The 47,325-nt window shown below is 65.0% G+C and carries 48 protein-coding genes, 4 tRNA genes and 2 pseudogenes; 20 read left to right on the top strand and 34 right to left on the bottom strand.

The annotated features are described in order from the left end of the window. The 6 genes and pseudogenes from BMY25_RS21250 to BMY25_RS18480 form a co-directional block, all read right to left on the bottom strand. A pseudogene (locus tag BMY25_RS21250) lies at positions 1-218 on the bottom strand (hypothetical protein); the annotation flags it as partial. 113 nt (positions 219-331) lie between these two features. After that, complete coding sequence (locus tag BMY25_RS18500; RefSeq protein ID WP_092499422.1) at positions 332-775, bottom strand: BLUF domain-containing protein; 444 nt, start codon at positions 773-775, stop codon at positions 332-334. After that, on the bottom strand, positions 772-2,427 hold the full coding sequence (locus BMY25_RS18495; protein WP_143062043.1) for a sensor domain-containing protein: 1,656 nt from the start codon (positions 2,425-2,427) through the stop codon (positions 772-774). The genes BMY25_RS18500 and BMY25_RS18495 overlap by 4 nt, the downstream gene beginning before the upstream one ends. Positions 2,428-2,682: 255 nt before the next feature. Continuing rightward, a complete protein-coding gene (locus BMY25_RS18490) occupies positions 2,683-3,147 on the bottom strand; it encodes a DUF192 domain-containing protein (RefSeq protein WP_092499418.1) in 465 nt (154 codons plus the stop codon). Between the two features lie 10 nt (positions 3,148-3,157). Then, entirely contained in the window at positions 3,158-3,736 is a 579-nt protein-coding gene (locus BMY25_RS18485; RefSeq protein ID WP_092499416.1) for a cold-shock protein, read from the bottom strand. Positions 3,737-3,884: 148 nt separating this feature from the next. Beyond that, complete coding sequence (locus BMY25_RS18480) at positions 3,885-4,604, bottom strand: SIR2 family NAD-dependent protein deacylase (RefSeq protein ID WP_092499414.1); 720 nt, start codon at positions 4,602-4,604, stop codon at positions 3,885-3,887. 78 nt (positions 4,605-4,682) lie between these two features. Between BMY25_RS18480 and BMY25_RS18475 the strand changes: the two genes are divergently transcribed. Together BMY25_RS18475 and BMY25_RS18470 are read left to right on the top strand one after the other, a co-directional pair. After that, complete coding sequence (locus BMY25_RS18475) at positions 4,683-5,123, top strand: VOC family protein (protein WP_092499412.1); 441 nt, start codon at positions 4,683-4,685, stop codon at positions 5,121-5,123. Positions 5,124-5,363: 240 nt separating this feature from the next. After that, positions 5,364-5,435 (top strand) — tRNA-Glu (locus BMY25_RS18470). 191 nt (positions 5,436-5,626) lie between these two features. Here the strand turns inward: BMY25_RS18470 and BMY25_RS18465 are convergent. The 6 genes from BMY25_RS18465 to exbB form a co-directional block, all read right to left on the bottom strand. After that, positions 5,627-6,025, bottom strand: a complete 399-nt coding sequence (locus BMY25_RS18465; RefSeq protein ID WP_092499410.1) for a DoxX family protein — start codon at positions 6,023-6,025, stop codon at positions 5,627-5,629. Between the two features lie 216 nt (positions 6,026-6,241). Continuing rightward, positions 6,242-7,018: a MetQ/NlpA family ABC transporter substrate-binding protein gene (locus tag BMY25_RS18460; RefSeq protein WP_092499434.1), complete on the bottom strand. Its 777-nt coding sequence runs from the start codon at positions 7,016-7,018 to the stop codon at positions 6,242-6,244. Between the two features lie 37 nt (positions 7,019-7,055). Then, positions 7,056-7,721 (bottom strand): methionine ABC transporter permease, encoded by a 666-nt coding sequence (locus tag BMY25_RS18455; protein ID WP_092499408.1) that lies wholly within the window; start codon positions 7,719-7,721, stop codon positions 7,056-7,058. Further along, positions 7,711-8,817 (bottom strand): methionine ABC transporter ATP-binding protein, encoded by a 1,107-nt coding sequence (locus BMY25_RS18450; protein WP_092499406.1) that lies wholly within the window; start codon positions 8,815-8,817, stop codon positions 7,711-7,713. Before BMY25_RS18450 ends, BMY25_RS18455 begins: the two co-directional genes overlap by 11 nt. Positions 8,818-9,033: 216 nt before the next feature. Beyond that, a complete protein-coding gene (gene exbD / locus BMY25_RS18445) occupies positions 9,034-9,504 on the bottom strand; it encodes a TonB system transport protein ExbD (RefSeq protein WP_092499404.1) in 471 nt (156 codons plus the stop codon). 3 nt (positions 9,505-9,507) lie between these two features. Then, positions 9,508-10,524, bottom strand: a complete 1,017-nt coding sequence (gene exbB, locus BMY25_RS18440; RefSeq protein WP_092499402.1) for a tonB-system energizer ExbB — start codon at positions 10,522-10,524, stop codon at positions 9,508-9,510. 171 nt (positions 10,525-10,695) lie between these two features. Here exbB and BMY25_RS18435 point away from each other — a divergent pair, with 171 nt between their 5' ends. After that, the gene (locus BMY25_RS18435; RefSeq protein ID WP_092499400.1) at positions 10,696-11,457 is read left to right on the top strand and encodes a copper homeostasis protein CutC; all 762 of its coding nucleotides are present in this window, start codon (positions 10,696-10,698) and stop codon (positions 11,455-11,457) included. 42 nt (positions 11,458-11,499) lie between these two features. Further along, positions 11,500-12,255 (top strand): oxygen-dependent tRNA uridine(34) hydroxylase TrhO, encoded by a 756-nt coding sequence (trhO, locus tag BMY25_RS18430; protein ID WP_092499398.1) that lies wholly within the window; start codon positions 11,500-11,502, stop codon positions 12,253-12,255. 9 nt (positions 12,256-12,264) lie between these two features. Here the strand turns inward: trhO and BMY25_RS18425 are convergent, their stop codons facing one another. Then, entirely contained in the window at positions 12,265-13,473 is a 1,209-nt protein-coding gene (locus tag BMY25_RS18425) for an ROK family transcriptional regulator (protein ID WP_092499396.1), read from the bottom strand. 116 nt (positions 13,474-13,589) lie between these two features. Here BMY25_RS18425 and BMY25_RS18420 point away from each other — a divergent pair, with 116 nt between their 5' ends. The 5 genes from BMY25_RS18420 to BMY25_RS18400 are packed head-to-tail and all read left to right on the top strand — an operon-like array spanning position 13,590 to position 18,548. Then, a complete protein-coding gene (locus BMY25_RS18420) occupies positions 13,590-14,837 on the top strand; it encodes an extracellular solute-binding protein (RefSeq protein WP_092499395.1) in 1,248 nt (415 codons plus the stop codon). Positions 14,838-14,854: 17 nt separating this feature from the next. Further along, positions 14,855-15,757 (top strand): carbohydrate ABC transporter permease, encoded by a 903-nt coding sequence (locus tag BMY25_RS18415; protein ID WP_092499393.1) that lies wholly within the window; start codon positions 14,855-14,857, stop codon positions 15,755-15,757. Beyond that, positions 15,754-16,614, top strand: a complete 861-nt coding sequence (locus tag BMY25_RS18410) for a carbohydrate ABC transporter permease (RefSeq protein WP_092499391.1) — start codon at positions 15,754-15,756, stop codon at positions 16,612-16,614. Before BMY25_RS18415 ends, BMY25_RS18410 begins: the two co-directional genes overlap by 4 nt. 3 nt (positions 16,615-16,617) lie before the next feature. Continuing rightward, entirely contained in the window at positions 16,618-17,634 is a 1,017-nt protein-coding gene (locus BMY25_RS18405) for an SIS domain-containing protein (protein ID WP_092499389.1), read from the top strand. Next, complete coding sequence (locus tag BMY25_RS18400) at positions 17,631-18,548, top strand: carbohydrate kinase family protein (protein ID WP_092499387.1); 918 nt, start codon at positions 17,631-17,633, stop codon at positions 18,546-18,548. The genes BMY25_RS18405 and BMY25_RS18400 overlap by 4 nt, the downstream gene beginning before the upstream one ends. A 6-nt stretch (positions 18,549-18,554) precedes the next feature. Here the strand turns inward: BMY25_RS18400 and fghA are convergent, their stop codons facing one another. Further along, positions 18,555-19,397 (bottom strand): S-formylglutathione hydrolase, encoded by an 843-nt coding sequence (gene fghA, locus BMY25_RS18395; RefSeq protein ID WP_092499385.1) that lies wholly within the window; start codon positions 19,395-19,397, stop codon positions 18,555-18,557. 103 nt (positions 19,398-19,500) lie between these two features. On the opposite strand from fghA, the gene BMY25_RS18390 reads away from it, so the two are divergent. Beyond that, positions 19,501-20,439 carry an ROK family protein gene (locus BMY25_RS18390; protein ID WP_092499382.1) on the top strand — a complete coding sequence of 313 codons (939 nt, stop codon included), beginning with the start codon at positions 19,501-19,503 and terminating at the stop codon, positions 20,437-20,439. A gap of 658 nt (positions 20,440-21,097) precedes the next feature. On the opposite strand, the gene BMY25_RS18385 is transcribed toward BMY25_RS18390, so the two are convergent. The 4 genes from BMY25_RS18385 to BMY25_RS20930 all read right to left on the bottom strand — a co-directional run bounded on the left by BMY25_RS18385 (position 21,098) and on the right by BMY25_RS20930 (position 22,651). Continuing rightward, complete coding sequence (locus BMY25_RS18385; protein WP_238858419.1) at positions 21,098-21,505, bottom strand: hypothetical protein; 408 nt, start codon at positions 21,503-21,505, stop codon at positions 21,098-21,100. A gap of 226 nt (positions 21,506-21,731) precedes the next feature. Next, a complete protein-coding gene (locus BMY25_RS18380; protein ID WP_092499380.1) occupies positions 21,732-21,974 on the bottom strand; it encodes a hypothetical protein in 243 nt (80 codons plus the stop codon). A 107-nt stretch (positions 21,975-22,081) separates the two neighbouring features. Continuing rightward, the gene (locus BMY25_RS20565) at positions 22,082-22,372 is read right to left on the bottom strand and encodes a hypothetical protein (RefSeq protein ID WP_143062042.1); all 291 of its coding nucleotides are present in this window, start codon (positions 22,370-22,372) and stop codon (positions 22,082-22,084) included. A gap of 132 nt (positions 22,373-22,504) precedes the next feature. Further along, positions 22,505-22,651 (bottom strand): hypothetical protein, encoded by a 147-nt coding sequence (locus tag BMY25_RS20930; RefSeq protein ID WP_177176932.1) that lies wholly within the window; start codon positions 22,649-22,651, stop codon positions 22,505-22,507. A gap of 414 nt (positions 22,652-23,065) precedes the next feature. On the opposite strand from BMY25_RS20930, the gene BMY25_RS20560 reads away from it, so the two are divergent. Then, positions 23,066-23,239: a site-specific integrase gene (locus BMY25_RS20560; RefSeq protein ID WP_346432156.1), complete on the top strand. Its 174-nt coding sequence runs from the start codon at positions 23,066-23,068 to the stop codon at positions 23,237-23,239. A 75-nt stretch (positions 23,240-23,314) separates the two neighbouring features. Here the strand turns inward: BMY25_RS20560 and BMY25_RS18375 are convergent. From BMY25_RS18375 to BMY25_RS18340, 8 genes are all read right to left on the bottom strand, one after another. Next, positions 23,315-23,390: transfer RNA gene (locus tag BMY25_RS18375), tRNA-Val, on the bottom strand. 127 nt (positions 23,391-23,517) lie between these two features. After that, entirely contained in the window at positions 23,518-23,793 is a 276-nt protein-coding gene (locus BMY25_RS18370; protein ID WP_092499430.1) for an HU family DNA-binding protein, read from the bottom strand. Positions 23,794-23,962: 169 nt separating this feature from the next. After that, entirely contained in the window at positions 23,963-26,392 is a 2,430-nt protein-coding gene (gene lon, locus BMY25_RS18365) for an endopeptidase La (RefSeq protein WP_092499378.1), read from the bottom strand. 232 nt (positions 26,393-26,624) lie between these two features. Beyond that, entirely contained in the window at positions 26,625-27,908 is a 1,284-nt protein-coding gene (clpX, locus tag BMY25_RS18360) for an ATP-dependent Clp protease ATP-binding subunit ClpX (protein WP_092499376.1), read from the bottom strand. A 127-nt stretch (positions 27,909-28,035) separates the two neighbouring features. Then, positions 28,036-28,680, bottom strand: a complete 645-nt coding sequence (locus tag BMY25_RS18355; RefSeq protein ID WP_092499374.1) for an ATP-dependent Clp protease proteolytic subunit — start codon at positions 28,678-28,680, stop codon at positions 28,036-28,038. A gap of 215 nt (positions 28,681-28,895) precedes the next feature. Next, the gene (tig, locus tag BMY25_RS18350; RefSeq protein WP_092499372.1) at positions 28,896-30,329 is read right to left on the bottom strand and encodes a trigger factor; all 1,434 of its coding nucleotides are present in this window, start codon (positions 30,327-30,329) and stop codon (positions 28,896-28,898) included. Between the two features lie 72 nt (positions 30,330-30,401). Further along, positions 30,402-30,486: transfer RNA gene (locus BMY25_RS18345), tRNA-Leu, on the bottom strand. 126 nt (positions 30,487-30,612) lie between these two features. After that, a complete protein-coding gene (locus BMY25_RS18340) occupies positions 30,613-32,115 on the bottom strand; it encodes an NAD(P)H-hydrate dehydratase (RefSeq protein ID WP_092499428.1) in 1,503 nt (500 codons plus the stop codon). 181 nt (positions 32,116-32,296) lie between these two features. Between BMY25_RS18340 and BMY25_RS18335 the strand changes: the two genes are divergently transcribed. Next, on the top strand, positions 32,297-32,635 hold the full coding sequence (locus BMY25_RS18335) for a P-II family nitrogen regulator (RefSeq protein WP_092499370.1): 339 nt from the start codon (positions 32,297-32,299) through the stop codon (positions 32,633-32,635). A gap of 71 nt (positions 32,636-32,706) precedes the next feature. Further along, positions 32,707-34,116: a type I glutamate--ammonia ligase gene (gene glnA, locus BMY25_RS18330; protein ID WP_092499369.1), complete on the top strand. Its 1,410-nt coding sequence runs from the start codon at positions 32,707-32,709 to the stop codon at positions 34,114-34,116. Between the two features lie 65 nt (positions 34,117-34,181). On the opposite strand, the gene BMY25_RS18325 is transcribed toward glnA, so the two are convergent. Then, on the bottom strand, positions 34,182-34,796 hold the full coding sequence (locus BMY25_RS18325; protein WP_092499367.1) for a YjbE family putative metal transport protein: 615 nt from the start codon (positions 34,794-34,796) through the stop codon (positions 34,182-34,184). Between the two features lie 234 nt (positions 34,797-35,030). Here BMY25_RS18325 and BMY25_RS18320 point away from each other — a divergent pair, with 234 nt between their 5' ends. Next, positions 35,031-36,107, top strand: coding sequence for a dipeptidase (locus BMY25_RS18320; protein WP_092499365.1), 1,077 nt, complete (start codon positions 35,031-35,033; stop codon positions 36,105-36,107). A 13-nt stretch (positions 36,108-36,120) separates the two neighbouring features. On the opposite strand, the gene BMY25_RS18315 is transcribed toward BMY25_RS18320, so the two are convergent. The 4 genes from BMY25_RS18315 to rpiA all read right to left on the bottom strand — a co-directional run bounded on the left by BMY25_RS18315 (position 36,121) and on the right by rpiA (position 39,445). Then, on the bottom strand, positions 36,121-36,468 hold the full coding sequence (locus tag BMY25_RS18315) for a hypothetical protein (RefSeq protein ID WP_238858418.1): 348 nt from the start codon (positions 36,466-36,468) through the stop codon (positions 36,121-36,123). Between the two features lie 134 nt (positions 36,469-36,602). Further along, positions 36,603-37,997 (bottom strand): glutathione-disulfide reductase, encoded by a 1,395-nt coding sequence (gene gor, locus BMY25_RS18310; protein WP_092499363.1) that lies wholly within the window; start codon positions 37,995-37,997, stop codon positions 36,603-36,605. A gap of 6 nt (positions 37,998-38,003) precedes the next feature. Continuing rightward, positions 38,004-38,675, bottom strand: a complete 672-nt coding sequence (locus BMY25_RS18305; protein ID WP_092499361.1) for a DUF2059 domain-containing protein — start codon at positions 38,673-38,675, stop codon at positions 38,004-38,006. Positions 38,676-38,740: 65 nt separating this feature from the next. Next, positions 38,741-39,445 carry a ribose-5-phosphate isomerase RpiA gene (rpiA, locus tag BMY25_RS18300; RefSeq protein ID WP_255365518.1) on the bottom strand — a complete coding sequence of 235 codons (705 nt, stop codon included), beginning with the start codon at positions 39,443-39,445 and terminating at the stop codon, positions 38,741-38,743. Positions 39,446-39,626: 181 nt separating this feature from the next. On the opposite strand from rpiA, the gene BMY25_RS18295 reads away from it, so the two are divergent. The 5 genes from BMY25_RS18295 (at position 39,627) to BMY25_RS18275 (ending at position 44,083) form a co-directional block, all read left to right on the top strand. Beyond that, on the top strand, positions 39,627-40,298 hold the full coding sequence (locus BMY25_RS18295) for an HAD hydrolase-like protein (RefSeq protein ID WP_092499357.1): 672 nt from the start codon (positions 39,627-39,629) through the stop codon (positions 40,296-40,298). 74 nt (positions 40,299-40,372) lie between these two features. Then, positions 40,373-40,447 (top strand) — tRNA-Val (locus BMY25_RS18290). A gap of 208 nt (positions 40,448-40,655) precedes the next feature. Beyond that, on the top strand, positions 40,656-41,534 hold the full coding sequence (locus tag BMY25_RS18285) for a sugar phosphate isomerase/epimerase family protein (protein ID WP_092499355.1): 879 nt from the start codon (positions 40,656-40,658) through the stop codon (positions 41,532-41,534). A 344-nt stretch (positions 41,535-41,878) separates the two neighbouring features. Then, entirely contained in the window at positions 41,879-42,769 is an 891-nt protein-coding gene (locus BMY25_RS18280) for an SDR family oxidoreductase (protein ID WP_428976986.1), read from the top strand. Between the two features lie 114 nt (positions 42,770-42,883). After that, positions 42,884-44,083, top strand: coding sequence for a winged helix-turn-helix domain-containing protein (locus BMY25_RS18275; RefSeq protein ID WP_092499351.1), 1,200 nt, complete (start codon positions 42,884-42,886; stop codon positions 44,081-44,083). 11 nt (positions 44,084-44,094) lie between these two features. Here the strand turns inward: BMY25_RS18275 and queE are convergent, their stop codons facing one another. Genes queE through queC form a run of 3 tightly spaced genes read right to left on the bottom strand, consistent with a single transcriptional unit; the run spans position 44,095 to position 45,925 of the window. After that, positions 44,095-44,940 carry a 7-carboxy-7-deazaguanine synthase QueE gene (gene queE / locus BMY25_RS18270; RefSeq protein WP_092499349.1) on the bottom strand — a complete coding sequence of 282 codons (846 nt, stop codon included), beginning with the start codon at positions 44,938-44,940 and terminating at the stop codon, positions 44,095-44,097. Further along, positions 44,859-45,215, bottom strand: coding sequence for a 6-carboxytetrahydropterin synthase QueD (gene queD / locus BMY25_RS18265; protein WP_092499424.1), 357 nt, complete (start codon positions 45,213-45,215; stop codon positions 44,859-44,861). Before queD ends, queE begins: the two co-directional genes overlap by 82 nt. Continuing rightward, on the bottom strand, positions 45,215-45,925 hold the full coding sequence (gene queC, locus BMY25_RS18260; RefSeq protein ID WP_092499347.1) for a 7-cyano-7-deazaguanine synthase QueC: 711 nt from the start codon (positions 45,923-45,925) through the stop codon (positions 45,215-45,217). Before queC ends, queD begins: the two co-directional genes overlap by 1 nt. 219 nt (positions 45,926-46,144) lie before the next feature. Between queC and BMY25_RS18255 the strand changes: the two are divergent. Next, positions 46,145-46,675, top strand: a pseudogene (locus BMY25_RS18255) (RNA 2'-phosphotransferase). The last annotated feature ends 650 nt before the right edge of the window (positions 46,676-47,325 follow it).

The following is a 47,325-nucleotide window of genomic DNA, read 5'->3' as shown; positions in this document are numbered from 1 at the left end:
ACGTCCAGCCGAGGCGCCGGCTCATCGGCGAAGACCGGCTCCTCCATGAAAACCACGGAAAAGCCCCGCGCCGCCCGCACCAGAAGATGCTGCGGCCGCTGATACACAAAATCCCAGCGCAAATGCGAAAGACACACAAGAAGGGGCTTTTTCGCATCTGCCTCAGTCGGCACGCTGCAGGCGGCTTCCGGCTTCTCCGAAGGCCGCGTCGCTGCCACCGAATCCAGAGTGTCTCGCATGACAGGGCCCGTTCCCGCTCACCTTTTTCGATGAGCATGAACCTGTGCATGTACGATCCGTTCCGGTCCTCCTCCTTCTTTCTCCCGAAGGGTCACCGGTCCACCGTTTCCTCCTCCAGGATGAGCTGCCGGAGAGCGCCGAAGAGCGCTTCGCCGGTCATGCGCGAGGGATCGAACCCGCTATCGCCAGCAAGGCTGCCGTACCGCGCCCGGCCGTCTTCCGAACCTCCCACGAAGGCCATGGACCAGTTGCCGAAGAAGCGCTCCGCCTGCAACGATAGGTCCAGCAGCGACACCTCGTCATGGCGCGGATCCTGCTGAATCCGTTCGAAAGTCGCCTCGACCGCGTCGGCCGGTCCCTCCAGCACCTGTCCGAAGCAGCCGGCATTAAACATCAGCGCCCCGGTGATCCCGGCTCGCGCGTTGTTGCGGCGGCTGGCCGCCAGAATTCCATGGATCGCCTCGACGGTTTCCTCCGGCGAGCCGCCCATGCGATTGCGGCTGTAATAGACCAAACGCTGGATCGCTTCCGTCATGCATCCTCTCCTGCCAGATCAGCAACATGGAGGATTCGGGCCACCAGCGCCGCCGCTTCCCCTTCCGAGAGCGGTCGCCCCGTCAGATAGCCCTGAACGTCCGTGCATCCGACGGTCCGCATGCGGGCAAGCTGCTCCGGTGTCTCCACGCCCTCCGCGATCGTCGTCATGCCGAGGCTCGTTCCGAGCGCCGTGATCGCGCGCACGATGGCCTGCGCTTCCCGATCGTGGTTGGAACTGCGGACGAAGGACTGGTCGATCTTGATCTTGTCGAAGGGGAACTTCCGAAGGTAGCTCAGCGACGAGAAACCGGTGCCGAAATCGTCCATCGCGATGCGGACACCCTCGGCCTTGATCCTCCGCAGCTGCTGCAACACCTCGGCCGTATCCGCCAGCAGCGCCCCTTCCGTGATCTCCAGTTCCAGCCGCGACGGCGGGAGCCCGGAGGCTGCGAGGGCCGCGACAACCTTTTCCGGCAGGTCGAGGCTGCGAAACTGCAGAGGCGATACGTTAACCGCGACATTGATATCGGCTGGCCACGGGGCCGCAGACTGGCAGGCCGTGCGCAGCACCCACTCGCCGATCGTGCCGATCAGTCCGATCCGCTCGGCAACAGGGATGAAGATCGAGGGCGAAACAGGGCCGCGAAGCGGATGACGCCAGCGCAGCAGCGCCTCGAAGCCGACAACCCGCCCGGAGGAAAGCCGAACCTGCGGCTGGTACTCCACATGGAACTGCTTGAGCGGCAAGGCGCGGCGAAGGTCTATCTCGAGCTCGCGCTTTTTCTCCACCTCGGCGTTCATGCCCGGCTCGAAGAAAGAACGGACGCCGCCGCCTTCCCGCTTGGCGTGGTGCAATGCGAGGTCGGCGCGACGCTGCAGCCTTTCGGCATCCTCACCCGGCTCCGCCAGGGCGACGCCGATGCTGACGCTCACATTCACGCTATGGCCGCCGATCACATAGGTCCGGCTGACGAGATCGAGCAGCCTGCGCGCCAGCGCGTCCGCTGCTTCCGGCTGTTCCCTGCCGAGTTGCACGATTGCGAACTCGTCCGCGTCCAGACGCGATAGCATGTCGGCTTCGCTAACCGCCGCGCGGAGGCGGTCGGCGACCTTGTTCAGGAGGGCAAAGCCCATCCCCCTGCCAAGGGTCTCGTTGACCGAGTGAAATCGGTCGAGGTTCAGGTAGAGCACGGCGACCGGCTTCGTCTCGTCGGAGCCTTGAGCGACGGCGTCACCGAGACGGCGCATCAAGCCCTCCCGATTGGAAAGCCCGGTCAACTGGTCCCGGCCGCTTCTGCCACCCTCGCCCGAAATTTCGGAGAGCGAAACCAGCCCGGTCCCGTCCGAAAGCGGCGAGAACCGGCATTCCAGCTCCCGGCCATCCGGCCCGTCGATGATTCTGGAGTCGATCGACTTCCGGTTTTCGACCGCACGAAGGATCTCCTCGGCCGCCACAGGCGCACAGGCGGAGAGCAGGTTGCCGAGCAGCATGCCCCGCGGCTTCTCAGGCGAAAGGAGGTATTCCGCGGCGGGATTGGCCGAAATGATTTGCCCGGCGCCATCTACGATGAGCAGACCGACATGCAGTCGGTCCAGCACATCGGCGGCTCGTCCCGCCGGAATCGATCCTGCCTTCTTACGTTCCGGCAATGTCAGTCTGCCCCGAAAGTCTCAAACCTCGTGAGTGAATAAAGGCAGAATATCGAACATCCTGTAAATACCGAATTGCCGAAACGCATTTCTACAAGTTTTCTGGCTATAGAGACGCGAGATCGCGATGGGCGCCTCAACAGAGGAGCCGAGCACGGCCCCAAAACTTGCCCGACGAAACCATTCGACGGCGAAAGACTACGATGACTGCAGCCTGTCCTGTGACGCTCCGGTCGGGCCGAACCTCGCCGCTCCTTATTTCTCCAGCGCCGGGCCAGACACCTTGTCGCCGGGTTCGATCCCCGCGCGATGCGCTTCGCCGCCGTTCAACTCGACGACATAGAGCGCCGGGCCTTCCGAACTGATGATCTTGTCGGAAAGCGGCGTCGTGTTGCGGGCGACGCGCTTTACGGCGCGATCGGCCCCGATAAACACCATGTCGAGCGGGATGTACGTGTTGTGCATCCACATATCGACCGGCTTCTCGCCTTCGAAATCGAAGATCATGCCGTGATCGTCGGCCATCTCGCGCCGGAACATGAGGCCGCGCTCTCGCGCCTGCTCGTTCAGCGCGCGCTCCACCGTGAAGGTGCGCGATCCGGCCTTGGTGTGGAAGGTCAGCGGCGCCGTGGGGTTCGCGGCCGTCTCGGCATGCAGCGGGCTGAGCGGGGAAGCGAGCGCCAGCGCAAGAAAGGCCAGGGCAGTACGGGCAAGCGCCATCGGGAAAACCTCAGTGGGACGAGCGCATCTGCTCCGGAGATTCCGGCCGAATTTCGGCGGCCGTGAAACCCTTCGTTCCCTCGCCGTAGCGCACCAGGACGACCTGGCCCGGCCGCAGTTCGGTCAACCCGAAACGGCGCAGCGTTTCCATGTGAACGAAGATGTCCGGCGCACCCTCGCCCTCGCTGACGAAGCCGTATCCCTTGGTGCGATTGAACCACTTCACGATGACGCGGATAAGCGGGCTGGTCGGCACCACGGACGCGCGCTCGCGCACCGGCAGCTGCGACGGATGCGGCGCCTCGCCCTCGACGATCGAATGAATGTGGAACGCCTGACGGCCCTTGGGGCTGTCGGTCACCTCGCAGACGATCCGAGCGCCCTCGTAGGCGGTCTGGAAGCCGTCGCGGCGCAGGCAGGTCACGTGTAGCAGAACATCCGGCGAGCCATCATCGGGGACGATGAAGCCATAGCCTTTCGCGACGTCGAACCACTTGATAAGGCCCGAAATCTCCGCCAGTCCAACCGGCGCGTCTTCCAGGGAGAAGCTCCCCAGTTCCCCGCGCTTGTCAGTGTCTTCCGGGCCCATACGCTCGACTCCGTTCGAGCTTGTTTCAAGGACGCTCCACGACCGCCACGGAACCCGCAGCAACCATGATTCGAAGTCACGATAGCATCGTGTCCGCCAAAGAGGTGCAGCACTTTTGCCACGGATAAGCCTTACATGAACAAAGCGGTCAGCCGCTCGCGCCTATTCTTTCGAAGATAGCGCCGATGGACCCGCGCAGCAGAAGATCAGCCTCTCCGTCGAGGGGCGTGGGATCGCGATTGACGATGGCGAGTTCCGCTCCGCCTTGCCTGGCGATGACCGGCAGGGTCGCCGCCGGCTGCACCACCAGCGACGAACCGATCACCATGAAGAGGTCGGCGCGCCGGGACCACTCGACGGCCCGGTTCATCCCCTCGCGCGGCATGGCCTCGCCGAAGGAAACCACCGCGGCCTTCACCAGCCCGCCGCAGACAGGACAACGCGGCGAGGCGCCGGTGTCGTCGATCGCTGCACGAACGGCGGCAAGCTCCATGCGCGTTTCGCAGTCCAGGCAGCGCCCGTAGGTGGAATTGCCGTGCAGTTCGATCAGCCGGTCAGCGGGAAAGCCGGAGCGGGTGTGCAGGCCGTCGATGTTCTGCGTGATGATCCGGATGTCACGGCCCGCAGCCAGCAGCGACGCCAGTGCCAGATGCCCGGCATTGGGGCGAGCGCGGGCGAAGTCCTCGTTCATCACGAAGCGCCGCCGCCAGTCTTCCAGGCGCGCTTCCTCGGATGCGACGAATTCGCCGTAGGTAATGGGCTTGAGGCGCGACCACATGCCGCCGGGGCTCCGGAAATCGGGAATGCCCGATTCGGTGGAGATCCCGGCCCCGGTGAAGGCGACGATGCTTTGCGCCGCATCGATCATAGATTTAAGAAGGGATCCCTCGTCGGAGAGCCGGCCCTTGCCAGTTCCCTGCCCGTCCCCGCTCAAAGGAGCCTGCCCATGCGTTATCTCCACACAATGGTCCGCATCACGGATATCGAGGCTTCGCTCGATTTCTACTGCAACAAGCTGGGATTGATCGAAAAGTTCAGGAACGAAAACGAGGCCGGCCGCTACACCCTGATTTTCCTGGCGGCTCCCGACGATGAATTCCGGGCCGAGGAAGAGCGCGCTCCGCTCGTCGAGCTGACTTTTAACTGGGACGCGGAGGAATATGGGGAAGGCCGCAATTTCGGTCACCTCGCCTACGAGGTGGACGATATCTACGCGACCTGCGAGCGCCTGCAAAAGGCCGGCGTGACCATCAATCGGCCGCCCCGCGACGGCCGCATGGCATTTGTCCGCTCACCCGACAATGTCTCGATCGAGATTCTCCAGAAGGGTGCGGCCCTTCCGGCCCAGGAGCCGTGGAACAGCATGCAGAACACCGGCAAGTGGTGAGCCTCTTCCGCTAAAAAGCGGGCGCCGAAGCGGGCGGTGCGGATTTTTCCACACGAAACATCCGGGAAAGCGCCGCCCGCCTCTTGAAGCCGGCGAAAGCTCCGCATATAAGCCCGGCACCGCAGAGATGTCGGGCCGACGGAGACCACTCCCAAAGTTCCCATCTCGCGCACTCAGACGGATCTGAATCCTTGTTGGGATTCGAGACGTTTGGATGCGGCGGGGCAAGTTGGAGTTTGTGCACCCTTCGTCTATCGGTTAGGACGCCACCCTTTCACGGTGGAGAGAGGGGTTCGATTCCCCTAGGGTGTATACCAACTCCTTGCCCCCTCTCGTTTGCCGCCTTGCGACGGCCTCCCCCTGAACAAGCCCCTGACGATTCCTGAGCGCTTCCGCGCAGGCGTTCCGCTTGTCCATGCCTCCTGCAGAACGATCTCTCCGCCGCCGCACCGGACGTGAAAAGGCCACGGAGCTTGCGCGTCCGTGGCCTTCCCGAATCGTCTTCAGATACGGCGGCGGATAAGCCGGTCGATGCTCCACGAGCCACCACCGGCAGCCGCGAAATAAAGGAAGATGAAACAGAAAAGGATGGCGGCGTCGCCGCCATTCACCGCCGGCCAGAAGCTCTTGGGGAAGTGGGCCATGAAATAGGCGAAGGCCATTTCACCCGAGAGGATGAAGGCGACCACGCGCGTGAAGAGGCCGACCAGCAGCAGAAGCCCGCCAACCGTTTCCAGCACGCCGGCAAGGCCCGCCAGCGACATCAACTCGACGGTATGGCCGCCCATGGGAAAGCCGAAGAGCTTCATCGTGCCGTGTTCGATGAACAACAAGGCGGACACGATGCGCAGGAGGCTGAGAACAGGCGAAGCGTAATCGGGCGCTTTCAGGCGTACTTCCATTGGAGAATCTCCCATGCCAGAGAAGCAAAGCTTTGGCATGGCACCAGAACATGCGCCAGTTCGCCGCGGGAAACACAGCGTTCAGTTCGCCGGCGTCAGAGCGACGACGGGGCGCCTGGCGCCTCCCTTCCCGCGACCTATCCCGGCTGACGATATTCCATTCGCCTCCCCGCTTCGGACGGCTGCGTCACCGTCCGAAGCAAAGGGAAGAGAGCCTTACCAGCTCGTCAGGACCGAGCCCTTGAACTGATCCTTGATGAAAGCCTTCACTTCATCGCTGCGGTACGAATCCACCAGCGTCTTCACCCAGGGCTTGTCCTTGTCCTTCGTGCGCACCACGATGATGTTCACGTATGGCGACTTGGCGCTTTCCTTGAAGAGCGGGTCCTTGTTCGGATCGAGGCCGCCCTGCGTGGCGTAGTTGGTGTTGATCGCCGCGGCCGACAGGTCGTCGAGCGCGCGGGGCAGCTGCGCCGCGTCCAGTTCCTTGATCTTGATGTGCTTCGGGTTTTCCACGATGTCGAGCTGCGTCGCCTTCAGCCCGGCCTCCGGCGACAGCTTGAAGAGCCCGGCGTCGGCGCCCAGCAGCAGCCCGCGGCCGCCATTCGTCGGGTCGTTCGGAATGCCGAAGGAGCCACCATCGGGCATCTCGGAGAGGCTCTTCAGCTTCCGGGAATAGACGCCCATCGGGTAATTGACCGTGGTCGCGACCGAGACGAGATCGAAGCCGCGATCGGCCACCTGCGCATCGAGATAGGGCTTGTGCTGGAAGGAGTTCGCGTCGAGTTCTCCGTCCGCCAGCGCCTGGTTCGGCACGACATAGTCGGAGAATTCGACGATGGTGATGTCGAGGCCCTTCTTGGCCGCGACTTCCTTCACCTTCTCCATGATCTGCGCGTGCGGACCCGGCGTGACGCCGACCTTGATGGTTTCCGCCAGGGCGGCGCCGCTAATCGACACGGAAAGCGCGGCGGCAAGAACGAGTGATTTCAATGACATCGGGATCTTTCCGGAAGGTTCTGGAGAAGCATCAGGTGCGCCGGGCGCGCTTGTCGAAATGGCGGGCCAGGAGATCGCCGACAGTCTGCACGATCTGCACGAGCACGATCAGCACGACGACGACGGCCAGCATCACCGAGGGCATGAAGCGCTGGTAGCCGTAGCGGATGCCGAGATCGCCGAGCCCGCCGCCGCCGACGGCGCCGACCATGGCGGAATACCCGATGAGGCTGACGACCGTCAGCGTGATGCCGAGGGTGATGCCGGGGCGCGCTTCCGCGATCAGCACCTTGCTGACGATCTGCAGGCGTGTGGCGCCCATGGCGCGGGCGGCTTCCACCAGCCCTGGATCGACGTCGCGGATCGCCGTTTCGATTAGCCGAGCAACGAAGGGAATGGTCGCGATGGTCAGCGGCACGATGGCGGCGCTGGTACCGATCGACGTGCCGGCGACCAGTCGGGTGAAGGGGATGATCGCGACGACGAGGATGATGAAGGGCGTGGAGCGCGTGGCGTTCACGACGATGCCGAGGATGCCGTTCACCGCTGGGGCGGCGAAGAGCTCGCCACGTCGGCTCGTTGCCAGGAAGATGCCGAGCGGGCCGCCGATCAGCGAGCCGATCAGGGCGGAGACGGCGACCATGTAGAGCGTCTCGCCGGTCGCGTTGACGATCAGCCGGAGGATCTCAAACCACATAACCCAGCACCTCCGTCTCCAGCCCGAGATCGTGGATAAAGCCCCGCGCGCGGGCAAGCGTCTCGGGACCGGCATCCATCGAGACGACCAGCGTGCCGTAGGGCCGGCCGGAAATCTCGTCCACCGCGCCGGCGAGAATGTTGAGGTGGAGGCCCATCGTCTCGCCCAGCTTCGCCAGCACCGGCTCCGTCGCGTTTGGGCCGGTGAAGATGACCTTGACCACCGCGTCGGCTCCCGGCTTCGGCTCGGGGCTCAACCGACTCGTGACGAAGGCCGGAAGATGCACGCCAACCACATCGGCGAGCAGCGTGCGCGTCGTCGGATGCTGCGGACGGGTGAAAACGGAATAGGTGTCGCCCTCCTCCACGATGCGACCGCCGTCGATGACGGCAACGCGGTCGGCGACCTGCTTCACCACCTGCATCTCGTGGGTGATGAGCAGCACGGTCAGCCCGAGTTCCGCATTGATGCGCTTCAGGAGCCCCAGGATCGACCGCGTGGTTTCCGGGTCGAGCGCCGAGGTCGCCTCGTCGGAGAGCAGTACCTTGGGATCGGTGGCGAGCGCCCGGGCGATGCCGACGCGCTGCTTCTGCCCGCCTGAGAGCTCGGACGGATAGCGCCGGCTCTTGTCGGCGAGGCCCACCAGGTCCAGCAGCGGCATCACCTTGGCCTCGATCGCCCGCCGATTGACGCCGGCGATTTCCAGCGGCAGCGCGACATTGTCGTAGACGGTGCGCGAGGTCAGCAGGTTGAAGTGCTGGAAGATCATGCCGATGGAGCGGCGAACCGGGCGCAGCGCGCTTTCCGACAGCGCGCTCACGTCGGTGCCGTCCACGATCACACTGCCGGAAGTCGGCTTTTCCAGCCCGTTGACGAGGCGGATCAGCGTCGACTTGCCGGCGCCGGAGCGCCCGATGATGCAGGTGATGCTGCTGCGGGGAACGGCGAAATCGAGAGCGTCGAGCGCCGTCACCTTCGCCGCGCCGCCCGCGTCCGCGAAGGATTTCGAGACGTTGCGGAAGGCAATGGCCGGTTCCTGGGCGATGTGCGCCGCAAGTCCCGGTCCTTCGAGCCGCTGCCCGGCAGGTGCGTTCATGACAAGATCCGACGGCGGGACGATCCCGCATGTTGGCGCCGGCCTAGCACGGACCTCCGCCGCCGAGAACCGTTCGGCGCGCAAGCCTGCCAAACGATGGCGACATCAAGGCTGACGCGTTTCTTTCTAATGCAATTCCGGCGCGCCGTTGAGGAAAGGCGTTTCGTTCGACGGGCCCTAGCCGCACTTCCGTTGCGTGCGGCCGCCTGGGAGCACTCAGGGCGTTGCAGGCGCAGCCGAAGCGGCGGGCGGTGCGGCCTCGGGCGCGGACGCATCATCCAGCCCCACCAGCGCGATCTTGAGATAGCCAGCGGCGCGCAGGTCGTTCATCAGCGACATCAGATCGCCATAGGCGACGCCCTTGTCGGCTCGCATGAAGATGCGTTTCTGCCGGTCCCCGCCGGTCGCCTGGTCCAGCGACCGCTGCAGCACCGTGCGGGCGACCGGATCGTTGCCGAGCGACAGCGTGAGGTCGTTCTTCAGCGTCAGGAACACCGGCTGGTCGGGCTTGGCCTGCGGGGCGGCGTTGGAAGCCGGCAATTCCACCGGAACGTCGACGGTCGCCAGCGGCGCCGCCACCATGAAGATGATGAGCAGCACCAGGATCACGTCGATGAACGGCGTGACGTTGATGTCATGTGCCTCGGCGAGATCGTCCCCGCCGCCTTCGTTGAGCTGGATCGCCATCGCCTACTCCGCGGCGTAGCGCAGCGGGCGCGCCGTGCTGTCGAGATCGCGGCTGACAAGACGGAGGATCTCGGCGGAGGCGTCCGTCAGGATGGCGCGGTATCCCGTCACCGAGCGGGCGAAGATGTTGTAAATCACGACGGCCGGAATCGCCGCGACTAGGCCGCAGGCGGTGGCGAGCAGCGCCTCGGCGATGCCGGGCGCGACGACCGCGAGGTTGGTCGTATGCGCCTGCGAGATGCCGACGAAGCTGTTCATGATGCCCCAGACCGTGCCGAACAGGCCGACGAAGGGCGCGACCGAACCGATGGTGGCCAGGATGCCCGTGCCACGACCCGCGCGGCGGGCGGCCTGCGCCTCGATCCGCTGCAGGCGAAGCTGCACGCGTTCCTTGACGCCGTCGGAAAGATCGGCGCCCGCTTCCGCCGAGCGGTCGATCTCGCGTAGCGCCGCTTCTGCGAGGCGCGACACCGGGCTGCTGCCCTGTGCAACCGAGGGGGCGAGGTCCACCAGACGGCGGGCATCGGAGATCTTGGCCAGACCACTGCGGGCACGGGCGCGGGCGGCGATCATCTCCAGCGTCTTCGCCAGCCAGACCGTCCATGTCACGACGGAGGCGAGGATGAGCAGCGTCATCACCGACTTCACGATCCAGTCTGCGGCCATGAACATGCCCCAGGGCGAAAGGTCATGCGGCAGGTCCGCTTCGGCCACGGTGGTGGACGGCGCGGGTGCCTCGGGAGCGACTGCCGTGTCCGGAGCGAGTGTGGCCGCCGTGCTGTCAGCCGGAACAGATAAGGCCGGAACCGAGGGAGCCGGAATGGAGGGTGCCGCAGAGGAAGGAGCCGGTGCGGAGGGTGCCGGAGCAGCGGACGTCGCGGCAGGCGCGGCCTGTGCCGGTGCAGGCGCCGCCTCCTGCGCCAGCGCCATTGCCGGGCCAACCATCAGGGCAGCCGCGAGGAGGCTGGACCGCCACCGGGCGCGCGCCTTCCGTCCTGAACCGCTCTGAACCGCTTGCATGTCGAAACTCCTGCCAGTTTTCCGACCGGGAAAACACGGGCTGCGCTACATAAGTTGACACAAGAAGTCAATTTAACATGCAATCACCTTTCACGGCATTCCATCCCTTGATGCCGGCAGGATCCCGGCGTGCTAACAGCCGGGTACGACTAAGGACCGGGAACGGTGACGATGAACGCTTCTTCGCGCGGGCGGGTTGTTCTGGAGATCTGCGTCGACACCGCCACCGGCCTCGATGCAGCGGTCGAAGGAGGAGCTGACAGGATCGAGCTCTGCTCCGCGCTGGAGATCGGCGGATTGACCCCGTCCGCCGGGCTGATGGCCATCGCAGGGGCGTTGCCCTGCTCCGTCCATGCGATGATCCGCCCGCGTTCCGGCGGCTTCGTCTTCGATGAGGGCGACCTCGCCACGATGCTCCGCGATGTGGACGCGGCGCGCGCGGCGGGACTTGCCGGCGTGGTGCTGGGCGCCAGTCGCTCCGATGCCTCACTCGACGCGGAGATGCTGGCCCGGCTGGTGGCGCATGCGGAGGGACTTTCCGTAACGCTGCACCGGGCCTTCGATCTCGTGCCCGATCCGCTCGCCGCCTTGCGGACCGCGATCGATCTCGGCTTCGACCGCATTCTCACCTCCGGCGGCGCCCTGACCGCTCAGGAAGGCGGTGCCGTGCTGGCAGAACTGGTGGAGGCGGCAGGCGGCCGAATCGCCGTCCTGGCGGGGAGCGGTATTTCGGCCGGCAACGTCGCGGAACTGCTCGACCGGACGGCAGTCCGCGAGGTGCACGCCTCCTGCCGCATGGTGCGGGCGAAGGCCGATCCCCGTGCGGCCGCTTTCGGCTTCCAGAACGGCTCCCGACGCGAAACGGATGCGGCAGCGGTGGCGGCGCTCCGCCGCGAGCTGGATCGCTGGCAGGCCGGCGACGGGCGAGGCTGAAGGCCGGTTTTCCCGGCTCCGTTCACCTGCTAGAGCAGCGCCATGTGCTATCGCGTCGCCGCCCTCTACCAGTTCGTCGCCCTGCCCGACTTCCGCGAGATCCGGGAGCCGCTGCTTTCGCGCTGCCGCGAACTCGGCATTCGCGGCACGCTGCTCCTGGCGCAGGAAGGCATCAACGGCACGGTCGCGGGCGAGCCGGCGGCGATCGACACGCTGGTGGAGGAGCTTTGCCAGGGCCCGCTCTTCGGCGGGCGGCTCGGCAATCTCGAACTGAAGTTCTCCAGCGCGGCCGAGATGCCCTTCGCCCGCATGAAGGTGCGGCTGAAAAAGGAGATCGTCACCCTCAAGGACCCGGGCACCGATCCGACGAGGACGGTCGGCACCTACGTCGATCCCGCCGACTGGAACGCGCTCATCGAAGCGCCCGATGTCGTGGTCATCGACACCCGCAACGCCTTCGAGGTGAAGATGGGAACCTTCGAAGGCGCGATTGATCCGAAGCTGAAGCATTTCAGCGACTTCCGGGACTTCGTTCGCACGGAACTCGATCCGGGGCGGCACAAGCGCGTCGCCATGTTCTGCACGGGCGGCATACGCTGCGAGAAGGCGAGCTCCTTCATGCTGACGCAGGGTTTCGGGGAGGTCTTCCACCTCAAGGGCGGCATCCTGAAATATCTTGAGAACGTGCCGCAGACGGAAAGCCGCTGGAAGGGCGAGTGCTTCGTGTTCGACGATCGCGTCGCGCTCGGGCATGGCCTCAGCGAGCGTGCCCGCGAGGCCGCCGAGGAAGAGGACTGAGCGTCCGCCCTACATCTTCAGAAGCGCGTCGAGTTGCGGATTGAACTCCGCGAAGATCGGCAACGCCGCCGCGCCGTGCGCAGGCGTATCGATATCCGCCGAGCCGATCAGCAGGCGTGGGCGCGGCTCGCCTCCCCGCACCGCCACCGAGGGCATCAACGGCAAGGTGCGTTCGACCAGTGCTTCGAAGAAGGCGCGCGATGGTCGCCCGCCGAGGATGATCGCGTCGGCGTCAAGCACCGCTTCCAGCACGTTGATGCCCTGCCTCAGCCGTACCGACGCGCCGTCCATCCAGCCCATCAGCTCCGGGTCATTCCCCGCCAGCCGCTCGTCGATCTGCCGCAGCACCTCTCCGCTGTCGCCGTCCAGCCGCAGGGCTTCGACCGCGGCGTCGATGGATACGTAACGCTCCAGGCAACCGCATTTGCCGCAGGGGCATGGCAACCCGTCGATCTCCACCACCATGTGGCCGATCTCGCCGGCATTGCCGCCTCGCCCGCGATAGAGGTGTCCCTCGGTGAAGATGCCTGCGCCCAGTCCGACGCCGAAATAAACGTAGGCGAAGCTGCCGAAGCCGCGCGCCGCCCCATGCAGATGCTCCGCCACCGCCGCCGCCGAAGCGTCGTTCTCCACCAGCACGGGAAGGCCGAGCCGATCCGACAATGCGCGCACCATTTCCGGCGAGGACCAGTCGCCGATCGCGGTTCTGCCGACACCGCTCATCCCATGCACATCGAAGGGACCGGGTAGCGCCAGCCCTGCCCCTACGAAGAGCGGCCAGTACTCGGGCAAACGCTGCCGCAGCCGCGCGGAGAGGCGGGCCATGGCGGCCAGAACCGTCGCGACGCTCTGGTCGGGCAACGCCAGATCCTCGCGCGCGACAATCTGGCCGGCTAGATCGGTCACCACGCCGATCAGGCCGAACTGATCGAGCAGAAGCCCCAGCGAGTAAGCTCCTTCAGGCCGCAGCGCCACGGCCGAACTGGGGGCGCCACGGCTGCCCGCCAGGGGATCGCCAAGGGTGACGAGCCCGGCTCGCTGCATATCCGCGACGATGTTGTGGACGGTCTGGCGGGTGAGAGAAGTCCGCTCAGCGATGGCGGCGCGCGAGATCGGCCCGGAGTTCCGGATGACGTTCAGCACGACACGATAATTATGGGATCGCGCATGCGTCAGGTTGGTCCCGAGCGAACCGATCGGTGCTGAAAAATCGCTCATGCGTCATTTCTCCCCAGCCGGATTATTAAATCAATTTGACAAAACAAGCACGTCGATTTTCTATTCACCGTCACGCCGGCGGAGAGGGTCGCAGGCGGCGAGCATGGGAGGCTCCGATGAAGGAGTTCAAGTTTGCAGTGGCCGGAGCCGTTACGCTCCTGGCCGGAGTGGCCAGCCTTTCTCCGGCGCTGGCGGAAACGACGCTGAACGCCCTGTTCATGAAACAGGCGGCCTATAGCGAGGACGACGTCAAGGCGATGACGGCCGACTTCGAGAAGGCTCATCCCGACGTCAAGGTGAACCTGGAGTTCGTGCCCTACGAGTCGCTGCACGACAAGATCGTCACGGCGCAGGCCAGCGGTTCGGGCTACGACGTCGTGCTCTTCGATGTGATCTGGCCGGCGGAATTCGCCAAGGGCAACTTCCTGAAGGACGTGACCTCGAAGATCCCCGCGGCGGATTCCTCCAAGGTCTTCGATGGCGCCTGGAGCACCGTCACCTATGACGGCAAGCGCTACGGCATGCCGTGGATCCTCGACACCAAGTACCTCTACTACAACACGGAGATGCTGCAGAAGGCTGGCATCGACCATCCGCCGAAGACCTGGGCGGAACTGGAAGCCGACGCCAAGGTGATCAAGGACCAGAAGATCGTCGAATACCCGATCGTCTGGAGCTGGTCGCAGGCCGAGGCGCTGATCTGCGATTACACCACACTCGTCTCCGCCTATGGCGGCTCCTTCTTCAAGGACGGAAAGCCCTCCTTCAACGAGGACGGCGCGCTGGATGCGCTCAAGTTCATGAAGACCTCGCTGGACGACAAGGTCACCAACCCGAACTCCCGCGAATACCTGGAAGAGGACGTCCGCAAGACCTTCTCCAATGGCGACGCGGCCTTCGCGCTGAACTGGACCTACATGTACAACCAGGCCAACGATCCGGCACAGAGCAAGATCGCGGGCAAGGTCGGCGTCGCTCCCGCCCCCGGCGTGGAGGGCAAGTCCGAAGTCTCGGCGATGAACGGCTCCATGGGCCTGGGCGTCACCTCCGGCTCCAAGCACCCGGACGAAGCGTGGTCGTTCATCTCGTACCTGACCTCGCAGGACGTGCAGAACAAGTACGCCAAGCTCAGCCTGCCGATCTGGAAGTCGTCCTATGACGATCCGGCCGTCGCCAAGGGCCAGGAGCAGCTTGTCGCCGCGGCGAAGCAGTCCATCGCCGTGATGTATCCCCGCCCGATGATCGCCTCCTACCAGCGGCTGTCGAGCGTCCTGCAGACGCAGATCCAGAGCGCCCTCTTCGGTTCCAGCGAACCCAAGGCGGCCATGGACGAGGCGGCGCATCAGGCCTCGCGCCTCCGCTAAGTCTGGAAGGGGATCGAATGGCTTTGAGCATGACAAGAGACGAGCGCAAGACGCCGCTTGAGGCCTGGGTCCTGATGGCCCCGGCACTCGCCATCCTGGCGGTGATTACCTTCTATCCCCTTCTCCGCACGTTATATTTCAGTTTCACCGACGCCCAGATCAGCGCGGCGGGCACATCGGGCAATTTCGTCGGCTTCGACAACTATGCCTACGCCGCCAGCGACGCCGGATTTCACGCCGCGCTGATCCGCACGATCGTCTTCACCGTCAGCTCGGTCGCACTCGAGACGGTGATGGGCGTGGCCGTGGCATTGCTCCTGAATCAGGAGTTCAAGGGTCGCGCCATCGCCCGCACCGCGATCATCCTGCCCTGGGCCGTGCCCAACATCGTCAACGCGATGATGTGGCGGCTGATCATGAACCCTGAATACGGCGCGCTGAACGCGGCGCTGACCCAGACGGGCATCCTTGGCGCTTATCGCTCATGGCTGGGCGATCCCTCGACCGCTCTGGCGATGGTGATCTTCGCCGACGTCTGGAAGAACTTCCCGCTGGTCGCCTTCGTGGCGCTTGCCGCGCTGCAGACCGTGCCGTCGGAGCTCTACGAGGCCGCGCGGATCGACGGCGCCGGCCCCTGGAGCCGCTTCCGCTTCGTCACCCTGCCCGGCATCGTCGCGCCGCTGCTGGTGGCGATCGTGCTGCGCAGCATCGAGGCCTTCCGCGTCTTCGACATCATCTATGTCATGACCCGTGGCGGTCCGATCGATTCCACCAAGACGGTCAGCTTCTACGTCTACCAGACCTACTTCTCCTATCTCGATGCCGGCACCGGCGCGGCCTACGCCGTCATCGTCGCCCTTCTGAGCGCGGTGATGATCAGTGGCTATATCCTGGTCATCCGCCGGCAGGAGGCGAAATGAGCAATCCGTCCCTCTCGCGCGGCGAACTCGTCCGCTACGTGCTGATCTATGCGGCCGTAGCCGTTCTCGTCCTTTTCACCTGCGTGCCCATTCTCTGGCTGGTGATCATGAGCATCAGCTCCGCGCAGGAACTAACCGCCGTGCCGCTGCACTGGATCCCGAAGTCGCCCGACTTCTCGCGTTATGCCCGCTTGCTGGGCCTGACTTCCGACGGCAGCGAAAACATCTTCCTGCCGGCGCTCCGCAACAGCGTGATCACGGCTGGAGGCGCGACGCTCGTCGCCATGGCCGCCGCCATACCGGCAGCCTACGCCATGTCCCGCCGCAACGCGCCGCGAGCCATGCTCTTCGTCATGCTGGCGACCTTCATGGTGCCGCCGATCACCTATGCCCTGCCGCTCTATACCGGGCTCGGCAAGATCGGACTGCTGAACACGAGCGCCGGCCTGATCATCATCTACAGCGCCCTGCTGCTGCCCTTCGCCGTGTGGCTCACCAAGACCAACATCGACATCCTGCCGGTGTCGCTGGAGGAAGCCGCGATGCTCGACGGAGCGGGCACCCTGCGCATCATGTGGAGCGTGCTCCTGCCGATCGCCCGGCCGGCTCTCGTGGCCGCCGCAATGCTCTCGTTCCTCACCGCCTGGGACGAGTTCTTCTACGCGCTGCTCTTCACCAGCGATCTCCGCGCCAAGACCCTGCCCGTCGCGATCGCCGATTTTGCGGCCGGCCGCGTCACCGATTACGGCATGGTTTCCGCCATCGGCGTGCTGGCCGCCATCCCGCCCGTGATCCTCGCGATCTTCTTCCAGAAATCCCTCATCGCCGGGCTTTCCTCCGGCAGCGTCAAAGGCTGAAGCATGACCCATACGACGACCGAACCGCAGGGCCTCACCGCCCTGCGCTCCGAAATGGCGTTGCAATTTTCCGACGCCCTCGCCTCCTATGACGCGGCTCACGAGACCGCACGCGCCATTGCAGAAAGCCTCCGCCGCACGCGCCGCCTGCATCTTGTCGGCATGGGGGCGTCCCACTGGGTGAACCGCATCGTCGAGCCGTTCTACCGGCAGGCCGGCATCGACGCGACGTGCTATGTCGCATCGGAGATCCTGCGCTCGCCGGTGCCGGGCAAGGCGACCGTACTCCTCACCTCACAATCCGGCGGGTCCGGCGAGATCCTGCTTTATCTCGACCAGAAGCAGGCCGAACTCGATGAAGTCTTCGGCCTGACGCTGGGTGCCGAATCCGGCCTCGCCCGCCGTGTCCGCAGCCTCATCGGCAACGGCGGCAGCGAGAAAGCCTTCGCGGCGACCCGCAGCCTGACGATCTCGCTCGCGCTCCACGCCGCGATCCTGAACGCCCTCGGCGCCGATGTGTCCGGCCTGATCGAGTTCTTCCGCAACCCGGTCGAGCCGGAGACGCAGGCCGCGACCGACGCACTTTCCCGCCTCACCTTCGCGATCTTCTCCAGCCGCGGCGCGGCGCAGGGCGTGGTGGAAGCGGCAAGCCTCACCTTCATGGAACTGGCGCGCATCCCGGTTCTGGCGCTCGAAGGCGGCCAGTTCCGCCATGGGCCGCTGGAAGTGCTGAACAAGGACACCGGCGTGGTCCTGCTTCGCCCGGCAAGCGACGCCAGGGCGGTCGCCGACGTCGCCGCGATCTGCGTTGCCGCCGGCATCCGCCCCGTGGTGTTCGACATATCGGGCGAGGCACCTCTGCCCGATTGCCTCAACGTCACCCTGCCCCGCCTGGATGGGCTCGCCGCCCTGGCGGCCGGTCTCGTCGCCATGCAGAAGGCGATCGTCTTCGCGGCCGCGGTGATGGTGCCGGATATCGGCAGCCCCGTCCGTTCCACCAAGGTGACGAACGGCGAATGAGCGAAGCGGATCGAGCCGCCCCCAACGTTCTGGTGATCGGCAACTGCAATGTCGATCTCGTGATGGGGCCGATCGGCGCGTGGCCGCAGATCGGCACGGAGATCACCACGGAACGGAGCGAACTCCGGGCCGGCGGCTCGGCGGGCAACAGCGCGCTTGCGCTGCAGGCTTTCGGGGCTCCGCATCTGCTGGTTTCCAGTCGCGGCGACGATGCGCTGGGCGGCTGGCTTGCCGGCGAGTTCTACGCGGCGACGTCGCGCTGGGCGGTGAGCCCACGCGCCACGACGGTCTCCGTCGGCATCGTCCATGCCAGCGGCGAGCGGACGTTCTTCACCACGCCGGGCCATCTCCTCGACTTCAACCTCGACGAGATCCGGCCGTTGATCCCGACATCGCCGGCAAAGGGCAGCGTGGCCCTGCTCTCCGGTGTCTTCCTGAGCCCGGCGATCTTCCCTGCCTATGCCGGGTTCATCGGTGCCTTGAAGGCGCTCGGCTATGCGGTCGCCATCGATACGGGCTGGCCGGACGAAGGCTGGACCGAGGCGATGCGGACGCTCACGCGCGATTGGCTGGCGCGTTGCGATCACGCCCTCTTCAACGAGGCGGAGGTCGCGGGCCTCGCGGCGACCGACGATTTCGACGTCGCCTGCGCGTCGGTGGCGGGGATGCTTCCGCCCGGAGCCTGCTTGATCGTGAAGCGCGGCGGCAGCGGTGCCTCCGGCTTCCGCTCCGGCGAACGGATCGACGTTCCCGCGCCGCCGGTCACCGTGATCGACACGATTGGGGCGGGCGATACTTTCAATGCCGGCTATCTCGCCGCGCGGATCGAGGGACAGGACATCGCCGCCTGCATCCGCCGGGGGGTGGAGGCGGCGAGCCTCGCCGTTTCCACCGAGCCCCGCCGCTACAGCTGACGCGCCTTAACGAAGCGCCTCCGCATGATAGCGGAGGTGGTCTTCGATGAAGGAGGCGATGAAGAAATAGGAATGGTCGTAGCCCTCCTGCCGTCTGAGGGTCAGCGGGATGGCGGCATCGGCACAGGCCTTCTCAAGCAGCTCCGGCTTCAGCTGGCTCGTCAGGAAGTTGTCGGCCGCGCCCTGGTCCACTAAAAGTTCCGGCACGCGGGCGCCATCGGCGATCAGCGCGCAGGCATCGTATTCGCGCCAGAACGCGCGATCGGGACCGAGATAGCCCGTCAGCGCCTTCTCGCCCCACGGGCAGTTCATGGGCGAGCCGATCGGTGCGAGGGCTGAAACGGAGCGGAAGCGGCCGGGATTGCGAAGCGCGATGGTCAGGGCGCCATGGCCGCCCATGGAGTGACCGGAGATCGCCTGCCGCGTCATGTCGGCCGGAAGTGACGCCCCGACCAGTTCCGGCAACTCATCCTCGATGTAGCTCCGCATCCGATAATGCGCCGACCACGGCGTGGTCGTGGCATCCACATAGAAGCCGGCGCCGAGGCCGAAATCGTAGGCGTTCTCCGCATCGTCCGGCACGCCCGGGCCGCGCGGGCTGGTATCCGGCGCGATCAGCATGAGGCCGAGTTCGGCCGCAACGCGCTGCGCGCCCGCCTTTTGCGTGAAGTTGTCCTCGGTGCAGGTAAGCCCGGAGAGAAACCAGAGGACGGGCACCGGGCCAGCTTCCGCCTGCGGCGGCAGGTAGGCGGCAAAGCGCATCGTCGTTCCCGTCGCCGCCGACTGGTGGCTGTAGGTGCGCTGCCAACCGTCGAAGATGCGGGCCTGCGAGATCAGTTCCAGTGTCATTCCAGCCTCGATCACCGTGTTACCGTTATGTACCGGGCTTCACGGGCCGGTTCCAGCCAGCGACACTGCAAAGCTCGAATCAGGAGCCCGGAGCCCCATCTTGATGCCAGTCGAAAGCCGCGCCTCCCATGCACCGCTCCTGTGCGTCGACATCGGTGGCTCCTTCATGGATTTCGGGTTGGTCGACGCCGCCAACGCTGTCCGGCGCACAGGCAAGGTACCGACGCCGATCGCCTCGTGGCCGGATTTCGTCGCCGCCCTCGCCCTGCAGATCGAGGGCAGCGGTATCGACGACGGCGCGCCGATCGCCCTCTCGGTCGCCGGCCCGGTCGATCCCGATACCGGCGTGCTGATCAGCGCCAACATCCCCTGCGCCAACGGTCGTTCCCTCGGCCCGGATCTCTCGGCCGCCCTTGGCCGTCCGGTCGCCGTCGCCAATGACGCCGACTGCTTCGCCCTGGCCGAAGCAAATGCCGGGGCGGGCATGGGCCACCGCGTCGTTTTCGGGGTCATCCTTGGCACCGGCGTCGGCGGCGGGCTGATCGTGGACGGCAGGCTCGTGCCGGGCGCGGGTGGCGTGTCGGGCGAATGGGGACATGGGCCGATCACCGGCGGCGGCGTGCCGGAAAGCTTTCCGCCCGTCCCGCGTTTCGCCTGCGGCTGCGGCCAAAGCGGCTGCGTCGATACGGTCGGCGGCGCGCGAGGACTGGAGCGCCTGCACCGGCATCTGCATGCCGAGACGATCGACAGCCGGACGATCCTGACGCGCTGGCATCACGGCGACCGACAGGCCGCGCGCACGCTGGAGCTCTGGCTGTCGCTCGTGGCCGATCCGCTCGCGCTGGTGGTCAACGTCACCGGCGCGTCGTCCCTGCCTGCGGGCGGCGGCCTCGCCTCGGATGCGGAACTTGTTGCCGTGCTCGACACGGAGGTGCGCAGGCGCATCATGCGCCCATCCTCCGAGCCTCTCCTGGTGCAAGCCCGCCACCCCGACCAGGCCGCTCTCATCGGCGCGGCCGTCCTCGCCCGCCAGACGCTTTGACCGGAACGCGGCACGACAACGACGCACTGCCGCCCTTCATCAGCCCAGTCACGGATTTCAGCTGAGCCGAAGGCGACCCTACGGACCTCGTCACGACGACTTCCCGATGCGGCCACAAGGCCTGCCGAGGTCGAACGCAGAACGTTTCCGAGCGCTCACGAAGGGCAGAATCTGGATGCTGAAACCATCCGGGGAAATCTCGCGGGCGGTGACGGGCTCGAACCGCCGCCCCTCTCGGTGCGGTTGATCACATAGGCCGCGTCCGCCAGCGCCGGCCCGGACCAGGGCTGCGCCAGCGTCAACGCGTTGCCGGAGACGACCGCCCCAACGATGCCGGCGTTCCCGGCGGCAAGAGCATGTCGCCAGCCTTGGCGTTCGCCGAAGAGGGTGCCGCAGCCGGTCACATCGGCGGGACCGGAGGCGACCGAGCTCGTCGCCGCGAGATGGAAGCCTGAGCAGATCCTGTGATGTGGGTGAAATCAAAAAGGCCGCTCAGAGAGCGGCCTTCAAGTTTTACGGTAAGCCTTGCTTCGGGTGCGACACGATTCATGCGCCCCTGAGCAAGGCCGCTCAGCCTATAGCTTAGGCCGAGTCAGCTGCCGCTGGCTGATAAGCACCAATTGTCATCAGGTGCATCGGCATTCGCCGTCTGTTGCTATCAGTAGCAGCCGTAGTACCCACAACCGCGATAGTAGCGGCGGTGATGGTAATGATCGTGATTGTCCAGAGCTGTTCCGAGCACAACGCCACCGAGCACCCCGACTGCCGCTCCGGCGGCAACATTATTCTGGGCCTGCTGGGCCTGCTGGCGATTGCTCTGATAGGTCGCCGCGACGCACTTCTGGTAGCGTGACGTGCCAGCCTTCAACCCCTGTGCACTACATGTCATCTGTGCATTTGTCGACGATTCCTGAGCTGTCTGGCACGCTGCAAGTCCAAACAACAGCATCAGGCTCGCAACACCGCTCAACACTTTAGTTTTCATCGCCCACCCCTGAGAAAAGTATCGCCCTGGTTGCGCAAGCAGCACCAAGACATCTTTAATAAATACTGCATTTATCATCATGATAACTGCAGCACGTGTAAGTTGCACAGGAGGGAAAGCGAGTCCAATAGAACAAGCAATTGCGTTCGAATTTTTTGACGATCATGCTTTCTTAGAGCCTGCCAGTCGCCCTCCGCCGCGATAACCGTCACCTGCTCCCAGCCGCTGCCCCACGGAAGTTGGCCCGTCCCACCTTGTGGAGCCGGCCATGTCTCCAGCGTTGTTACTGGCTCCCGCTTTTATGCACTCACCCGGCCAATTGCCTCCACGCCGCGCTGACCAGCTTCGCGGAGTAGCGGACCTTCTCCAGCACGGCGTTGACCTTGCGCCAGGTGGCGGTGGTGTCCTCCGCCAGCTGGGCGATCTCCAGCACCGTCTGGCCCTTGGCATCGGCCTCGGCCGCCAGCAGGGGATAGTCGTCGGGATAATCGAAGGCGGCTGCGTCGGCGAGCGTCGCCGTCGCCTCCTCCAGCTTCTGGATATAGGTCATCTACTGGCCGGGAATGACGGTCAGGAACTGCGACCGGATCGCGCCGATGCGGGCGTTCCCGGCCTCCACCTGCCCGGTCTTGTAGCCTGCGAGATCGAAGGGGAGCGTCAGCCTCTTGCCGCCGTCACCTCCAGGGCGAAGTCCTTGCGCAGATCCGGATAGCTGACCGTGATCGCAGAGGTGCAGGGCGCGTCGGTCACGAGTTCGATGTCGCCCTCGTCCGCCGCGTGGTCCTCACCGTTCACCGTCACCGTGGCGCCGGCCAGCACGCCGGAGAGGATCGCGGTGTCCTGCCCGTCGGCGGCGATCTCCGTCCTCGAAAGAACCGGCTGCGGCGGGCTGCCCGGTCGCCACGTGGATAATGCTGGCGTCGAAGGGCTCGACCAGCACGTCGGCAATGCCGAAGCCCTCCGGCGGCTCAGGCCGGTGCATACGCTGCGTCCGGCCCGTGGATCGGATGATGCGGGTCGGCAGTGCGTAGATGGTGAAGGCCACCGGTTCCCTTGGGTCGGGTTCGTCGGCTGTCTCGCTCAACACTTTCCCTCCAGCAGGATCATGGCGATGGTGTTCTGCACGCTGTCGTTGCCCTCGATCACCACCTTGGCGGAGACCCTCTGCCTCTGGCGGTGGCTGCGCGAGGCGCAGAGGGACTGGAACGGTCCGCCCCAGAACTTCACCTCGTCACGCGATGCGGCTCGGCGTGGTCGCGCGCGTCGTCCTGCCCTCGACCGCGCACATGCGGCAAAGCGGTTCCGATGCAAACCGCTGTTTGCGTAGCTGCTGCCAGCCCACTGTCTTGTATCAGGCACGCCATTCATGCCGCTCGGTCCGCCGCACGGCCGCTTCCCGCTTCCGCTCACGTACGGTTGCTGGCTGCCAGGACGGCTGCTCGGAGGGCGAACCGGGATGCTGCCCCCCCAGAAACGACAAAGCCCGGGGCGGGTGAGCCATCCGAGCAATCGATATTCTCGGCGCTTTTTACTGGCACTCGTCGGTCGAAGACGGCCTCCAAAAAGATACAAGGGAACATAGAGGCGGCGGACTGGATGACGATTATAGGACAGGTGAGGTTCAATGCGCGATTGAGGCGCATGGAAGCGCGGAAACCCGATCCGGCGAAAAAGGCGCGTGCGACATGGTTGATGCAGGCCGGTGTCGATCTCTGGGACGCTGCCGGCTCCCTGGGCATGACCGTGGCCCAGCTCGAAGCTACCTACGGCCACCATCACGTCGACTTACAGAAACAGTCCGCGACGGCCTACTGAGGCCGAAAACAGAATGTTTCCGGGCGCTCGCGAACCGCCCCGAAAACCTAAGCTGCTGAAATCGTTCGGGAAATATGGTGGGCGGTGACGGGCTCGAACCGCCGACCCTCTCGGTGTAAACGAGATGCTCTACCAACTGAGCTAACCGCCCCTGCGGCTCGTTTAAGCGGCATCGGGCGGGATGGCAAGGGGCTTGCCGCTCCCCGTCCCGAGGTCTTGTGCGCGCCATGAAAAAGCCCCGCACGATGGCGGGGCTCGATCTTCTCGGTCGCGGCGGCTCAGCCGTTGATCGCGTCCTTCAGGCCCTTGCCGGGCTTGAACTTGGCCTGCTTGGAGGCCTTGATTTCCATCGGCTCGCCCGTCTGCGGGTTACGGCCGGTGGTCGCTGCGCGCTCGGAAATGGCAAAGTTGCCGAAACCGAGGATACGGATCTCGTCGCCCTTCTTCAGGCCCTCGGAGATCACGTCGAACACTGCGTCGACCGCCTGCGAAGCGTCCGACTTACCCAGTCCCGTCTTCTCCGCGACAGCGGCAGCAAGCTCGCCCTTGTTCATTTTGAGTTCTCCATCTGCTTCGCTCAAGACCTGCTGGCGCAGGCAACCGGGGCCCGTCTGATACGGAACTTCGGCCTCCACCCGTTGAAAAGCCCGGAAACGCGGGACTTGCAACAAAAAAAGCCGCCCGGAGGTCCGGGCGGCTGTGCTTTTCACCATGAAAGGCAGCTCAGTGAGCCACGATTCCCGCGCCAGCCTCTTCGTCGGACGCGATCTTGGCCTTGGCGTCGACGGTCGGCTCGGTCCATTCGATCCGCTCCGGCATCCGCACCAGAGCGTGGCGGAGCGCCTCGCCGACACGGGAAACCGGGATGATCTCCAGGCCGTTCTTCACGTTGTCCGGGATGTCCGCCAGGTCCTTGGCGTTGTCCTCCGGGATCAGAACGAGCTTGATCCCGCCGCGATGGGCGGCAAGCAGCTTCTCCTTGAGACCACCGATCGGCAGCACGCGGCCACGCAGCGTGATCTCGCCCGTCATCGCCACGTCCTTGCGGACGGGAATGCCGGTCATCACCGACACGATGGCGGTCGCCATGGCGACGCCGGCGGACGGACCATCTTTCGGGGTCGCCCCTTCCGGCACATGGACGTGGATATCGCGCCGGTCGAAGAGCGGCGGCTCGATCCCGAAGTCGACGGCCCGCGAGCGGACATAGGATGCCGCGGCGGAGATCGACTCCTTCATCACGTCCTTCAGGTTGCCCGTCACCGTCATCTTTCCCTTGCCGGGCATCATGACGCCTTCGATCGTCAGCAGTTCGCCGCCGACCTCCGTCCAGGCAAGACCAGTGACCACGCCCACCTGATCCTCAAGTTCCGCCTCGCCGTAGCGATAGCGCGGGACGCCCAGATAGGTCTCGAGGTTCTCCGCCGTCACATGGACGGAGGTGGCCTCGGAGGTCAGAATCTCCTTCACCGCCTTGCGGGCAAGCGTCGCCAGCTCGCGCTCGAGGTTACGGACGCCCGCTTCCCGAGTGTACCGGCGGATCACCGTCTTCAGCGCATCGTCGTCCAGAGCGAACTCGCCCTTGCGGACGCCGTGGTCCCGCTCCGCCTTGGGCAGCAGGTGCCGACGCGCGATCTCGACCTTCTCGTCCTCGGTGTAGCCCGCGATCCGGATGATCTCCATACGGTCCATCAGCGGCGCCGGGATGTTGAGCGTGTTCGAGGTGGTCACGAACATCACGTCCGAAAGGTCGTATTCGACCTCCAGGTAGTGGTCCATGAACGCCTTGTTCTGCTCGGGATCCAGCACTTCCAGCAGCGCCGACGAAGGATCACCACGGAAGTCCATGCCCATCTTGTCGATCTCGTCGAGCAGGAAGAGCGGGTTGGACTTCTTGGCCTTCCGCATCGACTGGATCACCTTGCCCGGCATGGAGCCGATATAGGTGCGCCGGTGACCACGGATCTCGGCCTCATCGCGAACGCCGCCGAGCGACATGCGGACGAACTCGCGGCCGGTCGCCTTGGCGATGGACTTGCCGAGCGAGGTCTTGCCGACGCCGGGAGGACCGACGAGGCAGATGATCGGCCCCTTCAGCTTGTTGGCGCGGCTTTGCACGGCGAGATACTCGACGATGCGCTCCTTGACCTTGTCGAGACCGTAATGATCGGTGTCGAGCACGGACTGGGCAAAGTTGAGATCCGTCTTGACCTTGCTGCGCGCCTTCCACGGAATGCTGAGCATCCAGTCGAGATAGTTGCGCACGACGGTGGCTTCCGCCGACATCGGGCTCATCTGGCGCAGCTTCTTCATCTCCGCGTCGGCCTTTTCACGGGCCTCCTTGGAGAGCTTGGTCTTGGCGATGCGCTCTTCCAGTTCCTTGAGTTCGTCGCGGCCATCCTCGCCGTCGCCGAGCTCCTTCTGGATCGCCTTCATCTGTTCGTTGAGGTAGTACTCGCGCTGGGTCTTCTCCATCTGGCGCTTGACGCGCGAGCGGATGCGCTTTTCCACCTGCAGGACGGAGATCTCGCTCTCCATCATGCCGAGAACCTTTTCCAGGCGCTCGACGACCGAGGTCAGGCCGAGGATTTCCTGCTTGTCGGGGATACGGACCGCCAGATGCGAGGCGATCGTGTCGGCCAGCTTGGAATGGTCGTCGATATTGGTGACGGCGGAGAGAACCTCCGGGCTCACCTTCTTGTTGAGCTTGACGTAGTTCTCGAACTCCGAAACCACGGAGCGCCCGAGCGCCTCGACCTCGACGTCCTCGCCCGGCACTTCGGGCAGCACACGGCCTTCGGCCTCGAAATATTCCTTGCGATCGGTATAGCGGAGCACGCTGGCGCGATCACGGCCCTCGACCAGCACCTTGACGGTGCCGTCCGGCAGCTTGAGGAGTTGCAGCACGGTCGCGAGCGTGCCGATCTCGTAGATGCTCTCGGGCGTCGGATCGTCCTCGCCGGCATCCTTCTGGGTCGCCAGCAGGATCTGCTTGTCGGCGCGCATGACTTCCTCAAGCGCGCTGATGGACTTCTCGCGGCCCACGAAAAGCGGAACGATCATGTGGGGGAAAACGACGATGTCGCGGAGCGGCAGAACGGGATAGACGTTCTCGCCTGAGCTGACACCGATAGGACGCGGAGTGTCGGTCATGGGTTTTCCTTGATAAATCCGCTCCCAGGCGGAGGAGCACGGAGCGGACTGAGATTCGGGGAGGCTTGCTGCCGAAGCGCCTTTCCAGAGAGGGAAAACAGGCTCTGGGACCCGGTCGTAACGCAAGCCACTGCGTTGACACTTAAGTGGAAACGCCGCGGACCAACTTCAAGTCCGGACCTCCCGGCCGAAGCCGGAATGCCGGCCGCTCCCGCGGCCGGCAAAGTCATGGTCAGGCCGAACGGCCGGCATTCTGCTGCTGCTCGTCACCGCGCTCGCTGTAGATGTAGAGCGGACGGGAACTGCCGCTGACCACTTCGCCGGAGATCACGACCTCCTCGACCCCGTCCAGGCCCGGAAGATCGAACATGGTTTCAAGCAGGATCGCTTCCATGATGGACCGCAGGCCACGGGCGCCGGTCTTGCGCTCGATCGCCTTCTTGGCGATGCCGCTGAGGGCGTCCTCGTGGAAGTTCAGCTTCACCGACTCCATCTCGAAGAGACGCTGATACTGCTTCACCAGCGCGTTCTTCGGCTCCGTCAGAATCTGGATCAGCGCAGGCTCGTCCAGATCTTCCAGGGTCGCCACGACAGGCAGACGCCCGACGAACTCCGGGATCAGGCCGAACTTCAGGAGATCTTCCGGCTCGACCTGACGGAACAGCTCGCCCGTCTTGCGATCCTCGGGGTTCGCAACGCTCGCGCCGAAACCGATGGAGGTCTTGCGACCGCGATCGGAGATGATGCGATCCAGACCGGAGAAGGCGCCGCCACAGATGAACAGGATGTTGGTCGTGTCCACCTGCAGGAATTCCTGCTGCGGGTGCTTGCGGCCGCCCTGCGGCGGAACGCTGGCGACCGTGCCTTCCATGATCTTCAAGAGCGCCTGCTGCACGCCTTCGCCCGACACGTCCCGGGTGATCGACGGATTGTCCGACTTGCGCGAGATCTTGTCGACCTCATCGATGTAGACGATGCCGCGCTGCGCGCGCTCGACATTGTAGTCGGCCGATTGCAGCAGCTTCAGGATGATGTTCTCGACATCCTCGCCGACATAGCCGGCCTCGGTCAGCGTCGTCGCGTCGGCCATGGTGAAGGGCACGTCGAGGATGCGGGCCAGCGTCTGCGCGAGCAGCGTCTTGCCGCAACCGGTCGGGCCGATCAGCAGGATGTTGGACTTGGCCAGCTCGACGTCGTTGTTGCGCGCCGCGTGGTTCAGTCGCTTGTAATGGTTGTGGACGGCGACCGAGAGGACCTTTTTCGCGTGTTCCTGACCGATCACGTAATCGTTCAGAACCTCGAAGATCTCTATCGGAGTGGGCACCCCGTCGGACGACTTCACCAGCGAGGACTTATTCTCCTCCCGGATGATGTCCATGCACAGCTCGACGCACTCATCGCAGATGAAGACCGTCGGACCCGCGATAAGCTTGCGGACCTCGTGCTGGCTCTTGCCGCAAAACGAGCAATAGAGCGTTGTTTTGCTCTCGCCGCCGCTTCCGCTGATTTTGCTCATCTTAGACCTCTCAAGCGTGCCCGACACGGCCGATGACCGAACCGGGCCCCCGCCCCTCCAATGCATCGAAGCATTCTTGTGGGCGAGGTTTCAAGATTAACTTAATGTCACAGGCACGTGCGGGGGATCACTCCGCCGGCTTGCCCGCAACCTCCTCAAGCGCGGCCCGGCTCGTGATCACGTGATCGACGATGCCGAAATCGCGAGCCTGTTCGGCCGTCATGAAATAGTCGCGGTCCAGCGTGCGCTCCACGGACTCGTAGGTCTGTCCGGTGTGCTTCACGTAGATCTCGTTGAGGCGGCGCTTCATCTTGATGATGTCCTCGGCGTGGCGCTCGATGTCCGAGGCCTGCCCCTGGAAGCCGCCGGAAGGCTGGTGCACCATGACGCGCGCCTGCGGCGTCACGAAGCGCATGTCCTTCTCGCCCGCGCACAGCAGCAGCGAGCCCATGGAAGCGGCCTGACCGATGCAGAGCGTCGCCACCGCCGGCTTGATGAACTGCATGGTGTCGTAGATCGCCATGCCCGAGGTCACCACGCCGCCCGGCGAGTTGATGTAGAGGTTGATTTCCTTCTTCGGGTTTTCCGCCTCGAGGAAGAGAAGCTGGGCGCAGACCAGCGAAGCCATGTGATCCTCGATGGGACCCGTAATGAAGATGATGCGCTCCTTGAGGAGCCGCGAATAGATATCGTAGGACCGCTCACCGCGGTTCGTTTGCTCGACCACCATGGGAACGAGCAGGCTCATATAGGTCTGGGCGGGATCTCTCATCGAAGCTTACCTAGTTCAGGGGCCGCTCATCAGGCGACCGGCAGGAGCGAGTCGTCCTTACATAGGCCCGTTTGTCTCGATCCCCAAGACCCTGCATCATGGGCAACGACACGCTTTCCCCGTTAACAAGCAGGCCGGGCAAAAGCCCGGCCTGCTCAGGAATTCGGTGCAATCGCGACCGCGAAGCCCGCCGTTTGGCAACGGGCTTCGGCAGATCAATGATTGTGGTCGTCGTGGTCGTGGTGGTCGTGACCCTCGTGGTCATGGCTGCCATGGTCATGGTGATGGACGTGGGGATGATCGAAATCCTCCTCCTCGTCTTCCGCAAGCAGCTCTTCCTTGGAGACCGTCTTGTCCGTCACGTCGACCTGGCCGAGGATGTGGTCGACGACCTTTTCCTCGAAGATCGGCGCGCGCAGGCCCTGCAGGGCATCCGGGTTGCTCTTGTAGAAGTTGAAGACCTGCTGCTCCTGGCCGGGATAGCGGCGGACCTGGTCATAGAGGGCGCGCTGCAGTTCTTCCTCGCTCACCTGCACCTGGGCGTCTTCGCCGATGCGGGAGAGCACGAGACCGAGGCGGACGCGGCGCTCGGCGATCTTGCGATATTCGTCGCGAGCCGCCTCTTCCGTGGTGCCTTCGCTCTCGAAGGAACGGCCGTGATGCTCCACGTCGTGCATCACCTGCTGCCAGATGTTCGTGAACTCCTGCTCGACGAGGTTGGCCGGCAGGTCGAAGCTGTGACGCTCGTCAAGCGCGTCGAGAAGCTGACGCTTCACCTTCTGACGGGTGGAGAAGCCATATTCGCTCTCGACCTGGCCGCGGATGGCGGCACGCAGGCGCTCCATCGACTCGATGCCGAGACGCTTGGCGAACTCGTCGTCGAGCTCGGCATCGGTGGGCTCGGCCACTTCCTTGACGACGATGTCGAAGGTCGCGGGCTTGCCGGCGAGATGGGCCGCGCCGTATTCCTCAGGGAAAGTGACGTCGATGGTCTTCTCGTCGCCCGCCTTCAGACCGAGGAGAGCTTCCTCGAAGCCGGGGATGAACTGGCCGGAGCCAAGCACGAGCTGGCCGTTCTCGTCAGCGCCGCCCTCGAAGGGCTCGCCGTCGAGCTTGCCGAGATAGGACATGGTCACGCGGTCGCCGTCCTGGGCGACGCGCTCGACCGGGGCGTAGTCGCGGTTGCCCTCGGCGATGCGCTTGACGCGCTCCTCGACTTCCTCATCGCCGATTTCGGCGATCGGACGCTCGATCTTGATGTCCTTGAAGTCGGAGACTTCGAAGGTCGGCAGGATCTCGTAGGCGACCGTGAAGATCAGGTCGGCGTTGCCGTCGAGGATCTCGTTGGCCTCGGCCTCGTCCTCGGTCATCTCGACCCGCGGCTGCATGGCGGCGCGTTCGCCGCGCCCGGCCAGCACGTCGCGCGAGGTTTCGGTGACGAGGTTCTCGACGATCTCGGCCATGGCGGCCTTGCCGTAGACCCGCTTCAGATGGGCCGTCGGCACCTTGCCCGGACGGAAGCCGTTGATGCGGACGCGGTTCTTAAGCTCATCCAGACGCTGCGAGAGCCGATCGGACAGCTCGGACGCCGGGACAGTCACCTTCAATTCGCGCTTCAGCCCTTCGGAGAGCGTCTCGTTCACCTGCATATCGTTCTTTCCTGATTGTCGTCCCGGCGTAGCGCAGCTGGGAGTCCCGGCTGGTGACGGCCGTCCCCAGCATGGTGCGGGCGGAGGGACTCGAACCCCCACACCTTGCGGCGGCAGGACCTAAACCTGCTGCGTCTACCAATTCCGCCACGCCCGCGCGCGTGCTGACGAACCGTGCGTCATTCAGACCGCGCTCCTATAGCATGTCCGTCACGGGGGCAAGACTTCTTCCGCCCTTCCCCCGCCTGGCCGGTCACAGGGAAGCGATCGGCAGCGAGCCGGCCTACTTCCAGCGGATCTCGCGGGCGGGCTCCGTGCCGAAAAGCTGCTCCAGCACAGCCGGCACGACATCCGGCAGATCCTCCGCGATAAGACCCGCGCCGAAGGCATGCGCGGCCGCCGCATGAATCCAGACCGCAGCCGAGGCCGCCTCGAAGGCGGGCACCTTCTGCGCCAGGATACCCGTGATCAGGCCGGCCAGAACGTCGCCGGTCCCGGCGGTCGCGAGCCACGGCGTGCCGCCGTCGCTGATGGAAGCGCGACCGTCGGGGCTCGCCACCACCGTGTCCGTGCCCTTCAAAAGCACGGTCGCGCCCGAACGCCTTGCTGCCTCGCGGGTCTTCGCCACCTTGTCGCCACCCTCCGCCAGATCCGGGAAGAGGCGCGAGAACTCGCCGGCATGCGGCGTCAGCACCACGCCCGAGACGCTCCCGTGAATTGCGCGGAAGAGCCGCTCGGGATCGTTGCGAAACGCGGTGATCGCATCGGCGTCGAGAACGACGGCCGCACCGGAAGCGAGACAGGCCTCGACGGCGGCGGCGGTTTCCCCGCCGTGACCATATCCGGGCCCGATCGCCACGGCATTCAGTCGCTTGTCCTCCAGCAGCGAGCGGAGCCCTTCCGCCCCTTCCGCTTCCCGCAGCATCACCGCCGTCAGATGCGCCGCGTTGACCGGCAACGCATCCTTCGGCGAGGCGACGGTCACGAGCCCCGCCCCGATGCGCAGAGCCGCCAGCGCCGCCATTCGCGCCGCACCGGTCTTGCTCGCCTCGCCGGCGACGACGACCGCATGGCCGCGATCGTATTTGTGTCCGTCGAGCGCCGGAGCGTGGAAATGCTTCGACCAGAGTTCCGGCTTGTTGTGGAAAAGCCTGGACCCGATCCTCTCCAGAACCTCGGAAGGGATGCCGATATCGGTGACCGCCAGCTCGCCGCAATGCACCCGGCCGGGCATCAGGAGATGGGCGGGCTTCAGCCGGAAGAACGTGACCGTGGCCGTCGCGCGGATCGCGGCGCCCCTCACCTGCCCGGTAGCGCCATCGATACCGCTCGGCAGATCGATGCTGAGGATCGGGCAACCGCATGCGTTCGCGGCTTCCACCACGGCAGCCACGTCGCCATCGAGATCGCGCGACAGCCCCGCCCCGAACAGCGCGTCGATGATGAGATCGGCGTCGAGATCCGGGTTCGCCGCCAGTTCTCCGACCTCGCCCGCGTAACCGGCAGCGGCCTTGGCGGCGTCGCCGCTCAGCTTCGCAAGCGCCCCGAGAAGCAGCACGCGCACGCGGAACCCCGCACCCGCGAGCCGCTGCGCCGCCACGAACCCGTCCCCGCCATTGTTGCCGGGCCCCGCCAGCACGACCACCGTTGCGCCTTCGTCCGCCATCTCCATCGCCTGTTCCGCGACTGCCTGACCGGCGTTCAGCATCAGGCGGTAACTTTCCACGCCGGCTTCCCCGGCCAGGCGGTCGACCCGGGACATTTCCGTGGGCGCGAGAATCTCCAGCATCAAAATAGCCCGTTTTCTGTGCACTTGCTCATTATGTGAGCTTCCGCGAAACGTTGCGTCGCTCTAAAGAGCAGTAAAGAAGCAAGGGCCGTTCGGTTGCACGTCCCTTGCGAAAGTCCGGGCAGAGAATTTGGCATGCTTCCTGCTTCGGCGGGACCATGTTCTGGAGACCGTTGGGATGAAAAAGATCGAGGCGATCATCAAGCCTTTCAAGCTCGACGAGGTGAAGGAAGCGCTCCAGGAAGTGGGGCTGCAGGGCATCACCGTGACCGAGGCAAAAGGCTTCGGTCGCCAGAAGGGCCACACCGAGCTTTATCGCGGCGCGGAATATGTGGTCGACTTCCTGCCGAAGGTGAAGATCGAGGTCGTGCTGGCCGACGATCTGGTCGACCGCGCGGTGGACGCGATCCGCAACGCCGCGCAGACCGGCCGCATCGGCGACGGCAAGATCTTCATCTCTCCCGTCGAGGAAGCCATCCGCATCCGCACCGGCGAGACCGGACTGGACGCCGTCTAAGGCGCCCGCACCAATCCCCGGCCCTCAACGCCGGGAAACGAACCCTCACGAGGGACCACTAAGGGGTAAAAATGAGCAACGCTTCCGAAGTCCTCAAGATGATCAAGGACAACGACGTCAAATACGTCGACCTGCGCTTCACCGACCCGCGCGGCAAGGTGCAGCACGTCACGATGGACGTCGATCTCGTCGATGAAGAAATGTTCGCCGAAGGCGTCATGTTCGACGGCTCCTCGATCGCGGGCTGGAAGGCCATCAACGAATCCGACATGACCCTCATGCTGGATCCCGAGACCGCTGTCATCGACCCCTTCTTCGCCCAGCCGACCGTCGCGATCTTCTGCGATATCCTGGATCCGGTCAGCGGCGAGCCCTACAACCGCGACCCGCGCACGACGGCCAAGAAGGCCCTCGCCTACATGCAGTCGACCGGTATCGGCGACGCCGTCTATTTCGGCCCGGAAGCCGAGTTCTTCATCTTCGATGACGTCCGCTTCTCGTCCGAGCCCTACAACACCGGCTTCAAGCTCGACGCCGTCGAACTGCCGACCAACATGGACGCCGAATACGAAGGCGGCAATCTCGGCCACCGCGTCCGCACCAAGGGCGGCTACTTCCCCGTCCCGCCGATCGATTCCGCGCAGGACCTGCGCTCCGACATGCTCATGTACATGAAGGAGATGGGCGTGCAGGTGGAGAAGCACCACCACGAGGTGGCTTCCGCCCAGCACGAGCTCGGCATCAAGTTCGACACGCTGATCAAGTCCGCCGACGCGCTGCAGATCTACAAGTACTGCATCCATCAGACCGCGCATTCCTACGGCAAGACGGCGACCTTCATGCCGAAGCCGGTCTTCGGCGACAACGGCTCGGGCATGCACGTGCACCAGTCGATCTGGAAGGACGGCAAGCCGCTCTTCGCCGGCAACCGCTATGCGGACCTCTCGGAAGAGTGCCTGTTCTACATCGGCGGCATCCTGAAGCACGCCAAGTCGCTGAACGCCTTCACCAACCCGTCGACCAACTCCTACAAGCGTCTGGTCCCGGGCTACGAGGCTCCGGTCCTGCTCGCCTATTCCGCGCGCAACCGTTCGGCTTCCTGCCGTATCCCCTTCACCAACTCGCCCAAGGGCAAGCGCCTGGAAGTCCGCTTCCCGGATCCGACGGCCAATCCGTACCTCGCCTTCACCGCGATGCTGATGGCCGGCCTCGACGGCATCAAGAACAAGATCCATCCCGGCGACGCCATGGACAAGGATCTGTACGACCTGCCGCCGGAAGAGCTGAAGCAGATCCCGACGGTCTGCGGCTCGCTCCGCGAAGCCCTGGAAAGCCTCAGCGCCGACCGCGACTACCTGAAGGCCGGCGGCGTGTTCGACGACGACCAGATCGACGCCTACATCGAGCTCAAGATGACGGAGAACATGCGCTACGAAATGGCGCCGCATCCGATCGAGTTCGACATGTACTACTCGGTCTGATCCTTCCGGTCAGAACACCAGCAAAGGCCGCGATGTTCGCGGCCTTTGTCTTTTTCGGGGTCCGCTCAGATCCAGTCCATGGCGTCGCCGATCTCCACGCCGCCGGTCCAGATCATTCTCAGCGCCACGACGAAGACGATGAGGATGCCGGCCCAGCTGAGCCAGCGCCAGCGATCCAGGACCCGCGCGATCACCGTCGCCGCGCCACCCATCAGCACCACCGAAACCGCGAGACCTGCCGCCAGGATCGTCGGATGCTCGCGCGCCGCTCCGGCCACAGCCAGCACGTTGTCCAACGACATGGAAAGATCGGCCATCACGATCTGCATCAGCGCCTGACCGCCGCTCTTCGGCTTCGCAGCGCTTTCGGTCTCGCCGCCCCCGGAGCCACCTGACGCCAGCACCTCGCGGAGGAGCTTCCAGCAGACCCAGAGAAGCAGCAGGCCGCCGGCGAAGCCGACCCCCACGATCGTCAGCAATTTCGCGGCGACCAGCGCCAGGCCGATCCTCAGCATCACGGCAAGCGCGATGCCGGCCACCACGATCTTGCGTCTCGTATCGCCCGGCAGGCCGGCGACCGCGAGGCCGACCACGACCGCATTGTCGCCGGCCAGCACGAGATCGAGGAAGATGACCTGAACGAGAGCGAACAGATCGGTGACCAAAGGGGCCCCTGTCATCGTCTCGCCCCGCTCCCGCTGTCGGGAGCCGGGGGGAACGTGAGCCATTCGTCGGTCGCCGGCGAAAATGACCGCGGGAAGCGACAAAGACGTGGGTTGATTTGGCTGGCCGGTTTCCAGATCATGAGCTTCTCATGACCCCCAGGGGTCTTCCCCGTCAACGCTCTCACGGTTTCGACTGCAGCCGGTTCGCGTCCGCCTGTCGATCTCACCGTGAGCGGAAAGCAATGCCCCATGTCAAAGTCCGACCTGATCCCGGTTTTCGACGGCCATAACGACCTTCTGCTCCGGCTCTACAATGCTGAGGCGACCGGGACGGGAGAGCCGGAAGTCCTGTTTCTGGAGGGCACGCGCGGCGGCCACATCGACTTGCCTCGCTCCCGCGAGGGCGGCTTCGTCGGCGGCATGTTCGCGATCTTCCCGCCGCCCCTCCAGATGGAGGACCTGAGCCGCAGCATGCGCGGCGCGAGCTACCAGCTCGCCCTGCCGCCCTTGCTCGGCCTCAGCGACGCGCAGACCTCGACGCTCGGCATGGCATCCATCCTGATCCGGCTGGAACGTCGCTCCGCCGGTGCCTTCAGGATCTGCCGGACCGTGGCGGAGATCCGGTCGGCCATGTCGGAGGATGCGGTCGCGGCGGTGATGCACATCGAAGGCGCCGAAGCGATCGACCCGCGCTTCGTGATGCTGGATATCCTGCACGCGGCCGGGCTGCGGTCACTCGGCCTCGTGTGGAGCCGATCCAACGCCTTTGCCCATGGCGTACCGTTCCGCTTCCCCTCCTCGCCCGATACCGGCGAGGGGCTGACGGATGCCGGCAAGGACCTCGTCCGCCGGTGCAACGAACTCGGCATCCTGATCGATCTCTCGCATCTCAACGAGAAGGGCTTCTGGGACGTGGCCGCGCTGTCGAAGGCACCGCTGGTCGCCACCCATTCCAACGCCCACGCGCTGTGCCCGCACGCCCGCAACCTGACCGACCGCCAACTCGACGCGATTCGCGACAGCGACGGCATGGTGGGCCTGAATTTCGCCACGTCGTTCCTGCGGCCGGACGGCACGATGAACGCCAATACCGGGCTCGACACGATGGCGCAGCATCTCGATCACCTGATCGAGCATGTGGGGGAAGACCGCGTGGGCCTTGGCTCGGATTTCGACGGCGCGCTGGTTCCCGCCGAGATCGGCGATGTCGCCGGGCTGCCCCGCTTGATGGAAGCGCTGCGCGCCCACGGCTATGACGACGCACTGCTCCGCAAGATCGGCCACGAAAACTGGCTGGCCGCGCTCGACCGAACCTTCGCGGCCTGAACCCTCCGCCCACTCAGTAAGCGGGCGGATCGCTCGCCGGAAAGGACTCGTCGGAGCCCTCGTCCACCTGGTCCCAGCGCTTCACGTCACCGTCGCGCATGCTTTCCGGCCCGGCCGCCCGCACCTGCCCGTAGGTGCCGGGCGGCAACGACGCTGCGGGATCGGCGGGATCGAGCGCCGCATTGGCGGCCGAAGCGTCTTGCCGCTCTCCCGCCCGTTCACCGCGCCGACGGTCATGCCAGGCGGCAATCGCGAAGGCCGCGCCGACGATCAGGCTGGAGCGCAGGAGATGGAAGGAAAACGAGGCCACGCGGTCCGACCCGGCGCGCAGGCCTTCTTCGATCTGGTCCAGTGAATGCATCCGTCGCTCCTGCCTGTCCGAGCAGGGATAACGCAAGAAGCCGGCTAAGGTTCAAACCCGCCGGCTCCTTCGGTCCATGCTATCAGCAGCGGGGATATTCGGGCCGCCGTCCGCCATCGAAACGATGCGATGCCTCAGGCGGCCAGCTCCTGGCTGTCGCGGATGCGGAGCGTCGGGCCGCTGAAGGTCACCAGCTCTTCCGCAGCGGTCGGGTGCACCGCCATGGTCTCGTTGAAGTCGTCCATGGTCGCGCCCATCCTGAGCGAAATGCCGAGGAGCTGCGCCATTTCGCCGGAGCCCGGCCCGAGGGCATGGGCGCCCACGACCGTTCCGCTGTCGGCGTCCACGATCAGCTTGAAGAGCATGCGATCGGAGCGCTTCGCCAGCGTGCTCTTCATCGGCCGGAACGCGGTCTTGTAGATGTCGAGATTGGCGTGTTTCGCCCGCGCCTCGTCTTCCGTCAGCCCCACTGTGCCGATCTCCGGCTGCGAAAAGACGGCCGTCGGGATCATCCGGTAATCGGGCTTGGTCGGCTTGTTGCGGAACACCGTGTCCACGAAGCACATGGCCTCGTGGATCGCGACCGGCGTCAGCTGCACGCGGTCGGTGACGTCACCGATCGCCCAAACATGGTCGGACGTCGTCCTGGAATACTCGTCGACGACGACCGCGCCGCGCTTGTCGAGTTTGACGCCGGCCTCCTCCAGGCCGAGGCCCTCGGAATTCGGATCGCGGCCCACGGCAAGCATCACATGGTCGGCCTGCATCAGCGACCCGCTGCCGAGCTCCACGTCGAGCCGGCCGTCGGCCCGTCTGGAAACCCTGTGCAGGACTTCCTGGCAGACGATCTTGCCGCCCTTGTTGATGATCTCCGCATGCAGCATGCGGCGAAGGTCGGTGTCGAAGCGGGAAAGCACTTCCTTGCCGCGATAGACAACGGTCGTGTCCACGCCGAGCCCGTTGAAGATCCCCGCGAACTCAAGCGCTATATAGCCGCCGCCGACAATGACAACGCTTTGCGGCAGGCGCTCGAGATGAAAGGCCTCGTTGGAGGTGATGCAGAGCTCGTGCCCGTCCAGCGCGGCGTGCGGATTGGCCCGCCCGCCCGTGGCGACAAGGATGCGCTCGGCGGTGACGACGCGGTCCTCGGCCTCGATCAGCACCTTGTGCGGCCCGACGACCCGGGCGCGACTCTCCATCAGCTCGGTCCCCGCCTTGGCGAGGTTGGAGCGGTAGATGCCCTCGAGCCGGGCGATCTCCGCATCCTTGTTTGCAATCAGCGTCGCCCAGTCGAAGCTCGGCGACGTTTCCGACCAGCCGAAGCCGACCGCATCCTGAAAGGCTTCGGAGAACTGCGAGGCGAAGACCATAAGCTTCTTCGGAACGCAGCCCCGGATGACGCAGGTGCCCCCGACCCGATCCGATTCAGCAATTGCGACGCGAGCGCCGGTTTCGGCCGCCTTGCGAGCGGCGCGAACGCCACCGGAGCCCGCGCCAATGACGAAGAGATCGTAGTCGTAGGCACCCATCGACAATTACTTCGCCGGCTTGGCGGCAGGCTTGCGAGCCGGCTTGGCAGCCGGAGCTTCGACCGGCGCGCTGGCCGAGGCATCGGTGTCCGCGTCAGGCGCGAAGGACGGCTGCGCCCCCTCAAGCTGCTTGGCCTCGCTGGCGACCGCGGTCTTCAGCTGCGCCGCGATCTGCTTGGTCATGTCTTCGCTGATCTGCTGGGCCCAGAGCTGGGCAACGCGGACCTGGGTGCCGATCACGTTAGGCTGCGCGTCGGAGAATTTCTTGCCGAGCGGCGACTGGTAAAAGTCCACCAGCTTCTGCAGCTCGTCCTGATCGAAGGACTGCGCCCACACGGCCGCGAGACGGTCGTCGAGTTCCGCGCGACGGTCCACCATGGAGAGCGCGATCTTGTCGACGACATCGATGATGCCGAGCTGCATCTGCGGATTGGCGCGGATGAAGGTGGTCTTCGCCTGATCGGCGATGTTCGGCAGGATCACGTCGAACTCGCGGCTGGAGCCGTTCAGCTTGATGAGCTGCTTGGCCAGTTCGAGCTTGGCGGGATCAACCTTGGCAGGATCGGGAAAGTTCTGCTTCGCCGACGCGGCGGCCGGAGCCGTGGATTGCGCGAAGGCGGGGTGAACCATCTGGAAAGCAGCGAGCCCGATAACAACTGAGGCAAGCAAGCGGTTCATGCAAGAAAACTCCTGTTCAGGCGGGATGCTTCCCGCCCCGTCGTTAGTTCAAAAGGTCTTGCGGGTCACGCATCGATTTCCTCGATGCCTCCCTCGCCCGCCACGATGGCGAGATCGGCCAACCCAATGAAAAGCCCATGCTCGACCACGCCGGGGATGGCGGCGAGTCTCTCGGCCAGCGCTTCTGGGTCCGGAATGCGGCCAAATGATGCGTCGAGAATCCGGTTTCCGCTGTCCGTCACGAAAGGCTGGCCGTCCCTGCTCCGCACTTCGAGGGAGCCGGCGAGCCCGAGCTCCTGCGCCGCCTTGCGGATCGCCATCTCCGTCGCCGCCAGCCCGAAGGTCACGACCTCGATCGGCAGCGGGAAAGCGCCAAGCGTTGCGACCTTCTTGGATGCGTCGGCGATGACGATCAGCCGGCTGGAGGCGGAAGCCACGATCTTTTCCCGGAGATGCGCGCCACCGCCGCCCTTGATCAGCATCAGGCCCGGTCCGATCTCGTCCGCGCCGTCGATCGTGAGGTCCAGTTCCGGTGTGCGGTCCAGATCCGTGAGAGGAACATTGTGTTGGCGCGCCAGCGCCGCGGTCTGTTCCGAGGTGGGCACGCAGACGATCCGGAGCCCTTCGGCGACCCGCTTGCCGAGCCCGCTCACAAGAAAGGCGGCGGTCGATCCGGTGCCGAGCCCCAGGCGCATCCCGTTCTCGACATGAGCCAGTGCAGCCTCGGCGGCCCGCTTCTTCAGGGCAGATGAATCGTTGGTGAGAGGCAAGTCGTCCGGGCTCGCGAAAAGCAACCAAAGGTCGGGATGATTTGCTTTAGCATGGTGCGCCAGAGCATCATAGCCGTGCCCCGCATCCCGCTGGAGCAAGGGTGAACGCCGCTCCCGGGTGCATGGAGGGACAGGCGAAACGCCCATTGCCACGGGCGCGACCAGCCCTTAGGCCGGGATCATGCAACCGCTCCTTGTTTTCGATCTCGACGGCACGCTGGTCGATACCGCCCCCGACCTCCTGGCCACGCTGGATTTCGTGCTGGAGAAGCACGGCTTCGGCGCTCCGCACGACCCGGGCCTGCGCGACGGGATCGGCTTCGGCGCCCGGCACCTCATCGAGATCGGGCTGCGGCATCAGGGCGCTTCCGTCCCGCCCGAAAAGCTCGACACCATGTTCGACGACTTCCTGGCGCATTACGAGAAGCACATGTGCGAGGAAAGCCGCATCTTCGACGGCGTGCTGCCGATGCTCGACCGCTTCGCGCAGGCCGGGTGGCGCTTCGCGATCTGCACCAACAAGCTGGAATACCTCGCCCGCGAACTCCTGGACCAGATGAACCTCGCCCCGCGCTTCGAGGCGATCTGCGGCGCCGACACGTTCGGTGTCCGCAAGCCCGAGGCGGACCATCTTCTCCGAACGATCGCCGCAGCCTCCGGCTCTCCGCAGACAGCGATCATGGTTGGCGACGCGCCGACGGATTCCGGTGTCGCCCGAAATGCGGGGGTGCCGTTCATCGGCTTGACCTTCGGTTACACGACGATCCCCATGGCGGAACTCGCGCCGGACCTGATGTTGGACCATTACGACGGGCTGACCGTGGCCGAGGCGGATCGGCTGCTCGGCCGATAATGCGGGGATGAGCGGCGAAGCGCTCTTGACTTCGCCCGCACGGCAAATCTATAGAGCGGCACCTCTTGAAGAGAGGGCGCGTAGCTCAGCGGGAGAGCACTCCCTTCACACGGGAGGGGTCACAGGTTCAATCCCTGTCGCGCCCACCATTCCTTCTCAATCAGATCAAGCACTTGCGCCGGACTGCTACGACGATTGTCGAGCGGACGGAAGGCTGTTGCCGTTTTTCGAACCGGCCCATCCCGGATCTCTTGCCTCAGGCACGCCCCACCCGACCTTGCCCCTGCCAAACAGCTTGCCGCCCCGGTTTCTCGCGACCTATCGTGTCCGCAACAAACATGACGGGGAGGAAGAAACATGGCGCGTGTTGGGGTCCATTCGTTTGTCTGGGGTGCGGAGGCCAGTCCCGAGGTGCTGGACCTCATGATCGATCGCAGCAAGGAGGCCGGCTTCGACTTGGTCGAGTTCTCCTATCTCGATCCGAAGGCCGTCGATGTGGATCGGCTTGCCCGCCGTCTCACCGATTCCGGGATGAAGGCGGCGATCAGCATCGGCCTGCCACCGGAGGGCGACGTTTCCAGCGAAGACGATTCCGTCGTGGCGGCGGGCAAGCAGATGCTTCAGGACGCGATCTCGCTGACGCGGGATCTCGGGGGCGACGTGCTGGCCGGCATCCTCTTTTCGGCGCACCGGAAATACGAACGCATGCCGAGCGAGCGGAACTGGAGGAACAGCGTCGCGGCCATCGCCGAGGTCGCTGAGAATGCGAAGCCCGCCGGCGTCACGCTGAACCTCGAAGTCGTCAACCGCTTCGAAAGCAACCTGCTGAACACGCTGTCGCAGGGTGTGGACTTCATCCGCGAGACCGGGGCGGACAACGTCTTCCTGCACGCAGACACATTCCACATGAACATCGAGGAAGCCGGCATGGGCCAGGCTATCCGGCAGGCCGGCGCCCATATCGGCTACGTCCATATCGGCGAAAGCCATCGCGGCCCGCTGGGCACCGGGACTATAGACTTCCCGGCGGTTTTCGACGCGCTGCAGGACGTCGAATATGCCGGCGACATCACCTTCGAATCCTTCTCGCGGAAGATCGTGGACCGTGAACTATCGCTGAAGACCGCCATCTGGCGCGATCTCTGGTCCGACAATGTCGAGCTTGCGCGTCATGCGCGCGGCTTCATCGAGCAGCACCGCTTTCAGGCCCGCCAGCGCTCGGCGCTCAACGGATAGGGCCGGGCAGAGGCGAACGTTCCTGCCCGCCCCATCGTGATCACGCGCCGATTGATCTGCAGGAACCCGCCTGCCCGCCGGGAATTGAGGAGCCGAGGCGCCTTAACCATGCCGATCGTCCTTGCCACCGGCGGCGATGGCCAGCGCTGCGCCTCGCCTGAAATCCTGACGAGGAGCGCGAGATGAAGCCTGAAGAACCCGATAGCTCCCGGCGCCTTGTCGTCGGTGGAATCACGACCGGGCTGGTCGCCGCATTCGGCACGCCGGCGCTTGCGCAGGCGACGCAGCCGGGCGGCGCACAGGGCGCAGGAGGCGCCGCCCGAAAGGCCGGCCCGGGCCCCGACATGACGCCGCCGATCATGACGAACCCCGTCACGGAATATCCGAAGCCGCCCTTCCCCAAGCAGGAACAGCCCTGGCCGGGCCTCGCCGGCAAGATGACGCCGCGACCCGATCACGGCGAGACGAGCTACAAGGGCTCGGGCCGCCTCGCGGGCCGCAAGGCTTTCGTCACGGGCGGGGATTCCGGCATGGGTCGCGCGGCGGCGATTGCCTTTGCCCGCGAGGGTGCCGACGTGGCCTTCGGCTATCTTCCGGCCGAGGAGCCGGATGCGCGCGAGGTGGTGCAGCTCATCGAGGCGGAGGGTCGCAAGGCCGTGCCACTGCCCGGTGATATCCGCACGGAGGCCGTCTGCCAGAAGCTCGTCGCCGACGCCGTCCAGCAGCTTGGCGGGCTGGATATCCTGGTCAGCAACGCGGCGCGGCAGCATGCGGTGCCCGACGTGCTCGACATCAGCAGCGAGCAGTTCGACGATGTCTTCAAGACCAACGTCTATGCCATGTTCTGGCTGGTGAAGGCAGCCCTGCCCCACATGAAGCCGGGCTCGGCCATCATCACCACGAGCTCGGTCAATGCCTACGACCCGTCGGAAAGCATCATCGACTATGCCGCGACCAAGGCGGCGATCATGAACTTCACCAAGGGCTTGGCCAAGCAGCTCGCGAAGAAGGGCATACGGGTGAACTCCGTGGCGCCCGGTCCGATCTGGACGCCGCTACAACCGAGCGGAGGGCAGGATCCAGAGAAGCTGCCGCAGTTCGGCGGCGATACGCCCATGGGTCGTCCCGGCCAGCCGGCGGAACTCGCCTCGCTCTACGTGCTGCTCGCCTCGCAGGAAGCGACCTATTCAACGGGGCAGGTCTTCGGCGCGGTCGGCGGCAATGGCGGTCCGTAACCCTTCGCCCGGCTCCGGTGCGGATCCAGGCCCGCGCCGGACCACTCCGACGCTTGTCATTCGCGTTCCCGTGCGGACAATCGATCTCACGAATCCCGACAAGGCAGTTCGGTCCTGAAAGAAACGCTCTCCGCTTCCGAAGCCCGGCGCATCGCGCTTTCGGCGCAGGGTTTCGGCCTTTCCCACCCCATCGGCGCGATCGACCAGGGTCACCTGCGGCGCGTGCTCGACCGGATCGCGCTGCACCAGATCGACAGCGTCAACGTGCTGGCCCGCGCGCATTATCTGCCGCTCTTTTCCCGGCTGGGCCCCTATTCCCGCGACCTTCTGGACAAGGCCGCCTGGGGCAAGCCGCGCCGGCTCTTCGAATATTGGGCGCACGAAGCCTCGCTGCTGCCGCTCGACTTTCACCCACTGCTGCGCTGGCGCATGGCGCGGGCCGAGCGCGGACAGGGCACGTGGTCACGCGTGGCGCCCTATGCGGGCGAGCGGCGGCACGAAGCCGAGGCGCTGCTGGCGCGTATCGCGACCGAGGGTCCGCTTGCCGCCTCCGACGTCACGGAAACGCGGAGCAAGAGCGGCTGGTGGGAATGGAGCGACGCCAAGCACGCGATGGAGTGGCTGTTCTGGTCGGGCCGGATCACCGCCCTCACCCGGCGCACGAGCTTCGAACGCGTCTATGACCTGCCCGAGCGCGTGCTTCCCCGCGCCGTCGTGGAAGCGCCAACACCGACCGAAGCCGATGCGCAGCGCGAGCTTCTCGACCGGTCCGCCCGGGCGCTCGGCATCGCGACGGCCGGCGATATCCGCGATTACTTCCGGCTGAAGCCGGCGGACGCGCTGCCCCGAATCGCGGAACTCGTCGAGGCCGGCCGTCTCCTGCCCGTGCAGGTGAAAGGCTGGCCGCAGCAAGCCTATCTGCATGTCGACGCCAAGCCGCGCCGCCGCATTTCCGGCCAGGCCCTGCTCGTGCCCTTCGATCCGCTGATCTGGGAGCGTTCGCGCGCCGAGCGCCTCTTCGGCATGCGCTACCGTATCGAGATCTACACGCCGGCGGAAAAACGCGTGCACGGTTACTACGTGCTGCCCTTCCTGATGGACGGCGAAATCGTCGCCCGCGTCGATCTGAAATCGGACCGGCAATCCCGGCGACTTCTGGTGCAAAGCGCGCTTCTGGAGCCGCAGGCACCCGCCGAGACGCCGGAACGACTTGCCTCGGAGCTCTCGCTGATGGCGGACTGGCTCGATCTCGAAGGCGTGGAGGTGGTCGGCGGCGGCGAGCTTGCCGATCCGCTACGCGCGACTTTCGGCTAGTGCGCGCCGGATCAGACGCCGCGCCTGTTGCCCCAGATCAGCACATGCAGCTGCGGCAGGACATGCGCCTCGAACCAGCGGTCGGCGGTCACCCTGTCGATCAGCCATTCCATTCGCCGCATCAGCGCATCCGGATCGACCGCTTCGTGCTCCGCTTCCGCGCCCTCGGGAATCGGATTTCCCGGCTGAAGATAGACCGCCAGAGCGGGAAAGCGGCTCGCGGCATCGCGGGCGAAAGCATAATCCGCCTCGTCGAAGACCACGAATTTCAGCACCGTCCGTGGCCCGGCCGACGCCTCCGCCACGCAGTTCGCCAGCGCCTGCCAATCCGTCACCATGCCGCTCGACGGCGGCTTTGGGCTGAGCACCAGCATATCTAGTTCGGCGAACCAGTCCTGGCTGACCGAGCCCTGCGTTTCCAGAGCGAAGCGATAGCCGCGCTCGTGACCTTGCCGGATCAGATCGCCCAGCGGCTGGATCGCGGGATTGCCGCCGGAGATCGTGACGGTCAGCGGCCGGTCGCCGGAGAGCCGGCGCACTTCGTCGAGGATCGCGCCGCTCGTCATCGGCTTCCAGTCCGCGCGATAGCGGCTGTCGACGGCATGGAGGCTGTCGCACCAGGAGCAGCGATAGTCGCAGCCGCCGGTCCGCACGAAGACGGTGGGCAACCCGATCAGCGCGCCCTCGCCCTGGATCGTCGGCCCGAAGATCTCGCTAACCCGGACCACCGCCTCCGCCGCTCCCCGTATCCGTGCGGAAATCGCCGAGGGCGCGTTCACGGCCGATACTCCGCCCAGGTCTTCGGCGTCTCGCTCACCTTGACGGCGGTCGTCTCGGGCAGGCGCTCCCTGCACCATTCGTAGAAGTGCTGCGCCAGCCGCTCCGAGGTCGCGTCGTCATGGCCGAGCACGTCGTTCAGGTGCCGATGGTCGAAGCTCTCATCGAGATAGCGCTTAAACGGCGCCAGCTCGTGATAATCGCGCACGAACCCGAATTCGTTCAAAGATTTAGCCGCAAGCTCTACCACGACGATGTAATTGTGTCCGTGCAGCCGCGCGCATTGATGGTCGGCGGGAAGATGGGTCAACTGGTGCGAGGCTGAGAAATGGAATTCCTTGGTAATGCGGAACATCAGCCTGCCGCCCGCTCGCCCGCGCGTTCCACCGCGCCGCGCCAGAAATCGGGGTCCTCGTAGACCGTGGGATCGGTGATACCGGCGAGATGGAATGCCTCGCGCCGCTCCACGCAGGTGCCGCAGCGCCCGCAATGGTGCTCCCCGCCCTTGTAGCAGGACCAGGTCTCTTCGAACGGCGTGCCGTGCTTCGTCCCGTCCGCCACGATGGCCGATTTCGGCACGTTCACATAAGGCGCGCTCAGCCGAACGCTCGCGTAGCCGTCGAGCGCGTGGTTCTGCATGGCCTGGAAGGCGTCGATGAAGCCCGGACGGCAGTCGGGATAGATGAAGTGGTCGCCGCCATGCACGGCGGTCGCCACGGCGTCGGCCCCGCGTGAGACGGCAACGCCGAAGGCGATGGCCAGCATGATGGCGTTGCGGTTCGGCACGACGGTGACGCGCATCGTCTCCTCCGCATAGTGGCCGTCGGGCACGGCGACATCGTCGGTCAGCGCCGAGCCGGACAGGCTGCGACCGATATCCCGGATGTCGACGATCTGGTGCGGCACGCCGAGGCGTCTGGCGCATGAGGCGGCAAAGCCGAGTTCCTTGCTGTGCCGCTGGCCGTAATCGAAGGAAATGAGGCCGATAAGTTCGCGCTCGGCGGCGACCCTGTGCGCAAGCGACACGGAATCGAGTCCGCCGGAGCAGATGACGATTGTCTTCAAGTGTGAGTTCCCTTGTTTTGACCGGGTGGGCTGCGACCGGTAATCGAAGGGCTCTGATTAACGCCCGGCGGCTCAAACGCAAGTGCGGCGCGATGACGTTATCGGGAGGGCGAGAACGGAGCCGGGAGTTGATCCTGGTTCCTCACGCCTCGGCGCCGGGCGCAGCACATGCGGAACTCGCCATGAGCACATGGCGAACTTGCCCTAGTGCAGGTCGCCATGAGCAAGGAGATCAGCAAGTTCTTGAGCTATATTCTACGGCACGCGCCAAAGACGATCGGCCTGCACCTCGATGTCAACGGCTGGGCGGATGTCAGCGAGTTGCTGACAAAGGCCGAGAGGGCCGGCAAGACCATCGATCTGGAGACCCTGCGCACAGTCGTGTCCGAAAGTGACAAGAGGCGTTCCACAATCTCCGATGAGGGCTCCCGCATTCGCGCTGAAAAAGGCCACTCGGTCGCCGTGGATCTCGGCCTCGCGGCGAGCGAGCCTCCTACCCTGCTCTAACCATTACACCGCCATCCAAAATCTCGATGCGATATTTGCCGAAGGCCTGAGACCCGGCCAACGCAGCAAGTGCACTTGTCGGTCGATCTCGCGACGGCCATGAAGGTCGGAGAACGTCACGGCAAGGCCACTGTCCTGAAGGTGAACGCAGCCCGTATGTACGCAGACGGCTCCAAGTTCGTACGCGCGGACAATGGCGTCTGGCTCACCGACCAAGTCCCACCAGCTTATCTCGAAGGGTAGGTCAACATCGCATAAGATGCCTCAGTCACCCATAAGGCCTGTTTCTCGCAGTCACATGCGCCTATTGCTGTTCTCCCAGCTGTACCGCTAACTCACTGAAGAAGTTGGTGAGCCCTGTGGGGGTCGAACCCACGACCTACTGATTAAAAGTCGACAAGTCCCATAACAAGATCAACGACTTACGGACAACGGCCGTGAGAAACCCCTCAAAAGTCAGCTGTTTTTCTCACATTCCGGATGAGCCTTTGCACCTCTGCGACGATCGGAAAGCAAAGGATATTTCCGGCCCGGTGGCGGCTCAATGCCGTCCAAGCTGCGATCAGCGCGGCGACTGCCGTGGGAGAGATCTGGTGAGGCATTGAATCTTTGAAGGCCGTTCTGACGCTTTCAACACCCTCGGTGCTAAGGAGCGCCTGGCGAATACGTCGTTCTGACGCGGTGATTTCGAGCTGATCCGACCACGCGCGCCAAAGACAGTGCGAGGTCGAAGGCCCTCAGCCGAGCGCCGACAGCGACGGCAATCCGGATGTTGGTTGCCCAGCGTTCGCGGATCAGTGACGTGCCTCCAGGAATTCGGACCGTTTTGAGCTGGAATTTTCCACTTATGATCCCGGGATCGGGACGAGGAGAATTCCATGAAGACGTCGAAG

Source organism: Faunimonas pinastri (assembly GCF_900110915.1).
In the GTDB taxonomy this organism is placed as follows: Bacteria; Pseudomonadota; Alphaproteobacteria; order Rhizobiales; family Afifellaceae; genus Faunimonas; species Faunimonas pinastri.
This window is presented reverse-complemented; position numbering and strand designations above follow the sequence as displayed.

Coding starts and splice junctions, on each gene's coding strand:
- BMY25_RS18405 (WP_092499389.1), top strand. CDS start 16,618: ATGACCCATACGACGACCGAACCGCAGGGCCTCACCGCCCTGCGCTCC.
- BMY25_RS18450 (WP_092499406.1), bottom strand. CDS start 8,817: ATGAACGCACCTGCCGGGCAGCGGCTCGAAGGACCGGGACTTGCGGCG.
- clpX (WP_092499376.1), bottom strand. CDS start 27,908: ATGAGCAAAATCAGCGGAAGCGGCGGCGAGAGCAAAACAACGCTCTAT.
- BMY25_RS18400 (WP_092499387.1), top strand. CDS start 17,631: ATGAGCGAAGCGGATCGAGCCGCCCCCAACGTTCTGGTGATCGGCAAC.
- glnA (WP_092499369.1), top strand. CDS start 32,707: ATGAGCAACGCTTCCGAAGTCCTCAAGATGATCAAGGACAACGACGTC.
- BMY25_RS18465 (WP_092499410.1), bottom strand. CDS start 6,025: ATGGAAGTACGCCTGAAAGCGCCCGATTACGCTTCGCCTGTTCTCAGC.
- BMY25_RS18425 (WP_092499396.1), bottom strand. CDS start 13,473: ATGAGCGATTTTTCAGCACCGATCGGTTCGCTCGGGACCAACCTGACG.
- BMY25_RS18475 (WP_092499412.1), top strand. CDS start 4,683: ATGCGTTATCTCCACACAATGGTCCGCATCACGGATATCGAGGCTTCG.
- BMY25_RS18415 (WP_092499393.1), top strand. CDS start 14,855: ATGGCTTTGAGCATGACAAGAGACGAGCGCAAGACGCCGCTTGAGGCC.
- BMY25_RS18315 (WP_238858418.1), bottom strand. CDS start 36,468: ATGCATTCACTGGACCAGATCGAAGAAGGCCTGCGCGCCGGGTCGGAC.
- BMY25_RS20560 (WP_346432156.1), top strand. CDS start 23,066: ATGGAAGCGCGGAAACCCGATCCGGCGAAAAAGGCGCGTGCGACATGG.
- exbD (WP_092499404.1), bottom strand. CDS start 9,504: ATGGCGATCCAGCTCAACGAAGGCGGCGGGGACGATCTCGCCGAGGCA.
- BMY25_RS18435 (WP_092499400.1), top strand. CDS start 10,696: ATGAACGCTTCTTCGCGCGGGCGGGTTGTTCTGGAGATCTGCGTCGAC.
- BMY25_RS18280 (WP_428976986.1), top strand. CDS start 41,879: ATGACGCCGCCGATCATGACGAACCCCGTCACGGAATATCCGAAGCCG.
- BMY25_RS18410 (WP_092499391.1), top strand. CDS start 15,754: ATGAGCAATCCGTCCCTCTCGCGCGGCGAACTCGTCCGCTACGTGCTG.
- BMY25_RS18420 (WP_092499395.1), top strand. CDS start 13,590: ATGAAGGAGTTCAAGTTTGCAGTGGCCGGAGCCGTTACGCTCCTGGCC.
- tig (WP_092499372.1), bottom strand. CDS start 30,329: ATGCAGGTGAACGAGACGCTCTCCGAAGGGCTGAAGCGCGAATTGAAG.
- BMY25_RS18370 (WP_092499430.1), bottom strand. CDS start 23,793: ATGAACAAGGGCGAGCTTGCTGCCGCTGTCGCGGAGAAGACGGGACTG.
- BMY25_RS18295 (WP_092499357.1), top strand. CDS start 39,627: ATGCAACCGCTCCTTGTTTTCGATCTCGACGGCACGCTGGTCGATACC.
- queE (WP_092499349.1), bottom strand. CDS start 44,940: ATGGTGCAGGGAGCGCCTGCCCGAGACGACCGCCGTCAAGGTGAGCGA.
- BMY25_RS18285 (WP_092499355.1), top strand. CDS start 40,656: ATGGCGCGTGTTGGGGTCCATTCGTTTGTCTGGGGTGCGGAGGCCAGT.
- exbB (WP_092499402.1), bottom strand. CDS start 10,524: ATGCAAGCGGTTCAGAGCGGTTCAGGACGGAAGGCGCGCGCCCGGTGG.
- BMY25_RS18480 (WP_092499414.1), bottom strand. CDS start 4,604: ATGATCGATGCGGCGCAAAGCATCGTCGCCTTCACCGGGGCCGGGATC.
- BMY25_RS18355 (WP_092499374.1), bottom strand. CDS start 28,680: ATGAGAGATCCCGCCCAGACCTATATGAGCCTGCTCGTTCCCATGGTG.
- BMY25_RS18485 (WP_092499416.1), bottom strand. CDS start 3,736: ATGGGCCCGGAAGACACTGACAAGCGCGGGGAACTGGGGAGCTTCTCC.
- BMY25_RS18305 (WP_092499361.1), bottom strand. CDS start 38,675: ATGAACCGCTTGCTTGCCTCAGTTGTTATCGGGCTCGCTGCTTTCCAG.
- BMY25_RS18390 (WP_092499382.1), top strand. CDS start 19,501: ATGCCAGTCGAAAGCCGCGCCTCCCATGCACCGCTCCTGTGCGTCGAC.
- BMY25_RS18500 (WP_092499422.1), bottom strand. CDS start 775: ATGACGGAAGCGATCCAGCGTTTGGTCTATTACAGCCGCAATCGCATG.
- BMY25_RS18455 (WP_092499408.1), bottom strand. CDS start 7,721: ATGTGGTTTGAGATCCTCCGGCTGATCGTCAACGCGACCGGCGAGACG.
- queD (WP_092499424.1), bottom strand. CDS start 45,215: ATGTTCCGCATTACCAAGGAATTCCATTTCTCAGCCTCGCACCAGTTG.
- BMY25_RS18380 (WP_092499380.1), bottom strand. CDS start 21,974: ATGACCTATATCCAGAAGCTGGAGGAGGCGACGGCGACGCTCGCCGAC.
- BMY25_RS18320 (WP_092499365.1), top strand. CDS start 35,031: ATGTCAAAGTCCGACCTGATCCCGGTTTTCGACGGCCATAACGACCTT.
- lon (WP_092499378.1), bottom strand. CDS start 26,392: ATGACCGACACTCCGCGTCCTATCGGTGTCAGCTCAGGCGAGAACGTC.
- fghA (WP_092499385.1), bottom strand. CDS start 19,397: ATGACACTGGAACTGATCTCGCAGGCCCGCATCTTCGACGGTTGGCAG.
- BMY25_RS18490 (WP_092499418.1), bottom strand. CDS start 3,147: ATGGCGCTTGCCCGTACTGCCCTGGCCTTTCTTGCGCTGGCGCTCGCT.
- BMY25_RS18385 (WP_238858419.1), bottom strand. CDS start 21,505: ATGATGATAAATGCAGTATTTATTAAAGATGTCTTGGTGCTGCTTGCG.
- trhO (WP_092499398.1), top strand. CDS start 11,500: ATGTGCTATCGCGTCGCCGCCCTCTACCAGTTCGTCGCCCTGCCCGAC.
- gor (WP_092499363.1), bottom strand. CDS start 37,997: ATGGGTGCCTACGACTACGATCTCTTCGTCATTGGCGCGGGCTCCGGT.
- BMY25_RS18325 (WP_092499367.1), bottom strand. CDS start 34,796: ATGACAGGGGCCCCTTTGGTCACCGATCTGTTCGCTCTCGTTCAGGTC.
- BMY25_RS18335 (WP_092499370.1), top strand. CDS start 32,297: ATGAAAAAGATCGAGGCGATCATCAAGCCTTTCAAGCTCGACGAGGTG.